The following is a 57,671-nucleotide window of genomic DNA, read 5'->3' on the forward strand; positions in this document are numbered from 1 at the left end:
TCCTAACCGGGATTGTCCCGTTTATTCTAGGGCTGTTTTTAGTGTTGGGGGTTGCTTATGGCAAAACGACGGGTGTCATAAAAACCTCGCGTGATGCAGTCAGTTTTATGGGTGAATCCATTAAAGACATGTCAGGGTTCATTGTACTGATTTTTGCGGCGTCCCAGTTTATCGCTTACTTTACGTGGACGAATATTGGAACATGGGTCGCAGTAAATGGAGCTGAACTATTGACGCAAATCAATTTTACTGGAATCTATCTGATTATCGGATATATCCTTTTCACGTCGATGCTGAATTTCCTGATTTCTTCGGGATCTGCTAAGTGGGCGTTGGAAGCGCCGGTCTTTGTTCCGTTATTTATGCAGCTCGGCTATCATCCGGCATTTACCCAGATGGCTTACCGGATCGGGGATTCTTCCACAAATATCGTGACACCTTTAAATCCATATTTTATTGTGGTCTTGTCATTTGTTAGGGAATACGACAAAAAAGCCGGAATGGGAACCTTAATTTCTTTGATGATTCCCTATACTCTATCTTTTCTTGTTGTTTGGATTATCATGTTCCTGATTTTCTTCTTTACAGGACTGCAATATGGACCTGGAATCACCCCTTATCTATAAAAAGATATCAACTTGAGGAGGACCACAAGTGACAGAAAAATTAATCGACGAGCGGCTTCAACAGGAAATGGTCAAGTGGCGCCGCGATTTGCATAAGCATGCAGAATCCGGGTTTTTGGAAATGCGCACAGCTTCACTTGTTGCCAGCCGTTTAGCAGGGCTGGGGTATCAGTTGCAGATGGCCGGAGATGTCATGAAGGCGGATCAGCGGATGGGTGTGCCAAACCAGGAAATGCTGGATGCGCATTACAAATGGGCAGAGCAGAATGGAGCTGACCTGGAATGGCTGCCGAACTTCAAGGACGGGATGACCGGAATAGTCGCTCTCCTTGAAACCGGAAAGCCGGGGCCCGTTTTGGGCTATCGTTTTGACATGGACGCACTGGATATTCAAGAGGAACTGGCGGAAGGGCATATTCCATTCGACCAGGGCTTCCAATCGGTCAATGCAGACAAGATGCATGCCTGTGCGCATGATGGCCATACGTCAATTGGGCTTGGATTTGCTGAAACCTTGATGGACAATAAAGAAAAGCTGGCAGGAACGATCAAACTGATTTTTCAGCCGGCAGAAGAGGGGACGCGAGGAGCGAAATCACTGGTAGCGGCAGGGGCCATTGACGACGTCGACGTCTTCATCGCCATGCATCTTGGGACGGGTGTGCCGACAGGTGAGTTTGTAGCAGGCAATGCTGGTTTTTTGGCTACTACCAAAATCGATGTGGAGTTTAAAGGAATGGCTTCCCATGCCGGAGGCAAGCCGGAAGAAGGGCGCAACGCATTAATGGCTGCCTCTTCTGCGGTCCTCGGACTGCACGGAATCCCTCGTCATTCTGCTGGAGCTTCCCGAATCAATGTCGGTGTGCTGAATGCCGGATCTGGACGCAATATCATCCCGGCATCAGCGCGTATGAAAATTGAGACCCGCGGGGAAACCTCAGAAATTAATGACTACATCCGGACTCAGGCATTCGCAGTTCTCGAGGGAGCTGCAGCCATGTATGGAGTCGAAGTCACTACAGAAGTGGTGGGTGAAGCCAAAAGCAGCATTCCGAGCAAAGAACTGGTTGAAGCTTTGCATGAAATTGCCCAGAGCTCACCTTACTTCACTAAAACGATCGATTGGTCCACCGATTCGGCTGGGTCTGAAGATGCCACTTATTACATGGAACACGTAAAAGCGCATGGAGGATTAGCGACGTATTGCATCGTCGGCAGTGATTTGGCAGCAGGGCATCATAATGAACGGTTTGATTTTGATGAAACTTCGATGCTTGCAGCCGTAGACGTATTGTATCGTTCGGTACTGAAGTTAAGCAATCCATAGAAAAAGACGAGAGAAACTCTCTCGTCTTTTTTCTATTATTTTAAGGCGGAAGGTTGAACGCCTTCCGGAATCGGACAGGCATAAGGCTCTTTGGCACGCTTCGCTTCGTGTTCGGCTTTGATCGCCTGAAGGTCTTCAGGATTGTTGAACAAATGGATGGCGGTATTCGCCATAGCTTCAGAGGACAGCAGCATGCCGCTATGTGCAAATGAACTGATGCCTTGCGTCACCATCTGCCAGGTGTGAAGAGGCGTCCCGATAGCTGATGTAGCCGTTGTTATTTGAGCGGTAGGAACAACCCAGCTGACATCCGAAACATCGGTGGACCCTGCCATAACCTCATCGGAAGGGATATACTCGGAAATTACATCCGCAAGATATTTGCCTTCGAACTCACTGCCGTCTCCGCTGTAGCCGAACGTTTTCATGCCGGCGAGAAAATTATTTTTTTCTCCCTCTGATAAAGTTTGCCAGATTCCTGCAGCAAATTCCTTTTCTTCTTCGGTAGGTTGGACAGCTCCGGCTTCCTGCAATTTCTTATTTAGAATCGCTTCCAATGTCCGGTTCGGATCGTAGTTGGAGCAGGCTTTATCGAAGACAATCGTCATATCGGTTTCGGTCATTAATGCAGCACCTTCCGCGATTTTACAGATGCGTTTGTAGATTTCATCGACATGCGCCACTTTCGGTGCCCGGATCAAATACAGAACCTCCGCTTCCGACTGGACAACATTTGGTGAAAAGCCGCCGCTGTTGGTAATGGCGTAATGCATCCTCGCTTCTTGGACAACGTGTTCGCGCAGGTAATTGACACCGACATTCATCAACTCTACCGCATCCAATGCACTTCGTCCCAGATGCGGCGAATTTGCTGCATGTGAAGCCACTCCTTTGAAGCGGAAATAGACTTGATAATTGGCGAGGCTCGATAAGCTCATGATGGAATTGCTATAGGAAGGGTGCCATGTCAAAGCGATGTCCAGGCCATCGAAGACACCTTCACGGACCATAAATGTTTTGCCGGAGCCGCCTTCTTCGGCGGGACAGCCGTAAAACTTCACAGTTCCACTGATTTTATTTTCAGTTAAATAAGCTTTGACAGCATATGCCGCGGCCAGTGAACCCGTACCGAGCAGGTTGTGTCCGCAACCGTGGCCGATGCCGCCTGGTTCCAGAGGTTCCTTCTGAAGCGAGCCGGCTTTTTGGCTGAGGCCGGAGAGGGCGTCGAATTCACCCAGGAATCCGATGACCGGCTTTCCTTCTCCGTAGGTTGCTACAAATGCGGTTTTGATGCCAGCGACTCCGCGTTCTACTGAAAAACCCTCTTTCTCAAGTTCATCCGCTAAGAAAGCGGCGGACTCGAATTCTTCATAACGCGTCTCAGGATGCTCCCAAACATATTTGCTGATTGATTCAAAGCGGTTCCTGTTGCTTGATAAGTAGTTACTAACAGAAGAGTCAATTGCCATGCCAATTCCTCCTTTGAAATAAATTCACAATCATTATAACAAAAATATCTTCTTATCCATCAGCAAGACAGAATTGAAACACTTCCGTGAATTATGAAAATATTTTTAGATTTCCTTAGAGCCGCGGGGCTTCAACGTTTATAAAGAATGGAAACGCTTGCAAAAAAGTCTAAATATTTTTTATATATTGACAACGATTTTGAGGCTGTATATGATGGAATCAATTCAAGAATACAGATTAACTATTTTGATGAAGATACGCTTTGCACAGGGAGATCTTAAGAGAGCTGATGGTTGGTGAGAATCAGTGGTTTCGGTGTTTGGCAGCACTTCTGAATAGATGGGCTGAACTTTCAGTAGGCCTTTCCGCTTCATGTCCGTTAAGCATGTGAACCAATGAGGCTGTCAGTTTGATGACAGTGAATTAGGGTGGTACCGCGAAATGGAAGACTCTTCGCCCCTTGCATCTTTATGTAAGGGCGGAGAGTCTTTTTTGTCGTCTTTATACACACATTGCCCGCAAAAGCGGGGAAATCGAGAGGGGAATGAACTCATTATGCTGACAGACCAACAAATTTTAAGAATCCCAGGACCAACTCCAATTCCACCGAGCGTGCAACGCGCTATGACACAGCCGATGATCGGACACCGCGGACAAAGCACCTCTGAAATGATCAGTGACATCAGACCAAAATTGCAGCGTGTGTTTGGAACCAAGCAGGAAGTCATGATATTAACAGGAAGTGGTACGGCGGGACTGGAAACAGCCGTGGTCAATACAGTTGCTCCGGGTGAAGAAGTTCTGGTTCTCGTAACTGGCGCATTCGGCGAACGTTTTGCGAAAATTTGTAAAGCATATGGCATTCAGACCCATGTTTTCGATGTCGAATGGGGCCTTGCTGTTGATCCGGAGGCAGTCAAAAACTTCCTTGTGGAACATCCTGAAATCAAGGTGGTCTTTTCGACTTTCTGCGAAACATCTACCGGCGTGTTGAATCCAATCAAAGAATTGGCAGCTGCCATTAAAGAGGTATCGGATGCACTGGTGATTGTCGACGGCGTTTCTTGTGTGGCAGGAACTGCTACGGAGATGGACAAATGGGGCATCGATGTAGTGGTCACCGGATCACAAAAAGCATTTATGCTTCCTGCGGGCCTTTCATTTATAGCAGCCAGCGAACGCGCTTGGAAGAAAATCAAAGCCAATCCTCAACCGCGCTTTTATCTGGACCTCAAAAAACACAGAGACAATATTTTAAAAGATACAACACCATTCACTCCGGCATTATCCATTCTATTCGGATTGCAGCAAGTGCTTGAGCTGCTGGAAGAAGAAGGGCTGGAGCAAGTATACGCAAGGCATCATCTGATGATGAAAATGACACGGGCCGCTTTTAAAGCATTGGACATCCCATTGCTGGCTTCTGATAAAGATGCATCGCCAACAGTCACAGCTGTAAAACCTGAGGATTTTGATTCTGAAGAATTCCGTAAAATAATGAAAAATGAGTTCGCTTTGGAAGTGGCGGGCGGCCAACAGCATTTAGCGAAAGCTATATTCCGCATTGGCCATATGGGCTATTGCTCACCAGCAGATATGCTGCAGGCAATTGCTGCAATGGAAATCGGATTGGTTAAAGCAGGAAAAAAGATTGAACTTGGCAAAGGAATTGCCGCTGCACAGCAAGTCTTTTTAACAGAAGGGAAGGAAACTAAATGACTTTTCATGTATTGATCAGTGATCCACTCAGCGAAGAAGGGATTTATCCGTTGCGCCAGGCAAATGGCGTAAACATTGTCATGGAGACCGATTTGACCCCTGAACAATTAGGAGAGCGCATTGAAGGCTTTGATGCCCTGCTGGTGAGAAGCCAAACGCAAGTGACACGGGAATTGATTGAAAAGGCATCGAACTTGAAGATTATTGGACGCGCCGGTGTCGGCGTCGATAATATCGACTTGGAAGCTGCAACCGAACACGGCATTATCGTTGTCAATGCCCCCGACGGCAACACGAATTCTGCTGCCGAGCATACGATGGCGATGCTGATGTCAATGGCGCGAAAAATTCCACAAGCATTCCATGCACTGCGCAATCAAAACTGGGACCGCAAATCATATGTAGGAGTCGAGTTGAAAAACAAGACCCTCGGAGTCGTCGGTTTTGGCCGGATTGGACAGGAAGTGGCGGCGCGTGCCAAAGGGCAGCGCATGAACGTCATTGCCTATGATCCGTTCCTGACTGCCGAAAAAGCAGATAAACTGGGCGTGGATTTCGGATCGGTGGAAGATGTCTTGAAAGTGGCGGATTTTGTCACTGTCCATACACCTTTATTGAAAGAAACCAAGCACTTGATCAATAAAGAAGCATTCGAAATCATGAAAGATGGCGTTCAGATCATCAACTGTGCACGAGGTGGAATCATTGATGAAAATGCGCTTTACGACGCAGTAAAATCAGGGAAAGTTGCAGGAGCAGCCCTTGACGTTTTTGAACAGGAGCCGATGGTTGATTTCCGTCTGTTGGATTTGCCGGAAGTTATTGCAACGCCTCACTTAGGTGCCAGCACATTTGAAGCCCAGGAAAGCGTAGCAGTGGATGTCAGCATGGACGTTGTCAGCTATTTCACGACTGGAACTGTCCGCAACTCAGTCAACTTGCCATCTGTGCCAAAAGAAATCATGAAGAAAATCGAGCCTTACTTTGATTTGTCAGAGCGTTTAGGTGCATTTTTGACAGATTTGTCAGGTGTGGCTGCAGAAGAAGTCAATATCCGCTACGCGGGGGACTTGGCCAATATGGAAGTCGGGCCATTAACACGCAATATGCTGAAGGGCCTGCTGAAGCGTCATCTTGGCAAACAAGTGAATGACGTTAATGCTATGTACATCGCCAATCAAAAAGGGATTGTGGTCAATGAGCAAAAGACTACCGAAGCGAAAGGGTTTACGAGCCTGATTACTGTGGAAGTGAAAACAGCAAAAGGAACAAGAAAAGCAGCCGGAACTTTGATGAACGGACAAGGTGCGCGCATCGTTAAAGTGGATGATTATCTGGTAGATGTTGTGCCAGAGGGACATTTGCTGTTTGTGCGACACAATGACCGCCCGGGAGTTATCGGGCGTGTTGGAACCTTGCTTGGACAGGAAAATGTCAACATTGCCACAATGCAGGTTGGACGCTCAAATGCTGGTGGAGATGCGATTATGATGCTGTCAATCGATAGACCCGCCGAAGCAGGCAGCCTGGAGCAATTAGCGAAACTGGAAGAAATCCAGGGAGTCACTCCCATCAATCTATAAATGACAGAAAAAAGGCCCTCGCTTAGAGGGCCTTTTTTTAGGGTTGTATTTGTTCCAATAACTGAAGTAGTTCTTCCAAATGCTGAATTTCGTATGTCGGGATGATGGATTCATGTGGAGCTTTCTCTTCACGGTTAATCCAAACTGAGCGAATACCGGCTTTTTCAGCACCGATGATGTCGGTCATGAGGTTATCTCCGACCATCAGCACTTCATCGGCGGAAAGGCCGAATTTTGATAAGGCATGATGGAAGATGTCGGGATCTGGTTTGCCTTTTCCGAACGCGCCCGAGATGATGATGTGGTCAAAGAAAGGAGCTATTTCCGGTGTGATTTTCAGTTTAATCTGCTGCAGGCTTGGAGATCCGTTGGTCAACAACAACAATTCATAACGGCCTTTTAAATCTTCCAATACTTTTAAACTTTCCTCGTAAAGGATAGGGTTTCTTTTGCGTGCTTCCGGGAAGTACTCAGCAAGCTGGCTGCCGATATCTGGATTGTCGATGCCGATTTTTTTCAAGCCGGCAGTCCAAGATTCCCGGCGGTAAGCCGGAACAATGGCTTTCATCTGCTGGAAATCAGATCCTTCATCATCGAAAGTGCCCCATAAGCCTTCGAAAGGGTTAATGCCGATCATTTTGGTGAAGTCGTATGTATTATATCCTGCATAGAGTTCAGTTGCCGCAGCTCTTACCGCTTCTTCCAAGCCGGAACAGTCCTGGCCGGTTAATTCTTCAGCTAATCGGCACGTTTCCTGGAATGCTGTTTCAACACTTTTCTTATCCCATAACAAAGTATCATCTAAATCAAAAAAAATCGCTTTGACCATCGGTATGTGCTCCTCCTGACAATATCTTTACTTTGCTCTAGTGTACTGGAAAAAAGGACAAAAACATAGGGAGTTCAGAGTTCTGTCACTGAAAAGAACAAGGGGCAGGTGATATGATATGGGCAAGGAGTGAATACAATGACGCTAAGCAATTCGACGATGCTTTTACTGGAAGAAGCCACTGAGTTTATAGGGATTTGTTACGATGAATTGGGAAAATGCCAAGACCAGAAAGCCGAGAGACTGCTTGAAATCAAAACGGAAATTGAACGGACAGGAACCTACACCCACAGCTTTGAGGAATTGGAGCATGGAGCACGCATAGCCTGGCGCAATAATAACCGCTGTATTGGCCGTTTGTTCTGGAATTCACTGACGGTATTTGATGAGCGGCATCAAACAACAGCTGAAGGGATTTTTAATGCTCTGATACAGCATATCGACTTTGCTGCAAACGACGGGAAAATCCGTCCGGCTATCACGGTGTTCCGCGCTGCAAAAGAAAATGAAGATTCATTGCGTTTGTGGAATCATCAATTGATCCGCTATGCCGGTTACGAAACTGCGGATGGTGTCATCGGTGATTCAAGTTCAGTGGAACTTACTAAGCGATGCCAGGATATTGGGTGGAAGGGAGCTGGAACAGCTTTCGATATTTTGCCTTTGGTCATCGAGGTTCCAGGCAAAGCGCCTTTTCTAAAAGATGTGCCAAAGCAATCGATTATCGAAGTCGAAATCGGTCATCCTGAAATTCCGGCGTTTTCAGAGCTCGGCATCAAATGGTATGGGATTCCTATTATTTCAGATATGTTACTGGAAATTGGCGGGATTGAATACAAGATGGCCCCTTTTAACGGCTGGTACATGGGAACTGAAATCGGCGCCAGAAACTTGGCGGATGAAGACCGTTATAATTTTCTGCCTGCAGTAGCGGAACTGATGGGGTTGAATACCCAAACGAATCGCTCTTTATGGAAAGACAAAGCGTTAGTCGAATTGAATATCGCTGTTCTGGAATCCTTCCAGGAAGCAGGGGTGACCATCGTCGACCATCATACAGCAGCTAAGCAGTTCAAGAATTTCGAGAAAAAAGAAGAAATGGAAGGACGGGACGTCACCGGCAACTGGGCATGGCTGATTCCGCCAATGTCTCCGGCCACCACCCATATTTTCCATAAGCCTTATAAGAACAACTTGGTCAAACCAAATTACTTCCATCAAAAAGCTTCCTATCACTCATAAGGAGAGGATTCTGATGAAAGAGTTTAAAGTAACTTATTTTTTTGATGAAGAGCATTATATTCGCCGTTTTATTCATGTGGAATCACAGGAGAAAGCAGAAAAACTGGTGCAAAGCGAACGCGATCAGTACGTTTCTTTCCATGACAGCCGCGGAATCTACCACGAATTGAATACAGGGAATGTCCGGGTCATCCAGATTTCTGAATACCATCGGACGGATAAAGTATAAAAGAAGCGGTGCTGCCTTAAAGGGCAGCACTGTTTTTTCATGGATGGAAGACTGCAAATTACTGTGGAACGTCCACAAATCGGTCTATACGCCCGCGAGCGCCCACAAATCTATATGAAGCACCCCCTCCCTAAGAGCTGAAAACAAATAAGCCCCCTTTGCTAGGCCGGCAAAGAGGGCTTTCAAAGAAATAAAAAGAGTTCCTCACTCATTCCGAAAAAATTTGCTCGTGGAACGAACAAGCCTGAAGCAAAATGGACACTTGTAGACATTTTCGGCAAGCTGAAAAACAACAGCACCGCTATTTTTATTTGAAGCTTAAGAAACCATCGTCCACTGCGACAGTAGAGCCGTTGATGGCTGCCGCTTCTTCAGAGAACAGGAACTTGACGACATTGGCCACTTTTTCGGGTTGGATAAGTTTGTTGTGCATATGGAGAGCCGATAAAGCTTTTTTCATTTCCGGGTCGTCTCCAAGGATCGGCGTGTCGATAAAGCCAGGTGCGACGCCGACTACGCGAATGCCATGCTCGGCAAGTTCCAGTGCGCCCGATTTCGACATCATGACGACTGCGGCTTTGGCTGCGTTGTAGTTGAAGCTGCCTTTAGCGGCCATCGATCCATAAATCGAGGCGGTGTTGACGATCGTTCCAGGTGTGCCAAGTTCGACCATTTTTTTCGCGCCGTAATAGATTCCGTAGTAAACGCTATGCTGATCGACATCAATCACTTTGTGGTAGGATGCGGGATCCATTTCAAGCAAGGGCTTGACCAGTCCGATGCCGGCATTATTGAAAATGCCATTCAATGTGCCGAATTTCTCAACAGCAAAATTCACCATTGCTTCCACTTGCTCGGCTTTTGATACATCCACTTTAAACGCTGCCGCTTTGCCATTTTTTGATTCAATATGGGACACTGTGTCATTTGCACCTTCTTCGTTGAAATCGGCTACTACGATGGCGTAGCCTTCTTTTGCCAGTTGGTAAGCTGCATGGCGGCCGATTCCGCTCGCGCCGCCAGTGATGATCAGAACTTTACTTTCTGCCATAATGAATTCCTCCTTCTGGATTTGAACTATTCTCACAATTAAACCGTACACGTTCCTTGTCTTTAAATCAAAGCATCTGATTAGATGAAAACTATGATTTTTGACTGCAAAATACGTTACATCTAAAAGATTTGTACTATAATAGTACATAGTGAATATCAGTTCGAAGGAAACTTTACAGAGAGAAGGAAATTTAATGGGACGCAAATGGAATAATATCAAAGAGAAGAAAGCATCTAAAGATGCCAACACAAGCCGAATCTACGCAAAATTCGGGCGTGAAATATATGTAGCTGCCAAACAAGGCGAACCGGATCCAGAATCGAACCAGGCATTGAAAGTGGTGTTGGAACGCGCGAAGACTTACAGCATTCCAAGAGCGATTATTGACCGGGCAGTCGAAAAAGCCAAGGGCGGATCTGAAGAAAGTTACGATGAATTGCGTTACGAAGGTTTCGGTCCAAATGGTTCTATGGTGATCGTGGATACCTTGACCAATAACGTCAACCGCACAGCTTCGGATGTCCGTGCAGCGTTCGGAAAAAATGGCGGCAACATGGGCGTCAGCGGATCTGTTGCCTACATGTTTGAACATACGGCGGTATTCGGCATCGAAGGCAAGACAGCTGACGAAGTGCTTGAGCTGATGATGGAGGCGGACATCGACGTACGTGACATCATGGAAGAAGAAGACGGCGTAATCGTGTACGCGGAGCCGGATCAATTCCATATGGTGCAGGAAGCATTTAAAAGTGCCGGCATTACTGAATTTACAGTAGCGGAATTGACAATGCTCGCACAGAATGAATTGCCGTTGCCGGCAGATGCGCAAGAGCAATTCGAGAAAATGATTGATGCGATTGAGGATCTGGAAGATGTACAGCAGGTCTATCACAATGTGGACTTAGGCGAATAAAACCAAGAGGCGCTTTGATGAACTCAAAGCGTCTCTTTTTTATGGAAAGTATTCTGATAATTATAAATTTGACTTGTAATTCAAAAAGAGAACGATTATACTAACTTTGAAGCGAAAGTATAATAATTCTGACTATTTATTTTTTGACTCTTTATGTAAGGGCTTTCATTTCGGGGTAAAGAAAGGAGGCGTTTTATGGAAATTCAGGAGATAAGTCTATTTGGCCGTGAAAATGTGAAGGTATTTAAAAAACGTCCGAAAACCATTGGAGAAATTATTCAGAGAAGCAGCGAGCTTCAAGGAGATAAGCTCGCCGTCGTCACCGAAGATCAATCTCTAAGTTATCGGGAATTAGAAGATCAATCAGATGCAATCGCGGCTAACCTTCAAAACCGCGGAATTGCAAAAGGGGATCGTGTTGCAGTTGTCGTCGGCAATCGTGCTGAATTTCCTCTGTTGGTCCTCGCATGCGCAAAAATTGGAGCGATCATGGTTCCGATCAATGTCAAATTAGCAGAGGAAGAGCTGCAGTATATCTTTGGTCATTCTAAGCCGAGCATAATCATCAGTGAAGTAGAGTTTTTTCATAAGGTAGAAAAAGCAAACCAAGGCGCCGCTGCGGTGTCCCTGGAAAACATCTTCGTTATCGATGGCCAGAATTCATATGAACAACTGTTGGTGAAAGGTGGACCTTATCGACAAACGGATGTGGGCGAAGAAGACGGCGTTTTCATCTTGTATACATCCGGAACTACCGGACGGCCCAAGGGTGCGGTGCTGACACATATCAATGTCGTCCACAGTTTGATGAATTATAAATCAGTTTTTGCAACCGATGATACATTTAAAACCCTTATTGCGGTGCCGATGTTCCATGTAACTGGACTGGTCGGCCAATTGCTGCATATGTTCTATGTCGGAGGGACAGTTTACAGTATGCGGCGCTATCAGAACGAAGAATACATCAACCGCATACTTGAACACAAAATCAATTTCCTTTTTAATGTACCGACCATTTTCATCATGATGTCCACCAGTGAAGAATTTCAAAAACACTCGTTTGACTTTGTGAAGAAAGTGGCTTTTGGGGGTTCGCCGATCTATCAGCAAACCTTTGCGATGCTGAAAAAAGCATTTCCGAATGCGCAGTTGCACAATGCCTATGGGGCGACAGAAACCACTTCTCCTGCAACTTTAATGCCATTGGATTATCCCGATTCCAAAGTGACGTCAGTCGGCCTTCCAGTGGAAGTGGGCGATATCAAAATCGTTGATGCGGAAGGAAAAGAATGTCCGACTGGCGAATCCGGTGAGCTTTATATCAAAGGGCCGATGATCATCAAGGAATACTGGGATAACCCGACAGCCAATCAAAGCAGTTTCACAGATGGTTACTGGCATTCCGGCGATTTAGGGATTCAGGACGAAGACGGCTTTATCTATATCCGTGACCGCAAAAAAGACATGATCAACCGCGCAGGCGAGAAAATATTCTCGATTGAAGTGGAAGATGTCTTGAAAGCTCATCCTGATGTAGTAGAAGCTGCTGTCATCGGTGAGCCGGACCCGGTTTTCGGGGAAAAAGTGAAAGCGTTTGTGGTGGGTCCTAAATTGGATGCCGAAGATTTCAGTGCTTTAAAGGAACATTGCCGAAAATCATTGGCGAAATTCAAGGTGCCAGAGGAATTTGAATTGATTGATAGCCTGCCGAGAAATGCTTCCGGCAAAATTTTAAAAAATACATTAAAAACCATAGGGGGAAAAACAAATGCTTAAAGAATTATCACCGAAAGCTGAAGAACTACGAGGGAAATTACTGAAATTCATGGATGATTATGTGTATCCGAACGAAGCGACTGTCGAAAAGTATCTGCAGGAAGCAGAAGACCGCTGGACAATTCCACCGATTATCGAAGAGCTCAAAGAAAAAGCAAAAGAACAGGGCTTATGGAATTTATTCTTAGACCATCCCGAATACGGAGCGGGGCTGTCCAATTATGATTACTCACATCTATGCGAAATTATGGGCCGTTCCCTGATTGCGCCGGAACTGTTCAATTGCAATGCACCGGATACCGGCAATATGGAGGTCTTCGTCAAATATGGAACGGAAGAACAGAAAAAACAATGGCTGGAGCCTTTGCTGCGCGGAGAAATCCGTTCTTGCTTCTCAATGACCGAACCGGCTGTCGCTTCTTCCGATGCCACCAACATCCAGAGCAGCATCGTTCGTGACGGCGATGAATATGTCATCAATGCGAAAAAATGGTGGACTACCGGCGCCATGGATCCTCGCTGTAAAATTGCCATTGTCATGGGGAAAACAGATCCGAATGCAGCCAAGCATCAGCAACAGTCGATGATTCTCGTACCTTTTGATCTACCGGGAGTGGAAATTATCCGTCCGTTGACAGTCTTCGGCTATGACGATGCACCGCAAGGCCATGCTGAAGTCCATTACACCAATGTCCGTGTACCGGCATCGAATATGCTGCTGGGTGAAGGGCGTGGATTTGAAATCGCACAAGGACGTCTTGGGCCGGGGCGCATCCATCATTGCATGCGTGCCATCGGAGCAGCTGAGCGGGCACTGGAGCTGTTATGCAAACGCGCTGACAGCAGAGAAGCATTTGGATCAACTTTAGCGGAAAAGGACGTTATCAGAGAAATCATTGCTGAAAGCCGAATCGAAATCGAACAGGCGCGTCTGTTGACCTTGCATGCGGCCCATAAGATTGATATGGAAGGCGCTAAGGCAGCGCGTAAAGAAATTGCCATGATCAAGATTGCCGCACCGCGCGTTTCGTTGAATGTCATCGATCGTGCCATGCAAGTATTTGGAGGAGCCGGCTTAACGGAAGATTTCCCGCTTGCCGCACATTATGCCAATGCACGCACACTTCGTTTAGTTGATGGTCCCGATCAAGTCCATTTGCGGGACGTCGGGCGCCTTGAACTGCGCGAACAACTCAAAGAAAGTTCAAATGTAAAATAAAGGAGGGGTTTGCAGATGAAGGCTTGGACCGTTGTCCGTATAGGAGATCCACAGGAAGCACTTGAACTTGCAGAGCTTCCGAATCCGGAACCAAAAGCCGGCGAAGTGCTCGTGAAAGTGGAAGCAGCTGCCTTGAATTTTTTTGATATTCTCCAATGCCAAGGGAAGTATCAGGAAAAGCCGGATTTGCCGTTTACACCGGGTGCTGAAATAGCAGGGGTTATTGAAAAAGGAGGAGATGGAGTAGATATCCAACTCGGACAGCGTGTTTTAGCTACTCCTCAATTGCCGAGTGGCGGCCTTGCCGAATGGGTGGTTGTGAAGCAAGAAGGCATATTTCCGATACCCGATTCGCTGTCTTACAGTGAAGCCGCTTCTTTATTCATCACATATCAGACGGCATACTTCGCATTGCACCGGACAGCACGCCTTCAAAAAGGGGAGACATTACTGGTGCATGCGGGTTCAGGCGGCGTGGGTTCTGCAGCAATCCAGCTTGGAAAAGCAGCAGGAGCTACTGTTATCGCGACAGCCGGCAGTGATGAAAAGACAGCCGTTTGCAAAGAACTTGGCGCCGATCAGGTCATCAATTACCGGACGGAAGATTTTGTTGCCATTGTTAAAGAAGCCACGGGAGGAAAAGGTGCCAATGTCATCTTTGATCCTGTAGGCGGTGACACCTTTGACCGATCCAGAAAATGCATCGCCTTTGAAGGGCGTTTACTGGTCATTGGCTTTGCAGGCGGCCGAATTGCGGATGCGCCGACCAATCACGCATTGATAAAAAATTATTCTGTCGTAGGCGTACATTTCGGCCTATTCCGCAATTTGTATCCGGAAGAAGTAATGAAAGCCCATCATGAATTAATGGCTTTGTATGAAAAAGGCGCTATTCAGCCGATGATCTATGAAGAATATCCATTTGAACAGGTTCCGGATGCTTTGGACTTATTAGGTGACCGCAAAACTTATGGGAAACTCGTCGTAAAACCATGAGGAATATCGACCACAGAGTCTGGACAAAGAACAAAAAATTGCTGCAGATATGGAAACCTCAAGAAGCCATTTCAGAAAAAGTTTTCTTCAATTTAATGGGAAATAGGATTGGTCTTTTGTAAGTGGATGCAAAAAGGTCTTCACAATCACTACATTAAACGGATGGAGGGAAAAAGATGAAATCAAACAAATTTCGCTTTTCAGCAGCGGGTCTCGGTTTAGTGCTTTTATTGTCAGGATGTGGGGGCGGTGGGGATTCGGGTGGCTCTTCATCAGAAGGTGAAACAATTACGCTGCGTGCGGCTACCGGACTCAGTGCCCAGCATGCTTGGTGGGAAGCTTCAATGGTGCCATGGATGGAACGAGTGGAAGAGCTCACTGAAGGCCAAGTCCAATTTGAATCGTTCACCGGTGGAGAACTGGTAGCAGTTCCGGATGAAGCGGAAGCGTTGGAAACAGGTACAGTGGACGTTGCGATCGTCCTGCCGATTTATCAGCCGGATCAATTCCCGATGGCGGAAGTGACAATGTTGCCGCTGAACCATTCGGATACACTGATTGCTTCAAATGCATGGAAAAAACTTCTCGAAAGTGAAGAGGAACTGGCAGATGGCCAGACCTACACCGAAATGCAATTTGGTGATTTCAAAGTATTCCCGATTTCCACTACACAAGAATACTCAATTTCCACAACTGGCCATGAGTTTAATGCAGTCAGTGATGTAGAAGGCACTTCGCTTCGCACGCCGTCCCGTATCCATGAAATGTATGCTGCAAAGACGGGCATCAACAGTGTAACGATGCCGGCTGTGGAAATTTACGATTCTTTGAGCAGAGGTACATTTGAAGGTGCATTTTACAGCATTGCCGATTGGACAGGCTATGGCTTCCAAGATTTGTTCCGGTACACGTTGACGGGCATCAATTTCGGGCATTTCAATGCATTTATTGGAATGAGCCAGGAGAAATGGGACGAAATGCCTGACAATGTCCAGGAAGCGATGACGCAGGCAAACGAAGAGATTTTTGAGCCTGGTGCGCAGGAGTGGATTACCCGTTCAGAAGAAATCATTCCTGAAAATGAAGCGAATGGCGGAAAATTCGTGGATTTTGCGGACCTGGATCCAGCAGTCCAAGACCACTTTAACCAAGGGATTGAAGAAACATGGACAGACTATGCAAAATTGCTTGAAGATAACGGCATGCCAGGAAATGACCTGGTTAAGATGTGGAGAGATCTTCTAATTGAAGAAGGCGGTGAAGTGCCAGAAGCCATTATGAATCTGGAATAGCCGTTTAGGAAAAAGGAATAGCTTATTATCCAAAAGCCATTCCTTTTTCTTTTTATAATTTGATGCAAGGAGGTCTTGAAATGGATAACTTATTGGTCATAGGAATTATTCTGGTAATGATGATAATCCTGTTGGTAACGGGATTGTATATACATTCAGTACTCCTTGCCAGTGGAATAATCGGCTTAATCTTATTGGAAGGCTTTGGAATTCTTCCGGGGCTGCTTGGAAATGAACCCTTTAACCGGGTGGCCAGTTATACGTTAACGACCATCCCCCTATTTGTATTGATGGCTCAGTTTATTCTTCAGTCCGGTTTGGTCCAGGACATTTTTTATATGGTCCATAAGGTTTCTAAAGGGAAAAACAGTTTGCTTGGTGTTTTGACTTTGATTATTGGAGGCATGCTGGGGGCAGTTTCAGGCTCAGGAACGGCAACCTCGGCTTCATTGGGGCAAGTGGCAATTCCGGAACTGCGCAAGCACGGTTACAGTGCACCGCTTGCTGGAGCCATTGCAGCATCAGGGGGCTCTTTATCTGGAATTATACCGCCGAGTATAATTCTGATCCTTTATGGAGTAGCGACTGAGACGCCTGTAGGCAGTCTTTTTGTGGGTGCTTTTATTCCAGGGATATTGACCATGGTTGTTTTTATCCTGGTGATGCTGGTTTACTTCCAAATGGACAGAAAAAAGCACACACAAATTGAGGAACCGGAAATCAAAGATGCACCGTTGCCGGAGAAACTATCTGCTATCCGTTTGATTGTTGTAAGCGTAATTGCTGTCATCATCGTCCTCGTCATATTCGGCGGCATCTATTCGGGTATCTTTACGCCGACTGAGGCGGGAGCTGTGGGTGCTTTTGTCGGTTTGCTTGCGGCATTGGTTCTGGGGAAAGTCAATTTCCAGTTTTTCAAAACCTCGGTTGTTGAAACTGTAAAACTGACAGGAATGGTCATGATCATCATGATCGGTGCGCAAATTTTTGGACGCTTTGTTTCTTTATCGCTGTTGCCGAGGCGCTTGATTGAATTGATCGAACCAATTATGGATACACCGGTATTGGTGCTGGTTGCTATTTCAGTTGTGCTGTTCATCATGTTCATGTTTATAGAAGGTGCTGCTGTCATTTTGATGTCAATTCCAGTAATCCTGCCCATCATTCAAGAATTGCAAGTCGATATTCTCTGGTTCGGTGTCTTCGTCGCTGTTATCTGCACGATTGGCTTAATTACTCCGCCTGTCGGTTTGAGTGTCTATGCAGTTGCCGGTGTCAGTGGAATCAGTTCAGGATCAATATTCCGCATTGCCATGGTCTTTGCAATCGTCGCTATGGTCATCGTCTGCGGTTTGATGATTGCGTTTCCAGGGCTTGCCACGTGGCTGCCGAATTCCATGTAAGCGATTGAAGGGAGTGGATTTGAATGAACGGTGTATGGAAAGCTTATAAAATATTTCATTACATTAAACTGGCAGGAATCTGGATCAGTGGCATCAGTGTGCTGGTGATGATGCTGTTGATTGTGTATGACGTTGCCATGAGAACCTTCTTTTCGAGCTCGATACGCGGAGGCTTTGAGATTATCCAGAATTACATGATGCCTTTGGTCGTCTTTCCGGGGCTTGCCTACGTCTATGCGTCAGGCGTGTTGCCGAAGATGGATTTGATCTTGGAAAAACTGAATGCCACAGCACAACGAATTCTGATTTTCTTCATGTTGCTGCTTGAGTTGTTTGTTCTCGTGCTGATTGTACAATTCAGCTGGGAATATGCCATGAGTGGCCTTGAACGCAAGACCGCGTTTCCCGCTGCTGGAACCTTGTATCCACTGTATCCGCTATTCTTTCTGATTCCTATCGCTTTTGCCATGATCGTGATTGAAAATGTCTTTATTTTAATTAAGAATATTTTAGTCAAAAAGCCTTCTATGGTAATGATTGAAACCGAAGCAAAGCCTGAAGAACTGCTTTGATACTGAAAGAATGAGGTGGTGTCATGAGTCTCCGGGAACGAAAAGTGGCCAAGAAAAAAGAAGATATTCTTCGTTCTGCGAGTTTGGTTATATCACGGAATGGCTATCAGAACGCAACCATGGAAGACATTGCAGCTGAATTGCTGATGACCAAAGGTGCCCTCTATTATTACTTCAAAAATAAAGAGGAAATTCTATACAGTTGCCATGACTTGATTTTGTCGGCAGCCATGGAACAGATGGAAGCGATCTATCAAGAGGAATTATCTTCTATGGACAAAATGAAAAAAGCGATTAAAACGCATCTGGACATTGCGATACGGGAAAAAGAGGTTTTTAACCTGATCGTAAAGCCAGAACAACTTTTTTCGGAGGACAATATCGAAGAAATTATTGAAAAACGTGATCAATATGCACGGATTTTCGACAAGATCATAGCTGAAGGCGTGAAACGGGGAGAATTTACGGTTTCCGATAAAAAGATGGCGCGCATGATTATACTAGGAGCTACGAACTGGGTACAGGTCTGGTATTCGCCAGAAGGAAAGTTCAAGAAAGAAAAGGTAGAAGATATTTATGCTGAATATTTTTTGAAGATGTTGGCTTAAACAAAAACATCCATCCGTGAAAAATATGATGACTTACAGTCATATCAACCCATTAACAAGATATAAATTCAAAGGAATTGATCGAGATGAGGAAAATCCATGTCATTACCCAAAAAGAAGCGGTGGCAGAAGAAAAGCTAAAAGGCTGTACTGCCGTGGTCATCGATGTTCTTCTTGCGACTTCGACGATTGCTTTTTTGCTCGAAAATAATTTCGAACCGATTTATGCAGTGAAGGACAGTACCCAGGCGATAGAGTTGTCCAAACAACATAGCGAACCCCATATTCTTCTTGGAGAAACTAAAGGGGAATCCATCCACGGGTTTCAATATCCTGATCCTTGCCTGATCAAGCTAAGCGATGCTAAGCAGGCGGCCATCATCTGTTCCACGAATGGAACCATCGCCATTGAAAAGGCGAGCAAGGCAAATGTGCTTTTTATTTCATCCCTTGTGAATGGGCACGTGATTGCAGAGCGAATCAATCTGCAGCAAGATGGTTCGTCTATTGTTCTGGTCTGTTCAGGAAATGATGACCGTTTTTCAATGGAAGACTTCATTGGAGCGGGACAAATTGTGGAACACCTGTTGCGCAAAGGAAGTTACGAATTATCCGATTCCTCGAAACTGGCAAGAGAGGCTTATCTTCATGCACAGGAAAATTCATTCAAGGAGTTATATGAATGTGAAACAGCGCATTTATTAAAACGCTTCAACTTTACAGACTCAGTGGAATTTGTGCTAAGGCATTACGAAACAGTGGACGTGGTCCCGTTGTTTACTGACGGAAAAATTGTAAACGACCATCAAAAAGTACCCACTAAAAGAATATGAGGAGGAAGGCCAGTGCAGAAAGAACAGTGGACAGTGATTGAGCTCGAGCGCCAGGAGATGGTGGCAGTGCTGACTTTGAACAATCCGCCTTTGAATGTGCTGACAGACGAATTGCTGAACCAGTTGAACGAAGCTATTATTGAAATCGATCAGGATCAAGAAATTCGGGCGATCGTGCTTCGGGCAGCTGGAGAAAAAGCCTTTGCGGCCGGCGCTGACATTCGTCAATTTCCGAGTTTGACGAAAGACAGCGGCATAGAACTGGTGGAAAAAGGAAAAAAGATATTTGATAAGCTGGCAGGCGGAAAACCGGTTGTTTGTGCAGTACATGGCTTGGTTTTAGGAGCAGGGCTGGAATTGGTGCTTGCCTGTGATATCCGGATTGCTGAAGAAAATTCAAAATTAGGTCTGCCGGAAACCGGACTTGGTATTTTACCAGGGTACGGTGGCACACAACGTTTGGCGCGCCTTGTCGGTGCCGGAAAAGCAAAAGAACTGATTTTATCAGGTGAACTTTTATCGGGCACAGAAGCTTACGAAGCAGGCTTGGTGGAAAAATTGGTGCCGCAGGGGCAAGCGTTTGAGAGCGCTGTAAAGTTGGCAAAGTCAATAGCATTGAAGGCGCCGTTGGCAGTCGCGAATGCTAAAAGAGCAATTGATGAAGGATTGGAATTAAGTTTAGCCGCAGGCCAGGATCTGGAGACGCTATTGTTTTCAGAACTTGCTGAAACACAGGATATGCAAGAGGGTGTCAAAGCGTTTACTGAAAAGCGAAAGGCTGATTTTCGTGGACACTAAATTTTGAAGGGAGATGGAGCGATGAAGAGCATTGCGATTGTGGGTGCAGGAATTATGGGGAATGGCATCGCCCAGGTAGCTGCAGAAGGGAATTATAAGGTTTTCTTGTATGACGTGAATGCCGAAGGGCTGGAAAAAGGGATAGCGAGAATCGAGAAGACCTTAAGCAGGAATGTCGAGAAGAAGAAAATCGATCAAAGCCAAAGCGATGAAATTCGCGGAAGAATTACACCGACGGGAAATATCAATGATTTGAAAGATGTCGATTTGGTCATCGAAGCGATCATCGAACAAATTGAACCCAAAAAGAGTTTGTTGACTGAACTTGATGGGATCTGTAAACCTTCTACTATTTTCGCATCCAATACATCAGGGTTGAGCATTACCGAAATGGCCAGCGCTGTAAGACGGAGCGATAAAGTGATCGGCATGCACTTCTTCAATCCGGTACCGGTGATGCAATTGGTTGAAATTATAAGAGGTGAACAAACGAGTGACGAAACGTTTGAAATTGCGCACCAAGTGGCCGAACGTTTCAATAAAACTGCGATATCGGTTAAAGAAGCACCATTATTCGCAGTCAATCGCATATTGACGCCGATGATCAACGAAGCGATTTTTGTCCTATCGGAAGGCATCGCATCTGCAGAGGATATTGATAAAGGAATGATGCTGGGTGCCAGCCATCCGATCGGACCGTTAGCTTTAACGGATTTGATCGGTTTGGACACGATGTTGTTTGTAGCAGAGACGCTCTATAACGAAACCAATGATTCGAAATACCGCCCAGCACCGCTTTTGAAGAAATACGTGCGGGCCGGCCGTTTGGGACGCAAATCAGGACAGGGATTTTTTACATATGACTGATAATCAGGGAGTGGATGGAATGAGTACGACAGAAAAAATGGTGGAACCGATTGACTGGAAGAAAGTCGAAAATTATTTGCGCAAGTCGATACCGGAATTGCCTGAAGGGAAAATGGACGTTCAGCAATTTTCGGAAGGGTATTCAAACTTGACCTATCTGGTGCGGATCGGCACTTGGGAAGGCGTCTTGAGACGTCCGCCTTTTGGGGAAGTACCACCGCGTGCCCATGATATGGAAAGGGAATATCGGATGCTGGAGAAAGTGAATCCGGTCTTCCCTTTGGCACCGAAGCCATATATTTATTGCGAAGATCCAGAAGTTATGGACAAGCATTTTTACGTTATGGAGAAAAAGCAAGGTGTCGTAATCGACGATCAACTTCCCGAATCCTACGGAAGTTCAGAGCAGGTTGGGGAGGCGATTTCAAAAAACGTAATCAGAACCCTTGTTCAGCTGCAATCCATCGATTACCGGGAAGCAGGACTGGCCAGTATGGGCAAGCCGGAAGGATTCATGGAACGGCAGGTAAAAGGGTGGATCAAGCGCTATAGCCAATCCAAAACAGAGGAAATTCCGGCTTTGGAGGAATTGGAGCAATGGCTGTCGGCGAATATCCCGGTCAATCCGGAAACGACGATTGTCCATAATGATTTTAAATTGAACAATATGGTTCTCGACCAAGAAGATCCGGGGAAAGCCGTCGGCATATTAGACTGGGAATTGTCGACTATCGGCGACCCGTTAAGTGATTTGGGGTCTACGGTAGCTTACTGGGGTGAACCGGATGATCCGGATATGGGCATCAACATCGTTACAAGCCAGCCCGGGTTTTTCGGCAGGAAAGAATTTATTGAAGAGTATGCCAAACAAAGCGGCCGTGACGTTTCAAACGTGAATTACTATGTGACATTCGGTTTTTATAAACTTGCCGTTATCTTGCAGCAAATTCATTACCGTTGGAAAATTGGAGAAATCGACGACGACCGTTTCAGCAACTTGAACCAAGCCGTTTCAAATTTAATGGATATGGCTAACCTGACAAGAAACGGCCAATTGATTTAACGACAACTCATAAAAAGCAGGTGGGTTCATGAGTGCACAAGGGATGTTTTTTGACTATGCTCCTTTTTCGATAGAAGCAGGGAAGATAAGAGAATTTGCGAAGGCGTTGCAGCTGGGAAATCCGGTCTATATGGACGCTGAAGTGGCTAAAGCAGCAGGGTATCGGGGAATACCGGCTCCTCCCACTTTTATGACTGTTATCGACTACTGGAATGAACGCAATTTCTATCAACTTTTTTCAAAATTCCTCAAGTTGGATCCAAATAATGTGCTTCACGGCGAGCAAACATATGATTATCACGAATTGATCGTGGCCGGCGATGTCATTACAGCGCAGGTGTCTGTAAAAGAGCAGTTCCATAAAAAAGGGAAGAACTTCTTCTTATTGGAGACGGTTTATAGAAACCAATGGAATGCAACAGTGGCAACAGGGCGAGCGACCCTCATTGAAGTGCTGGAGGCGAGTATATGACAGAGCTCCCGGCCATCATTAAAAAACCTCTTGCTGCGATTGATCTCGTGAAATACTCCGGTGCTTCGGGCGATTTCAATGAAATCCACACCGTTCCTGCTGTTGCCCAAGAAAAAGGGCTGGCTGATATTATTGCACATGGCATGTTCGTCATGGGCTGGGCAGCTGCGGCAATCGAGGAATGGTTTCCAGAGCGGGAGCTGCAATCTTTTAGCGTTCGCTTTCAGGCTGTCACGCATCCGGGGGCAGAACTCGTCATCACCGGTTCCATGCGGACTGAAAACGAAGGGGAAATCCACATTAAAGACTCGCAGGGCCAACCTAAACTAATGGGTACATTTGTATTAAAGAACGGCTCTGCCTAGTTGTAAAAGACGGAATTTTCTTTCAATGGAAAGGGGAAGGTAAAGATCATGGAAAACTATACGTACCCGACATTTGATCTCACCGGTAAAAAAGCGCTGGTTACCGGAGGGAGCAAGGGGATTGGGTTAGCGATTGCTGCTGGCTTGGCACATGCGGGAGCCGAAGTGCTCATAACCGGAAGAAATGAAGCAGCCCTCAGAGAAGCAGCTGAAGGAATTAAAAAACAGGGGCATCAGATTTACTGGAAATCGTCGGATGTCACTCTAAAAACAGAAGTGGAAAAGCTATTTGAATACATTGATCAGGAGTTTGGCCAAATTGATATCTTGGTTAACAATGCAGGAATGAATATCCGAAAGCCGCTGGTTGAAGTGGAAGAAGAAGATTGGGACAAGGTGATTGGAACCAACCTAAAGGGGATTTTCCTGGTGGGACAGCAGGCAGCCAAGCGAATGATTGACCAAAAAAGCGGGCGCATCATCAACATTTCATCCATTCTCGGCAAAATCGGCAGTCCCTTGCAGACCAGTTACGCAGCCAGCAAAGGCGGAATCGACCAGCTGACGAAAGTATGGGCTGCTGAACTTGCGGAACACGATATTACGGTTAATTCCTTAGCGCCAGCCTACATAATTACACCTATGACAGAACCGTTTTTGCAGGATGAAGAGCGGTTTGAGAAAATCATTAACCGGACCATGATGAAAAGAATGGGAAGAGCGGATGAAATGATTGGACCGGCTTTGTTTTTTGCCTCGGATGCTTCTACTTATGTGACTGGCCAAGTTCTTTACATCGATGGAGGATGGACGGCTAATTAATGGAGAAAGATGACAAAAACAAGGGGGAGACAAATGAAATACGCAAATGTTGCAGAGCTGCTTGCAGCAAGGTGCAAAGAAAATCCGGATAAGGAATTTCTGGTAGTCGAAAACAGAAATGGTGCTGTAGAACGAATGACTTACCAGCAGTTTTATGAACAGGTAGGCAAGCTTGCCCAGTTACTGCAAAGCAAGGGCGTCAAACAAGGCGACAAAGTGCTGCTGCATCTGCCGAATGGCAGTGCTTTCATGAAGTCCTGGTTTGCGATTTTGTCTATCGGTGCTGTAATGGTTCCGACGAATGTTTTGTCGCCTGAAGAAGAAATGAAATACCTGGTAAGCCATTCAGAAAGTAAGTTGATCATCACTGAAAAAGAGTATGAGCAGAAATTCTCAAGCTTTGATTTGCCTTTGTTATTTTCGAGATTGGAGGAATGGCAACAGGGAACGTGGTTGGAAGGAGAAATTGGTCAGGCAGATCCTCTCTTGGAAATGCCCAAGCTTAAGCCACAGGATGAAGCAGCCATTCTTTATACATCAGGGACGACTTCAAAACCGAAAGGCGTAGTGCTGACACAACGGAATTATTTGCATACTGGTCAACAGATGGCGGAAACGCTTGGTTATCGGCCGGGAGATCGCGTATTGATTGTGTTGCCGATGTTCCATGGTAATGGCCAATACTATATGGCGATGCCCGCTCTTTATGCCGGTGCCAGCATCGCCATCACCGAGAGTTTCAGTGCCACCAATTACGTCAAGCAGGCTAAACGACTGGAGGCGACAATTGGTTCGCTTTTTTCAGCTCCTATAAAAATGATCTTGAAAAAAGACTACGATCCTGAAGATCGACAGAACCCGCTCAGGCTGATCATCTATGCACAGGCATTGACAGAGCAACAATACGAAGAGTTTCTGAAGAGATATGATGTAGAACTCCGTCAGCTGTATGGAATGACCGAGACCGTCGCCATTCCTTTGATGAATCCAGTGGACGACTTGCAGGATCCCATCAGCATCGGCATGGAAGCCTGCGGGTATTCAGTTGCTTTAAGAGGTGAGAATGGCCAGGAAGTTGCTGCGGGAGAAGAAGGGGAAATTACGGTCAGAGGAGAACCGGGTGTGACGATCATGAAAGAGTATTTCAAAAATCCGTCTGCCACTGCGGAAACGATTCAGGATAACTGGCTCTATACCGGAGATATGGCAAAAATGGATCCGAAGACCGGCCTTTTCTATTTTGTCGACCGCAAGAAAGACATGATGAAACGGTCCGGAGAAAACATAGCGGCTGGAGAAGTTGAAGCCGTCATCAATGAACATGACGCTGTATTTGAAAGTGCAGTCGTTTCTGTACCGGATCCGGTATATGAAGAAGCCATTCATGCTTTCGTCATTTTAAAAGAAAACCGAAACCTGGCGCCTGAAGAGTTATTGGACTGGTGCAGGGAGCGCCTTGCTAAATTCAAAGTGCCGCAGGAAATTCATTTTACCGAAGATTTCCCGCGTACTTCAGTCGGCAAGATCCAGAAACAACAGATGAAAAAATGGGTGTAAGGGGGAGCAACGATGACCAAAGTGAAAAGTGCTGAGGAATTGGAACGGGAAAGAGTGTTGAATGCGAACAAAAACAACCCGCTTGCTAAAGTAGCAGGGGTGTTTGCACGCATTGCAGAAAGATGGTTGCCTGATGCATTTGTATTTGCCATCATCCTGACGGCCATCGCTTTTATTGCTGGCGTCATTTTCACAGATTCAAGCCCCTTCGATATGATGACGTATTGGGGTGACGGAATGTGGGGCTTGCTGACGTTTACAGCACAAATTATCACCACCTTTGTTTTGAGTTATGCTCTTGCACTAACGAAGACCGTTTCGCGGACACTTGAAAAAATTGCGGCTATCCCAAAATCTCCGAACTCTGCTATTTTGATGGTGACATTCACAGCATTGGGTGCTTCCTTGATCAGCTGGGCATTTGGATTGGTGGTAGCTGGGATTATCGCGAAGATGGTGGCCAAAAAAGTCCTTGATGTAGATTACCGTGTCCTCGTTGCTGCAGGATATTCCGGGTTTTTAATTTGGGAAGGTGGTTTGTCTTCCTCTCCGGCTTTATTTGTTGCAACAGCTGACCATATTTTTGAAGGTGATATCGGATTAATTCCGATATCAGAAACCTTATTATCTGCTCTTAATATTGCTATTGTGGTCATTTTGTTCTTTACTTTGCCGTTTGTTATGCGCTTAATCCACCCGAAAAATCCGAAAGACCGCTATATTGTAGAACAGTCACGCTTGGAAGAACCGGTAGTGGAGGAAGATGCCAAAGAAGAAACCAATTATCCAAATGACAAAATTGAAAAGACACGTTTGATTCCGCTTATTGGTGGATTTTTGGGATTAAGTTATTTGATCAATCATTTTATCGCCAACGGATTTTCACTGGATTTGAATACCGTCAACTTAATATTCCTGACAGCGGCTTTGTTGTTGTTCTCGAATGTGCGTGAACTTGCTGAAGGATTATTGAAATCCGTCAGCAGCGTCGGACAATTCGTTCTGCAATATCCATTTTATGCAGGGATCATGGGCATGCTGAGTGCTTCCGGATTAGCGGTATTGATTTCCAACTTCTTTATTGATATTTCAACAGACAACACCTTGCCGCTTTGGACGTTCTTGTCGGCTGGAATCCTGAATGTTTTTATTCCGTCGGGAGGCGGACAATGGGCAGTTCAAGCGCCGTTGGTCATTCCTGCTGCACTTGAAATGGGCGTCGACCCCGCTAAAGTTGTAATGGCTGTAGCTTGGGGCGACAGCTGGACGAATATGATCCAGCCTTTCTGGGCAATTCCTTTGCTGGCGATTGCAGGCTTGAAGATTCGCGACATTATGGGGTATACGATGATTGCACTGATCTATGGCGGTTTAGTGATCGGAGCTTGTATGCTGATTTTCTGATTTGAACAGGAGGTGCATTATGAAAGCAATTGTCGTCAGAGAAACTGGGAAGCCTGATGTGTTGGAGCTGCAAGAAGTAGAAAGACCAAAGACTGCTGCAGATCAGGTGCTGATCCGGGTCGAAGCGATCAGTGTCAACTTTGCAGATATCAAAGCACGGCAAGGACAGTATCACGGTGTGGCAGCAGATGCCGTATTTACGCCAGGACTGGATTGTGCAGGAGTGGTCGTGGAAGCTGGAGCAGATGCAAAACGCTTCAAGACGGGGCAGCGTGTGATGGCCTTTCCATCTGGTGGCTCTTATGCTGAATTTGTTGTGGCCCCTGAAAGTTTGGTTTATCCAATTCCTGATGGGCTTAGCAGCGAAGCGGCTGCAGCTTCTTTGACTGTCGGTGTCACTGCCTATAATGCCATTCGAAAGATGGCCAGGCTTGAACAAGGTGAGAGCATTTTAATCCATGCAGCGGCTGGGGGAATCGGTTCTACAGCCATTCAATTGGCGAAGCTCTTCGGCGCTTCCCGAATCATCGGCACTGTCGGCAGCGATGAAAAAATGGAGAAAGCCAAATCCTTTGGGGCGGACGAAGTCATCAATTACCGGACAGATGATTTTGTAGAGAAGATCAATAAACTGACAAACGGAAAAGGTGTGGATGTCATTCTGGATACAGTGGCCGGCGAAAACTTCGAGAAAAGCCTGAAATGCTTGGCGCCATTTGGTCGGATTGTCTCTTTCGGCCATGCCAATGATGGTTCGGTGCCGGGAATCGCAAAAACCGATGATCTTCATTCAAGTTGCCGGTCGGTCATCGGATACAGCACGGGCACCTACAGGAAGCACAGGCCTGAATTTCTTAGGGAAGGTACGGAAAGAATAACTGAATACTTGCTCCAGAAGCAATTGGAAATTGTAATTTCCAAACGTTTTGCATTAAAAGATGCTGCACAGGCACATGCCCATATCGAAAGCAGAATGAGCATCGGGAAAGTGCTGCTGATTCCTTAAGGTAAAACTGTTGAGCCGTTGCCCTCCGTGAGGCGGGCAACCGTTTGACATGCATGAATTATCCTTCAACCTGCTGTTCCTCAAACTCACTCCCCGTACTTCCAATAAAAAGAGGTGATGTCTATGTATGGCAGTATTCAATTGCAGCAAAAGCAATTGCACACAATTCATATGACGCCTGCTTTATCGCAAGCGATAAAGCTTCTGCAGTATTCAAAACAGGAATTGGCTGAATTCCTGAATGAACAAATTTCCGGTAACCCGCTTCTTCAGCATACGGATCATGTAAAAGGAGAAGAATACTTTTCTACAGCCAAAAATTCCGTGGATCCCGCTCAATTTATTGGAGCACCGGAAAATAAAATGGAAAAAGAATTGCTCGAACAGATTATGCTGCTGAATCTGGAAAAAAATCAGGAACAGATGATGCGGTTTTTGGTTCAAAGTTTGGACAACCATGGGTTTTTAAGTATTGAAGCAAAAGAAGCAGGAAAGGTATTGGGGATCTCAACTCCTGAAGCAATCAGGCTGATTGGTTTATTGCAAGGGTTGGAACCGTTTGGAGTGGGCACGGCAAATTCGCAAGAGTTTTTGATTTTCCAGATTAAAGCCGAAGAGAAGTTTCGATTCAAAGAAATTGCGCAAGCTTTGGTGGAGAACGATTTGGTCAAAATGGCTTCAGGTTCCTTTCATTTTCTTGCGGCCAAGTACAAGATCAGCAGACGGACATTGCAGGAAATTATGGACTTCATTAAAATCCTGCAGCTATATCCGGCAGAATCATACTCTTCTCCGGTGTCATACGCCATACCCGATGTTGTGATTAAAAAATTCAATCAGAGCTGGATCATTGAAGTAACTGATTCTTTACTGCCCCCTATTAAACTGGATGAACGCTACATTGAAAGTCTTTTGTCATCATCACAAAAAGATATCGGAAATTATGTGCAGCAGCGGATAAAAGACGCGGTATTCTTGAAGAATAGCTTGAACAAGCGAAAAGAAACCCTATACCGAGTGACGGAAATGATCCTTGAGCATCAGGAGGAATTTTTTTGGAAAGGTGAATCATTTATCAAACCTATGCGATTGAAAGACCTGGCACAGAAAGTGCAGCTTCACGAATCGACTGTAAGCCGCATCACCAGCAATAAATACATTCAGACGCCTTATGGTTTATTTACGTTTAAACACTTTTTCACTCACAGCCTATCAACTTCAGATGCAGGAAATTCGGAATCCGTCTTGAGTATAAAAGCCAAACTGGCCTCTTTAATCGAAAACGAAAATCCTTTTGTTCCTTATTCGGATGAGCAGCTAAAGGTTTTATTAAACCAACAGGGGATACCCATTTCAAGGAGAACCATTGCTAAGTATCGGGAAGAATTGAATGTCGCAAATTCAGTGAGCAGGAGACGTTACTAGAGCAGAAATGAGAATTTTCGATAAGAAATTCCCGGAAATAAGAAAAAAGATCCGCAAAGCACAACCCGTCCCTGGTTGAATCGGAGTTTTAAGTTGGCACGATATTTGCATATACAAATAATGAAGGCGCCATTGCCTTAAAAGACAAACAGGAAAGCAGGTGAAATGGGTTTAAAAAGGATGGCAATACAGGCAAGGGGACAGCACTGTGAAAAAGCGGTGAACCCACAATTTGAAAACGCTTTCTCCAGAGGAATCCAACTTGCAGGAAAAGGGGGCTTGAAATGAAGCCACTTAGCATCGTCCCGTTCGTATCGGGAAAAATCAAAAGCAATAGTTACGTCGTGACGGATGACGAGTCGTTTTGTGTAGTAATTGATCCGGGCCAAGAAACGGCAGAATTATTGCGATATCTCGGGAACAGGAAAGTTGATTATATTCTCTTAACGCATGGCCATTATGATCATATCGGAGGAGTAAATGCTGTTAAAGGCAGGACGGATGCAGCGGTAGCTATCCATCATGCAGAAGCAGAATACTTGGGCGATCCAATATTGAATTTATCATCGGAAAACGGCAAACCGATTGTTTGCGAATGGCCCGATATCCTGTTGAATGGCGATGAATTGGTCCAATGCGGTGAATTTTCAGTGAAAGTGATCCATGCGCCAGGGCATTCACCTGGAAGTGTCTGTTATTTGTTGAATGACCGTTATTTGTTTTCGGGGGATACGCTGCTGGCAGGTTTAATCGGACCTACAAATCTTCCGCCAGGAGATCGGGAACTATTGAAAGCTTCAATTCATGCGAAACTTTTTACACTGAGCAAAAATGTGGCAGTTTACCCCGGCCATGGCAAATCAACAACCATCGGGATCGAGATGGAAACCAATCTCTTTCCGAATATCAAAGCATTTTTTTGAACCATCACAAACAGAGGAGTGAAAAAGAATGGCTGAGACATACGTAAAGGAAGTTGAAACAAAAAGTTACAGCAAAGAAGTACTGGTGGACTTTTACAAGACGATGGCGAAGATCAGAAAGTTTGATGAAAATTTGATTAAATTAATGGCAGAAGGAAAGGTTTCGGGATTTTACCATTCCGGCATCGGCTCTGAAGGGCTATCAGCAGGATCAATCCGGCAAAACTTGCGGGACGAGGATTACATCTACTACAACCATAGAGGATGCAATCAAAAGATTGCCAAAGGGGTCCCGCTATCGAAAATTTACGGTGATTTCCTTGGGACAATCGAAGGGACGACGAGAGGCTTAGGAGCAGGTATTGTCCACAGCGCAGACCCTGCCCGTGGCGTACTGGGACAGGCCGGAACAATTGGATCCCAATTGGGATTGAGCGTCGGAACTGCCTATACCTCGAAATTGACAGGCAGCGACCAAGTAACGGTGGTGTATTTTGGGGACGGCGCAGCGTCACGTGAAATGCTTCATGGATCTTTGAACTGGGCAGGGCTCTACAAATTGCCGATCATCTATATTTGTGAAAATAACGAATACGCCATTTCCTGCCACGTATCCGAAACGCATTCCGTCAAAGAAAATATTGCGGACTGGGCAGACGGTTATGGGATTCCAAACTGTGTAGTAGATGGCAACGATGTGCTGCTGATGCATGAAGTTGTCAAAGAAGCGGTGGAACGGGCAAAACGCGGAGAAGGACCTACTTTCATCGAAGCCCAGACATTCCGCCACCGCGGCCATTTTGAAGGCGATCCATACGATTACGTAGATGTGGAAATTCTGCAGAACTGGAAAGACACAAAAGACCCGATCACCAATTTTGCAGCCAAACTGATGCTTGATAAAGTCGTGACTGAAGAAGACCTTGAAAACATCAATAAAGAAATCGATGCGGAAATAGCAGAAGCCATTCAAAAAGCGGAAGCGGCGCCACTGCCGAATCCTGAACGAATCTATGAAGGCCTATTCGCTTAAAGGGGGAGAAACGGATGAGAACAATTACAATGCGTGCAGCTTTATTGGAAGCCTTGAACGAAGAAATGGAACGGGATGAAACAACGGTTTTGTTTGGGGAAGATGTCGGCCGATTTGGCGGCATCAATGCTGTGACCAAAGGTTTGTATGAAAAGTTCGGAAGCACTCGTGTGTTCGATACGCCAATCGCAGAGCCGACAATCGTCGCGGCTGCAGTGGGAATGGCGATTACTGGGAATGCCCGTCCAATTCCTGAATTGCAATTTGGCGACTTTGTGGGAATTGCTTTTGATGAAGTTTTCAATAAAATGGGCAAATGGCGTTTTATGCATGGCGGACAAATGGAAATGCCGGTTACTTTGCGTTTGCCGATTGGGATTGCAGGTGGAGCAGGGCCTGAACATTCCCAAAGTCCTCAGGCATTATTCATGCACGGTCCAGGGCTTCAAATCGTCATTCCTTCAACGCCTTACGATGCGAAAGGGCTGCTGAAAACAGCCATTCGCGACAATAACGCCGTCTTGTTCTTCGAGCATAAAGTTCTTTATGACATGAAAGGCGAAGTGCCGGAAGAAGAATATTTGATTCCGTTCGGCAAAGCGGATATTAAACGTTCAGGAACAGACGTCACCATCGTTGCTACGGCTCTGCAGGTCCACACTGCTTTGGCTGCTGCTGAAGAACTGGCTGCTCAGGGAGTGGAAGCGGAAGTCATTGATCCGCGTACGTTGGCTCCGTTGGATATGGAGACAATCCTGGAGTCGGTCAGAAAAACGGGACGTGCTTTAATCGTTCACGAAGAGCCGAAAACCGGAGGCTCAGGCGCTGAAATTGCGGCTCAAATTCAGGAAGGTGCATTATTCGACCTGAGTGCACCGATCAGAAGAATCGGCAGTCCGGATGTACCGATTGCGCAAAGCATCTATCTTGAGCAATTTTATACCCCGAACAAAGAACAAATTATAACCGTAGTCAATGAACTGATGGAATATTAAAATCCAGAGGCTGGACAAGGAAATAGGCCAAGCCAGCCTCTATTCGATTTTCTGTGAATATTTTTGGAAGGGGAGTGCATAGGATGTATGAAGTGAAAATGCCCCGTTTAGGCGTGACGATGCAAAATGGAACTGTAACCGAGTGGCTGGTTGAAGAAGGTGCTGAAATCAAAAAAGGGGAATATTTATTCGAATTGGAGACTGAGAAATCGACATTGGAAATAGAAGCACAGGAATCCGGCGTCTTGAAGAAAATCATCGTTCCGGCAGATGTTGAAGTCCCCGTCAATACGGTTATTGCCATTATTGGATCGGCAGATGAAGAAGCGGACTTGTCGGTCTATACACATGATGCCAAAGCGGCACCTGCTGAAAAAGCAGAGGACGTCATGAAAGAAGCGGCTGCTCAAAGCCAGGCGAAGCCCGATGCCAGAAAAGGCGGCGTATCGCCACGAGCACGGAAGCTGGCAAAAGAACTTGGCGTGCCTTTGGAGACAATCAACGGCACTGGAAAAAACGGAATTGTTACAGAAGAAGACATCCGAAATGCATCAGCTCCATCTTCAAGTTCTACTATTAAAGTAAAGGAAACGATTCCACTCAATGGCATCAAAAAAACGATGGCACAAAATGTCTTGAACAGTTGGCAAAGCATTCCACAATTCACTCAAATGGTGTCTGTCAATATGGCCAATGCTTTAGCGGTGAAAAAAGAGCTTGGCGATATCTCATTAAATGACATTATTGTGAAAACAGTCAGCAACGCAGTGAAGAATTATCCACTCGTCAACAGCAAGCTGGAAGATGACAATAAAATCACAGTTTATGAAGAAGTGAATATCTCGGTAGCTGTCAACAGCTCTCATGGATTGGTCGTGCCGGTAGTGAAAAATGCAGAAAGCAAATCAGTTCAGGAGATTTCTGCAGAAATCAAACAGCTGGCTGGAAAAGCGGAAAACAAAGAGCTGACGATGGCGGATTACGAAAATGGCACCATTACGATATCAAATTTGGGAAGCCTTGGGATCGAATCAGGCACGCCGATCGTCAACAGTCCGCAGTCGACCATCATCTTTGCCGGTGCCATCCGGAAAATGCCGGTGGTCGGAGAAGATGATGAAATTTCAGTCGCGCCGATCATGGTTTTATCTGTTTGCTATGATCACCGATTTATCGATGGCGTCTCAGGAGCGCATTTTACCAATGAAGTGAAAAAAGCCTTTGAAAACTTAACAGCTGAAGAATTGAGCTGAGGAATAGGGGGATGGCTATGAGATTGGAAGGGAAGACAGCAATCATTACCGGAGCAGGAAGCGGCCAAGGAAGAGCGTCCGCTTTGCTGTTCGCAGAGCAGGGCGCCAATGTCGTCATTGCCGAATGGAATGAAGAAGCGGGCAAGAAAGTGGAGAAAGAAATAACCGATGCAGGAAACAAGGCGATGTTTTTCAAAACGGATATATCAAATGAAGAAAATGTCCAACAACTGGTCAGTGCCGTACAAGATAAATACGGCAGCATCGATATTTTATTCAATAATGCAGGCATCGGTTTTTCTTCCCGTTCCAAATACACGATGTCGTCTATTTTGGAAACGCCTTTGGATGACTGGAACAGTATTCTAGGCATCAACTTGAACGGTACTTTTCTAATGTCGAAGTACGTTATTCCTGTCATGATTGAACAGGGAAAAGGCAGTGTCATCAATAATTCGTCTTTAAACGGCATCATCGGAGTCACAGGAGCTGATGCCTATACAGCTTCTAAAGGCGGCGTTGTGGCATTGACACGTGTAATGGCCGCTGATTACGGAAAGCACAATATCCGCGTCAATTGCATTTGTCCGGGCGCCATCAACACACCTATGATCAGCGAAGTGTTGGATGTCCCCGAAATTGCTAAAAACTATGAAACCGGTCCGCTTGGAAGAGTGGGAGAACCGGAAGAAATTGCTGGAGCCGCTTTGTTTTTAGCGTCGGACGATGCCAGTTATGTAACCGGAGTTATTCTGCCGGTAGACGGAGGCTGGAGTACGGTATAGAAATTTGAAGAGAGGAGTGGGGAGTAGTTGCACCCCTCTTCTTATACATATTGAAAAACGGGAGTGGATGGATTTGGCCGACATTAATTTACACCAACTTGAAGACGCAGCTGTCAGACGCCCCGAAAAATTAAAAAACTTAAAAGTGGCTTGGACAAACTACATTAAATGGAATACACACGTGGATGACGTTCGGAAAGGCATCATAGACTCCTGGAGGCGTTCCAAATCTTATGGGGTCAATCCGGACCTTTTGGCAGCTCCAGTAATTTGTGCGCCAAAAGATTTAGAAAAAAGACTCCAGAAAAATATAGAACTGTTGAATCTCGTCCATCCATTACTGGATGAACTTTTCGCAGTGGTGCGTGGTACCGACAGCATCATTGCCTTCTCGGATAAAGACGGTGTCATTTTGGAATTGGTTGGGGATAGTGAAATTGCGGTGAATGCGGCAAGTGCGAATTTCAAAGTCGGAGCCAATATGAGTGAAAAGCATTCGGGAAGCAACGCCATCGGCACAGCGATTGAAACGGGCAGACCGATCCAAATGATTGGAGCAGAACATTATTGTGTAGCATGGCATACCTCCCATTGTTCAAGCGCCCCTATCCGGGATCCGCTTTCTGCTGAAATCATCGGCGTCATCACCGTTGTCGGATATTTGAATACAGCCCATCCCCATTCACTGGCGCTTGTGAAGGCTGCAGCAGAAGCAATCGTTAAACTGATTGCGCAAAAAGGGCTGGAACACGAACGGTATATGAGTGACCATTACTTTAATGCTGCCCTGGAGTCGGTTTCGGATGGAATTTTAATTGTTAATCTGCAAGGCGAAGTGCTGCGTATGAATAAAATCGCTGCCCACCTTCTCCACCTTCCCGGAAGCGATGGCGAAAAGCTGAAAATAGACGATATTGAAAAACTAAAGTCATTTTCAGCGGCTCTTATAGAAAAGATAAATGAACATGAAGTGATTTTAAAAAATGAATCAGGTGATGGAAATAGAGACGGAGGCCAGTTCTTCCTGACTTCCCGAAAAATCAGTATCGGAAAAGAGCATATCGGAAATCTTCTTATTTTAAAGCGGAAAATTTCGAAAGAGTTGGCGAACAGCACAGCAAGCCATCAATTTTCTTCTCTTATTGGAGAAGATGAAGCTTTTCGGAAAACGGTGGATTTTGCGAAAAAAGCAGCAAAGACAGAGAAAGGTGTCTTGCTGATCGGCGAAAGCGGTACAGGGAAAGAGCTCTTTGCTCAGGCAATCCATAACGACAGTTCAAGGCAAAACGAAAACTTCGTAGCCATCAACTGCGCTGCCATTCCACGGGAGCTGATTGCAAGTGAATTATTCGGTTATGCAGAGGGTGCTTTTACGAATGCCTTGCGCGGCGGAAAAAAAGGAAAGTTTGAAGCGGCTCATGGAGGCACATTGTTTCTAGATGAAATTGGAGACATGCCTTTAGAGCTTCAGGCAACCTTATTGCGTGTTTTAGAAGAAAAAGAAATTACACCGCTTGGTTCAAATCATTCAAAAACAGTGGATGTACGAATCATCGCAGCCACTAATCAAAACTTATGGTCTTTAGTGGAGGCGAAAAAATTCAGGCTGGATCTGTTTTACCGGTTGAATGCGTTAACTTTGGAAATTCCGCCGCTCCGCAAGAGACTATGTGATATCCCGTTGCTCGCAGGCTATTTTTCAAATGCGAGAAGACTATCCCAAGAAGTCATATCCGCCTTCATGGTTTACAGCTGGCCAGGAAATCTCAGGGAGTTAAAGAATGTTATAGAGCAGATGCAAGTGTTCAGTGAAGACAAAGTTATTGGGATAAATTATTTGCCTTCTTATATTCAAAAAGAATTTCAATCAGGAAACTGTGTTAGCCATCTTTATGAAACACACGCAAATAAAACAAAAAAAAGTATGCTAATTGCAGCGTTAAATCAGGCGGAAAGTATTTCTTCTGCCGCAAATATACTCGGAGTCTCCAGTAGTACGGTTTACCGCTGGGCAGATGAAATGGATATTGCGGTAAAGGAGCAGTTAGGGAAAAAAGATTAGAGGGCCATTTCTTGGAAGTTTAAACGAAGAGTTGAAATTTAAATGAGAAGTGAAAGCTTCGTTGCATTTTTTTGGGATGAAGCTTACTATTAATTTGAGTCGTAATTTTCAGAAAATGATAACTGGAGATTATCTTTGTAACTAATAGAGGTTGTATAATGCCTGTCATTTAAAATAACGTGATAAAAAAGACTGTCTGGCTATTATGCAAATAGGGATTTTTGAAAGCACTTACAATCGAGGAAGGGGAAGTTGAAATATGAATAATGTCTACTTAATAGATGGAGCAAGAACGGCTTTTGGAGGATTTGGCGGATCATTCGCCAATACGGATGCCACGGAACTGGGAGCGGCAACGGCAGTTGAGGCTTTAAAGCGGTCGAACGTTAAAGCGGAGGACATCAACCATGTTTTTTATGGAAATGTCATCCATTCCAGTTTGAATGCCGCGTATATCGCTCGCCATATCGGATTGAAAGCGGGTGTGCCGAAAGAAGTGCCGGCGTTGACCTTGAATCGTTTATGCGGCTCAGGCGCTCAGGCGGTCGTGACGGCAGCGCAGCATATTTTGTTAGGAGAAGCTGATTTGGTATTGGCTGGAGGGGCCGAGAATATGTCGATGTCGCCATACTCCAGTTTTGACCAGCGTTTCAGCAAGTCGAAAATGGGCAATCTGCAATTCGATGACATGCTGACTGCGACATTGACGGATCAGTATACAGGAAGCGGCATGGGGATGACCGCAGAAAAACTGGCGGAGCAATACGATATCTCTCGCGAAGAGCAGGATGCATTTGCGGTGGAATCCAATCAAAAAGCTGCCCGGGCGACTGAATCCGGTGTATTTGCAGAACAGATCGTCGGCGTGGAAGTCAAGACGCGAAAAGGTGTTGTGGTGGTCGATAAAGACGAGCACATTAAACCGGATGCCAATCAGGAAGCTTTATCGAAACTTCGCCCATCGTTCAAAAAAGAGGGGACAGTCACAGCAGGCAATGCGTCTGGAATAAATGACGGAGCGGCATCGCTTGTCGTGGCGAGCGAGGAAGCGGTAAATAAGCATGGCCTGAAGCCAATGGCACGAATTGTTTCCTGGGGAGTGGTCGGAGTGGATCCGACCATTATGGGCATCGGGCCTGTACCTGCCATCAAGCAAGCCTTGGAACGGGCGGAACTGACGCTTGACGACATTGACTTGTTTGAACTCAACGAAGCATTCGCTGCGCAATATTTAGCGGTGGAGAAAGAGCTCGGTCTGGACCGTGACAAGGTCAATGTCAATGGCGGCGCGATTGCATTAGGCCATCCGGTAGGGGCGAGCGGTGCACGGGTCTTATTGTCGCTTGCCTATGAGCTGAAGCGCCGCAGTGGGAAATATGGAGTAGCCAGCCTATGCATCGGCGGCGGCCAGGGGATTGCGGTGGTGATTGAACATGCTTAAACTGCCGGTTATCGTGGCGCCGATGTTCTTGGTGTCAACACCCAAAATGGTTATTGAAGCATCGAACGCAGGAGTGATTGGTTCTTTTCCGCTGCTCAATGCACGTCCTGTGGAGACTTGTGCTGAATGGCTGAAAGAAGTGAAAGAATCACTCGGAGAAAAGCCGTGGGCAGTCAATTTCATTTGCCACCGTGGCTCCAATAAACGATATGAAGAGGATTTTGAATTGATTCGCCAATATGAACCGCCGATTGTCATCACGTCTCTCGGATCTCCTGCCGATGTTATCGAGATCGTCCATGCTTATGGAGGACTGGTTTATTCGGATGTCGCCAATATTCGGCATGCGAAAAAAGCGGCTTCCAGTGGAGTGGATGGCCTGATTCTTGTATGCGCAGGAGCGGGAGGGCATGGAGGCACAATCAACCCATTCGCTTTTATTGCGGCAGTGAAAAAATTCTATAATGGAACGATTATTTTGTCAGGCTCTTTGTCTACAGGAGCGGATGTGGCTGCAGCTAAATTAATGGGGGCGGATTATGCCTATATGGGTACGCGTTTCTTGGCAGCCGAAGAAAGCAGTGCGCCGGAAGACTACAAACAGATGGTCATCGATTCATCAGTGGAAGATGTCCTCTATACCGATTCCTTCAGTGGAGTGCCGGTCAATGTGTTGATTCCGAGTTTAATCAAACAAGGCATCGATCCGAAAACCTTGAAACCGAAAGATGAAATCGATTTGTCGCATCTGGTCAACGCCAAAGCTTGGCGGGATATCTGGTCAGCTGGCCACGGCGTAACGACCATCACCAAACGGGAGACGACCAAGGCAATTGTGGATCAATTGCTTGCTGAATATGAGGAAGGGGTGGCTGGGCTTGTACGAAACGATTAAAACAGATCTTCAGGACGGAATCCTTACTTTAACTTTGAACCGTCCGGACAAAATGAATGCCTATACCGAGCAGATGAACGAGGAGCTGCTGCAATTCTATAAGGAAGTAAACAATGATGATAACGTGCGCGTCATCGTGGTGACGGGAAGCGGCCGGGCTTTTTGCGCCGGTATGGACCTATCCGAAGGGGGATCCACTTTCTCTTCCGAACAATCTTCCGAAGACTACAGGGACCTTGGCGGCCAGGTGAGCCTGGAGGTATACAAAGTCAACAAGCCGATTATCGCTGCCATCAATGGTCCAGCTGTCGGCATCGGGATGACCATGACGTTGCCGATGGATATCCGGATCGTCAAAAAAGACACTAAGATCGGCTTTGTGTTCGGCCGCCGCGGCATCGGTCCAGAAGCAGGATCCGGTTGGTTTCTGCCGCGTGTTGTAGGAATCGGCAAAGCACTCGAATGGACCCTCACCGGACGTTACATCCCGACTGCTGAAGCGGTTGAAGCGGGATTGATGCAATACGAATCGGAAGATCCATTGGCGAAGGCTTATGAAATTGCTCGTGATATCGTTGAAAATACAGCTGCAACTTCCAATAGCTTTACCCGCCAGCTGTTGTGGAAAATGCTGGGGCAGGAGCATCCGCTTGAGTCCCATCTGATCGAATCGAAATTCCTGCACTGGGCAGGACAAAATGCGGATGCCGATGAAGGGATTCAAGCATTCGTCGATAAGCGAAAAGCGGAATTCCCAATGAAGGCCAGTGAACTGCCAAGTTTTTTCGAAGAGCAGCAATAGAGAACTGATGATGCAAAGGTTGGATTCTGATGCCACAAAAGTGGCGATTGGATCCAACCTTTTTATAGTGAACCAAATGAAATCTCTTTGATAAGCAGAATATTTTACAATATATACCCCGGGTGGTATATTGATATCAATAAATGACTGAAAGGAATTGATGATATGCTATTGAGATATTTCTATGATGAAAATTTAGCGCATGCTTCATATGTAGTCGGCTGCCAAGCAACAGGGGAAGCGGTAGTGATAGATCCAATGCGCAATATTACTGCTTATGAAGAGCTTGCTGCGAAAGAAAACTTGAATATTGTTGGTGCTTTGGAAACGCATATCCATGCTGACTTTGTTTCAGGGTCGCGTGAATTGGCGAACCGCTTTGGAGCTGTCCTCTACTTATCTGATGAAGGTGACGCAGATTGGAAATATGAGAATCTCGAATATATCAATCATCAATTATTGAAAGATGGGGACCAGTTCAAGATAGGGAATTTGGTGTTTGAAGTGATGCACACACCTGGACATACACCAGAAAGTATTTCCTTTTTATTGACGGACCGTGGCGGCTCGGCAGATAAAGCGATGGGGATTTTCACCGGTGACTTTGTATTTGTTGGTGATGTAGGAAGGCCGGACCTGTTGGAAAAAGCGGCAGGTATGCAAGGGACTTCTGAAGCAGGCGCAAAAGAGCTGTTCAAGTCACTTGAGCGCTTTAAAAAGTTGCCCGATTATCTTCAAGTATGGCCAGCTCATGGAGCGGGAAGTGCTTGCGGAAAAGCGCTTGGTGCCGTGCCTTCAACTACAGTCGGCTATGAAAAGTTGTTTAACTGGGCCTTGCAATATGATGATGCCTTGGCATTTCAAAAAGAATTATTGGATGGCCAGCCCGAACCGCCTTCCTATTTTGCTGTTATGAAAGCAGTGAATAAAACCGGCTTAGAATTGGTGAAGGAACTTTCTGAACCTGCAGAAATAGATTCGATAGAGGAACTGGAAAGTTTGATTGCAGAAGGGCATCAGGTTTTGGATTTGCGCCCGGCTTCTTCATTCAGCAAAGGTTATATTCCCGGATCCATCAATATTCCATTCAATAAATCATTCGCCAATTGGGCCGGCTGGATCGTAGACTATAAAAAGCCGCTCTATCTTTTGTTGGATCCGGAATCAATGGGTCCGGTGCTTGAAGTTCTGCATTCAATCGGTATTGACGATATAGCAGGCTATACAGATGTTTCAAAAGCGCTGAATGAGGCTGCAAAGCTGGATTCATATGAGAATGTAACACCGGAGCAGGCGAGGAAACTGATTGAAGCAAAGGAAGGCTATGTGCTTGATGTACGCAGCCAAACTGAGTATGATGAAGGACATATTAACGGGGCTGACCATATTATGGTCGGTACGTTAAAAAACCGGCTGGACGAAGTCGATCCGAATAAAACCGTTATCGTCCAATGCCAAGCAGGTGCACGTTCAGCCATTGCAGCAAGCCTTCTTAAAGCGAGTGGCTTTGAGAACCTCGTTAATCTGACTGGTGGTTACGAGAAGTGGAAAGAAGAAATATCAGTTTAAGGTTCTTGAAGATTGAAAGGAAAGTAAAGTGGATTTGATTCCAATTGCTGAATTGGAAACAAGGATTTTTTATAGAAGAAGGAGTAATGAAATGGTCACAAGTTTAATTTTGATTGGCGTCCCGGTTTTCCTGACAGCCTATGGCGTTTATAAAAGAACTGTTCCTGTTCACGGAGTAGCGCATGAGGCTCTGGGCCAAGTTGATAGTGAAGTTTATACCTTGCTCGATGTTCGTGCCTATAATGTCTCTTATAAAGAGCCGCTTCCAGAAGCCTTTAATTTGCCGATTTCGTATTTTACACGAGGATATAAGGAAATACCGAACAAACCAATCCACTTGTTTGCAGAAAATCAGTCGGAAAAAAACCTGGCAATCCGCCTGCTCCATCAAAAAGGTTTTCAAGTGGCAAGCTATAGCTTGATGGGAGAAAATAACGAAGATAAAATGCATACCGCTTGTTGTTAACCAAAAGCCTGTATAAATGGTTCGCCATTTATACAGGCTTTTTCTTATTTTAAAATAGTTAATTTATTTTGAAGATACTGTAGATTCGGCGAATTACTTAAAAGTTGTCATGAATATACACTTTCCTATAAAATGTTTTTATGTCTAGAAACGAAAGAGGGAAATGAATGAAAAAACCTGGATTAACGGCAAAAGTACTGAGCGGACTTGTCTTAGGTGCACTTGTTGGTTTACTGATCAACTTATTCGCACCTGACTCCTTTGAAGCGTTGAATACATATTTATTTGTGCCGCTTGGCCAAATATTCTTAAGTTTGATTAAAATGTTGGTCGTTCCACTTGTGTTATTTTCTATCATTCTTGGAACCGCTGGACTTGGCGATCCTGCTAAGTTAGGAAGAATTGGTATTAAGACTGTTGGTTATTTTTTAATTACTACAACAATTGCTATCGTTATTGGCTTAGCGCTTGCAGCTGTGGTCCAGCCTGGATTGGCTGGGGATTTTGATTTATCCAGTGCTTCTTTTGAAACAGAAGAAGCCCCATCTGTTGGAGAGACGTTATTGGCCATGATTCCTGATAACCCGATTGCGGCTCTGGGAGAAGGCAATATGCTGCAAATTATTGTATTTGCTGTCTTTATCGGTTTGGCGTTGACGGCTCTTGGTGAAAAAACGAAAGGTCTTGTCCATTTATTCGAACAGGGCAATGACGTCATGATGTATTTGGTAGGCATCGTTATGAAATTTGCTCCGTATGGTACATTTGGCTTGATTGCCACGGCTGTAGGGTCTCAAGGATTCTCAGCAATGAAAGCCATGGGATCTTATATGCTGGTCATTCTAGCAGCTCTCTTTGTCCATGCAATTTTCACTTACGGAGGAACCATCAAGTTTTTGGCGAAGAAAAGCCCAATTTGGTTCTTTAAGAGCTTCGCACCTGCAATGAGTGTAGGATTCAGTACGTCAAGCAGTACGGCGACTTTGCCGATTTCAATGGAAGTGGCACAGGAAAAACTAGGTGTGCCGAAATCCGTCAGTTCTTTTGTGCAGCCTCTAGGTGCCACGATCAACATGGACGGTACAGCAATTATGCAAGGTGTTGCAACAATGTTCATCGCCCAAGCATATGGCATTGATTTATCAGCGATGGATATGGTAACGGTTGTGCTGACAGCTGTGTTGGCAAGTATCGGTACAGCGGGTGTTCCAGGAGTAGGCTTGATTATGCTGGCCATGGTATTGAGCAGTGTCGGTTTGCCTCCTGAAGGCATCGGCCTGGTTATCGGAATCGATCGTCTGTTGGACATGACACGGACGGCGGTTAATATTTCAGGTGATGCTGCATGTGCGGTTTATGTCGCAGAAACTGAGAAAAACAGAGATATGCGTATGGAAAACATGAATGCTTAATAAAACGGGTTCCCTTTATCATAAGGGAACTTTTTTTTATAGAAACGAAAGAAAAAATCGCATTTACGGCTTATTTTAGGTTCAAAAGCCTACTGTTACTGGTAAATCTTCACATTGACAGATAGAGTAGTGCATTATATATTATGTGTAACCGGTTACACATTGCAAGAGAAACGGAGTCGTTTTAAATGACCACTATTAAGGATGTAGCAAAAAAAGCAGGGGTCTCTGTGGCGACGGTTTCCAGGTTCTTAAATGACAGCGGGTACGTCAGTGCAGATGCGGCAAAAGCGGTAACGGCTGCAGTAGACGAACTTAAATATGAATTAAATCCCGTTGCACGTTCTCTCAATACGAAAAAATCGAATCTGATCGGCTTGATTTTGCCGGATATCACAAATCCATTTTTTCCGGAACTTGCACGTGCAGTTGAAGATGTTGCGTTGACATACGGCTACACCGTCGTGTTATGCAACTCAGATGAAGATCCTGAAAAAGAGAAGAACTATATTGAAACATTAAAGAAAAAATATATTGCAGGATTTATCGTGACTTCCAATCAGTTGGATGCACCGCATTATGCCAATGCCAATGTGCCGATTGTGGCACTGGACCGTGCAATCAACGATAAGATACCTGTCGTTTCCTCGAATAACAAGGAAGGTGCAGTCATTGGCACCAATGCGCTTCTCGAAAGAGGATGCCGGAATGTCCTTTTCTTAAGAGGTCCTGAAGAATTGAATCCGGCCAATGACCGGTATGATGGCTTCATGGAAGCGATTCGGCAATCAGACGCGGATTATCAGGTAGTGACTTGCCCATTCCATTTTGCGGATTCCCAAAAAGTGGTGGAACAGGCATTGCAGGATAATCCATCAATCGACGGCATTTTTGCCAGCAGTGATGTGTCAGCTGCGGGGGCTTTAAAGGCCGCAGGTACGATTGGAAGGCAAGTGCCGGATGATCTGCAGATTGTCGGTTTTGACGGCGTGGCGATGGGTGAGATGCTGTCTCCGGGATTGACCACTGTCGCACAGGATGTTTATAAGATGGGCGCAGTTGCAACCCGGGTCCTGATCAAACAAATTGAGAATAAGAAAATTGAACAGAGTTTTTATGAAGTTCCCGTGAAATTAGTGATTCGTGGAACAACAAGGAGTGTAGCGGAATGATTACAGTAGTCGGAAGCATCAATATGGATTTGGTCGTCCAAACCGATCGTTTTCCAAAGCAGGGCGAAACGGCTTTGGGAAATCTATACACAACAGTCCCTGGAGGCAAAGGAGCCAATCAAGCAGTGGCAGCGGCGAGACTGGGAAGCGATGTCCATATGATCGGAGCAGTCGGACAAGATGCATTTGGAACTGAGCTGTTGAACGGGTTGGAGACTGAAGGAATTCAAGTCCAAAGCGTCAAACGGATTGATGGGGCAAGCGGAATTGCCAACATCCTGTTATCGGAAGGAGATAACCGCATTATTGTCGTGCCAGGTGCGAACTATAGTGTGACAACTGAAGAAATTGATGGGTTCACGAAGCAATTGGCAGCCAGCGATTTGGTGATGATGCAATTGGAAATGCCGATTCCAGTCATTCAACGGACCTTGGAAATCTGCCATGAGAACGGTGTTCCGACTATTTTGAACCCGGCGCCGGCAAGCGGATTTACCGCTGACTTTTTGCCCTATTGTACGTACTTAACGCCAAATGAAACCGAAGCGGAAGAGATTTTTGGCGGCAATTGGGAGCAGGCCTTGGAGGAGTATCCAAACCGTCTTGTAGTGACGCTTGGACAAAAAGGCGCCCAATTTTTCGACGGAGAAAAGCATGTTATTGTCGAAGGATTTCCTACCGAAGCGGTAGATACAACCGGAGCAGGCGATACATTCAACGGAGCATTGGCTGCTGCAATAGCGGAAGGCCAAGATTTCGAACAAGCTGTTCGCTTTGCCAATGCCGCCGCTTCCTTATCTGTAGAAAAATTCGGTGCGCAAGGCGGTATGCCTGAACGGGATGCAGTCCTTGGACGGATGGGCGGTGCCCACTCATGAAAAAACATGGCATCATCAACCGTGACATAGCGTCAGCTTTGGCTGCTTTCGGCCATACGGACCTGTTGGTCATAGGTGACTGCGGTTTACCGATTCCGAAGGGCGTTCCGTGCGTTGATTTGTCCTATAGAATAGGCGACCCTGCGTTTTTGACCATCCTGGATGCAGTCCTGGATGACTTTGAAGCAGAAGCAGCGTTTATTGCCCAGGAAATAACCAAAGGCAACCCTGAAGTGGAAAATGAAATTCTAAAGAAAATGAAGGCAGACTATATAACACATGAAGAGCTGAAAGATCTCAGCAAACAGGCGAAATTGATTATCCGCACTGGAGAAGCGACACCTTACGCTAATATCGTCCTTCGCTCCGGAGTCATCTTTTAAAAAAGGCAGGTGAACACTATGATCAAAATGACCGATATTTCAAAGTCATTCAGCGGCAATAAAGTTTTGAAAAATGTGCATTTCACGTTGGAAAAAGGTGAAATTCACGCACTTATGGGTGAAAACGGTGCCGGGAAATCGACTTTAATGAAAATCATGTCCGGCATCTATACGCGAGATACTGGGACGGTTGAAGTAAAAGGAAAACAAGTCGATTTTACTTCTCCCAAGCAAGCGGAAGAAGCAGGTATTGCAGTTATCCACCAGGAACTGAACATTCTGCCTCATCTGTCGATCGCCGATAACTTATTTCTTGGGCGCGAGGAGACGATTGGCCGCACGGGAATTTTGAAAACCAAGCAGATGGAAAAAAAGACACGCCAAATTCTTGGGGATCTTGGCTTGGATATTAACCCTTCGGATCCTGCCAGTACCTTGTCAGTGGGCAAGCAGCAAATCGTTGAAATTGCCAAAGCCCTGTCAGTGGACGCGGAAGTGATCATTATGGACGAACCGACTGCTGCATTGACGGATCGTGAAATTGACAGCTTGTTCAAGACCATTCGTGAACTACAGAAGCGCGGTGTATCTTTCATTTATATCTCTCACCGGATGGAGGAAATTTTTTCACTGTGTGACCGGATCACCATTTTGCGTGACGGGGAATTTGTAGGGGAACGGAAAATCAGTGAAACCTCTTTTGATGAAATTGTGCAAATGATGGTAGGCCGTGAATTGGGAGAGCGTTTCCCTGAACGGAATTCGGAGATTGGTGAAGTAAAACTTTCTGTCAAAGGCTTGAAGCGAAAAGATTGCTTTGAAGATATTTCGTTTGAGCTCCGGAGAGGCGAAGTGCTGTCGATTGCCGGGCTCATGGGAGCAGGGCGGACAGAAGTGGCGCAATCGCTGTTTGGCTATAAAAAGTTGGATGGCGGCACCATTGAATTTGACGGCAAGCAAGTTAAAATCGATACACCAAGAAAAGCCAAGGAAATGGGCATCGGATATGTAACGGAAGACCGGAAATCAGAAGGGCTCGTTGTGGACTTTTCAGTAGAGGAAAATGTCAGCATGACCAATTTTGCGGCTATTTCCAAAAACGGCCTGATTTCCAAAGACAAAGAGCGCAAGCTTTACGACACGATGGTTAAACGCCTCGGAATCCGGACATCAGGTCCAGATCAGGCAGCTAAGTCTTTGAGCGGCGGCAATCAGCAAAAAGTAGTCATCGCAAAATGGCTTGGTATTGAACCGAAGTTGCTGATTTTGGATGAGCCGACGCGCGGTGTTGACGTTGGAGCGAAAAAAGAAATTTATTCGATCATCAATGAACTGGCTGAACGCGGTGTTGCCATTCTGATGATTTCTTCGGAATTGCCGGAAGTGATCGGTATGGCTGATCGGGTTCTAGTGATGCACGAAGGCAAAATTACAGCAGATTTACCGAAACAGGAAATGACACAGGAACGAATTATGCATTTTGCAACAGGAGGTGGAAAACTTGCAGTTGAAGACCAATAACCAATCTATGCTTCAGAAGATAGCTCCCTTTATCGGGTTGATCCTTATTATCGTAATTATTACGGCTTTAAACCCCGGGTTTTTATCCGTCTCCAATTTAATGAACGTGCTTCGGCAGGTTTCCATTAACGCTTTGATTGCCTTTGGTATGACTTTTGTTATTCTGACAGGAGGCATCGATTTATCGGTCGGGGCGACTCTTGCCTTAACCGGAGCGGTCACAGCAGGAATGATGGCCAGTGGAATAGATCCGATTTTCGCCATGCTGCTGGGCTTATTGCTCGGTGCAGTATTAGGTGCCATTAACGGATTCATTATTGCCAAAGGGAAAGTGGCGCCATTTATCGCAACCTTGGCGACGATGACCATTTATCGTGGCTTGACGCTGGTGTATACCGACGGACGTCCGATTTCCGGATTAGGCGACAGCCTGACGTTCCAGATGCTCGGCAAAGGATATTTCCTTGGAATTCCGGTACCGGTAGTGACGATGATCATCAGTTTTGGAGTTTTGTATTTCATTTTGAAAAAGACGACATTTGGCCGTCGTGTCTATGCAGTTGGCGGCAACGAAGAGGCATCGATCCTGTCTGGGATCAATGCGGACCGCATCAAAATTTATGTTTATTCCTTGCTTGGCCTGTTGGCAGCATTGGCTTCCTTGATCTTGACATCGCGCCTGAATTCGGCTCAGCCGACCGCCGGTGAAATGTTCGAACTGGATGCTATCGCAGCAGTTGTGCTTGGCGGCACAAGTTTGACCGGTGGCCGTGGATGGATTGTCGGCACATTGATCGGTGCGCTGATCATCGGTGTATTGAACAACGGTTTGAACTTGATTGGGGTTCCGTCCTTCTTCCAGCAAGTAGTGAAGGGTGCAGTCATATTATTAGCGGTTCTTCTGGACCGTAAAAAAACAGCATAAGGGGTGCAGGAAAATGAAAAAAATGCAATTAGGGTTCATCTTGTTGGCAATGATGATTTTGGCGGCTTGTTCGATGGAAGCTCCAGGATCAAGTTCTGAAGAGGAAAGCGGCGATGGCGGCGAAGCAAGCGGCGATTACACAATCGGTTTTTCTGTTTCGACATTGAACAATCCGTTCTTTGTTACGTTGAATGAAGGCGCTGAAGAAAAAGCTGCAGAGCTTGGCGCAACTTTGACAGTAGTGGATGCACAGGACAATGCTTCAAAGCAAGCAAGTGATATTGAAGATTTGATTCAACAGGAAGTGGATCTGATTATGATCAACCCAGTCGATTCTGAAGCGGTTGCAGCGGCAGTCGAATCAGCGAACTCGGCAAACATTCCGGTCATCACAGTTGACCGCAGTGCTGCAGGCGGAGAAGTGGTTTCCCATATCGCATCTGACAATACAGCAGGCGGCGAAATGGCAGCAGAACATCTAACTTCAATCGTAGGTGAAGGCGCTGCAGTTGCAGAGCTTGAAGGCGTACCAGGATCTTCAGCTGCACGTGAACGTGGAGAAGGATTTAACAAGATTGCTGCTGAAAGCTTGGATGTTGTGGCTAAACAAACAGCAAACTTCAACCGTTCTGAAGGCTTGTCCGTTATGGAAAATATCCTTCAGGCAAACCCAGACATTAAGGGAGTCTTTGCTCACAATGACGAAATGGCATTAGGTGCTCTTGAAGCGATTGAAGCTTCTGGAAAAGACATTGCTGTTGTCGGATTTGACGCTACAGATGATGCAGTAAAAGCGGTGGAAGATGGCCGTTTGGATGGAACAATTGCTCAGAAACCTGAAATGATTGGTGAAATGGCTGTTGAGGCAGCTGTTCAGTCACTCGAAGGCGAAGAAGTGGAAGCATCAATTCCAGTAGAATTGGAATTGATCAAGTAAAAAAGCAACAGAATAGATTGATATAGCGCAGGCTATAGATGTACTCGAATCATTCGAGTCGTCTATGGCTTTTTTCATTTGAAGAATACCTTCGCTCCAACCTGTGGCTTTTCCCAATAGCAGAGGTTGGCTCAGGTGCATAGTGGTTTTCTATTTCTGGTATACTGGTGTCAAAAGCAGGGACAGGGGGCCAGGTCATGAAGGATATTTGGGTAGTCAAGTACGGTGACCATACCATTCGAGTCGTCAATACATGGACCAACGAAAAATTATTTGTGGATGGGGTTTTACAGGATGAACAGGTGGGTCTGCATCTTACTTCCCGCTTGTTCGGGAAAGTGAAAAACGAACAAGGGGAATTTGAAGAAATCAAAGTATCGATCGGGACTTGTTTCTGTAGAATGGAATGCCGGATTTTTGTTGGGGACCAATTGGTTTATACAACGGAAACGCAATGGGGAGAATAGAGAGGGAACAAAAATGTTCGTTTTGAGCCAGTTATATAACTAACATGATTCAGCGGAAGCTTTTACATTTCTGCTGAATTTTTTTATGGAACCTTATGGGTGCATGGAGCTAGTAAAGGATGCAAATAAAGTAATGCTTGAGTTCAAGATGGATAATATCCCTATATTGACAAAAAAGCCCTATGCTAAACGATCTGTTTATTAAATTGTCTGATAACTTAAACGATTGTTATGGTACATTCTTTAACAGATTAATGGATAGGGGATGGAATCATGGGAGGCAAGAAATTTGTGGCAGGGGCAATATTTTTAATGGTGACAGGGGCACTGGCGATTTCACCCCTACAGTTTGCGGAGCAAGAAATAACAGCAGGCGCAGATGATGAGTATGCATCTTTGGCCAATGAAATCAATCAGATCCTGCAGGATGAACGGTTGGATGGCGCTTTAGCGGGAGTCAGCATCAGAGACGCGGAGACAGGTGAAAAAATCTATGATCACTTTGGAGACACGCGTTTGGTTCCAGCTTCGAATATCAAGCTCTTCACTGCCGCAGCAGCTTTTGAAACCTTAGGAGAAGACTATCGCTTTACTACGGAAATACATACAGATGGAGCAGTGAAAGGAAAAATGCTTAAAGGCAACCTCTACTTAAAAGGGAAAGGGGATCCTACACTTCTACAGGAAGACTTTGAGGAATTTGCACAGGAATTGAAAAACCAGGGGATTCAAAAAATCAAAGGCGATTTGATCGGCGATGATACGTGGTATGACGATGTCCGGTTGTCAGAAGACATCACCTGGCAGGACGAAATTTATTATTACGGTGCACAGGTTTCTGCATTGACTGCCTCGCCCAATGAAGATTATGATGCGGGCTCTCTTATTGTTGAAGTGAATCCGGGTGATTCAGCCGGTATAGAGCCAAAAGTATCGCTGGCACCGCAAACTGATTATGTAACAATCGTCAATCGGGCGAAGACAGTAGCGGCAGACCAACCTAAAACTGTCTCCATCAGCCGCAAGCATGGAACCAACCAAATTGTAGTGGAAGGGAATATCCCGGTGGAGGGATCACGGATGCGGGAATGGATTGCTGTTGATGAACCTTCAGGTTATGCCCTCGATTTGTTTGAAAATGCGTTGCTGGCTGAAGGCATCGAGTGGGCTGGAAAACATACACTGGAAATGGGGGAAACGCCGGACGACAGCACCCTATTGGTGGAGCACGAGTCGATGTCGCTGGCTGAGCTTTCGATTCCTTTCATGAAGCTCAGCAACAATGGCCACGGTGAAGTGTTGGCCAAGGAAATGGGCCGCGCGGTAAAAGGAGAAGGCAGCTGGGAAGCCGGACTGGAAGTAATGGAAGATGTAGCAGGAACACTGGGCGTCAATACCGACACTATCCTGCTTCGTGATGGTTCGGGCATGTCCCATGTGAATTTGATGCCAGTAAATGAAATATCTCAATTGCTGTTTGGAGTCCAGAGCAGACCATGGTATGGCAGTTACCTGAATTCGCTTCCGGTTGCGGCGGATGCAGAGCGGTTCGTTGGCGGCACATTGCGGAATCGGATGAAAGAAACAGCCGCTCAACAAAATGTCAAAGCAAAAACGGGAACGTTGACAGCCGTCTCCGCTTTGTCTGGATACGCCACCACCAAAGACGGCAAGCCGTTGATTTTCTCGATCATCATCAACAACGATTTAGCTTCGGTTACCCCGATTGAAGACGCTATTGCGACAGCAATCGCTGAATCAGGAAAAGAACAGTAAGAACAAAACGGAAAGCTTTCGGGCTTTCCGTTTTTCTGATGAACTCTTCCAATTAATAAAGTTGGGAGATGAACTAGTATTCCACCAGTAAATTCTGTATGTTTATTATATTCAGTTTTTAAAAATGGGAGGGTATACATAGATGAAACCGATTATTGGCCTTACGGCATCTCTGGAATTGGGACGCGATGCATACGATATTGAACTGGCGGACTCAGAAGCGATTTTAGCCGCAGGCGGCTTGCCGATCATGCTCCCACACTTGATGGAAGAGGCGGATATCGATGAAATTGCTGAACATATCGACGGGCTTTTCCTGGCGGGAGGTTATGACATTGATCCGACTTTATTCGGCGAGGAGCCGCATCCGAACCTTGGCGTAATTATTCCTTCACGCGATGTATTTGAGCTGGCTCTAACGAAAAAAGTTCTGGAATTGAAAAAGCCGATTCTTGGTGTGTGCCGGGGAGCACAAATTTTGAATATTGCGGTCGGAGGCGATATGTATCAGGACATCACCACACAAGCAAAAGCAGATTTGCTGCAGCATCAGCAAAAAGCACCGCGGTTCCACGGTTCTCATTTTGTTGAGGTAACAGAAGGATCGTTGCTGCACCGCTTAACTGGACTCAAGCGCCTGAAAGTTAATAGCCGCCATCATCAAGCTAACCGCCAGGTGCCTCAGCCGATGATCGTCAGCGGTGTATCAAGTGACGGCATTGTGGAAGCGATTGAAAGTACAAAACATCATTTTGCGTTGGGTGTGCAATGGCATCCGGAAAACATGGCAAGAGCTGCCGATTCGGCGTCGCTGGGTATCTTCCAAGGCTTTATCGAAGCCTGCCGAGAAGAAGGAGATGAGTAGATGAAGATTTTCGATACACATTGCGATGCGCTGCTGAAACTGCAGATTGCAAAACGGAATACGTTATTCGACGGGGAAATGTTGGACTACCGGAAGTCGAATGACCTCGAGACTAATTTTGAACGGCTGCAGGCAGGCGGTGTAAAAGTACAGTTTTTCGCCATCTTCATCCATCCGGAATTTCCTTCTGATGAAAAATGGCAGCACGCTCTCGAGCAAGTGGATTTATTCTACAGCGAAATCCTCGGGAAAAATCCATTGATGAAGCATATCAAAGAATGGAAGGACATTGACCAATTAAAGCCAGATGAAATTGGCGCTGTTTTGACCTTGGAGGGAGCCGATGCGTTCGGCAATGATTTAATAAAGCTGCGCCACCTCTATCGTCTGGGTGTACTGTCGATCGGACTAACTTGGAATAATGCCAATCTTTGTGCGGATGGTGTCGGAGATCCGAGAGGTGCGGGATTGACGGTCTTGGGAAAAGAAGTGGTCTGCCTCAATAACGAACATCATGTGTTTACGGATGTGTCCCATTTATCCATCAAGGGATTTTGGGATGTCATGGACCTTGCAAAATACCCGATTGCCAGCCATTCCAATGCCCGGTCTCTTTGTGATCATCCACGGAATCTGAATGATGAACAAATTCGGGCGATATTCACCAACAATGGCATGATCGATGTCGTATTTGCTCCGCAGTTTATCAATAAAGACAGTGAACAGGCAACGATATCGGATTTGGTCCGCCACATCGATTATCTCTGTTCGCTTGGAGGAATTCAGCAAGTCGGCATCGGATCGGATTTTGATGGAATTTCTTCACACATTACAGGGCTTGGAAATGCATCGGAATTCCCTAATTTGATCAACGAATTGCAAAAGCAGTATACGGAAACAGAAGTGGAAGGGTTTGCGTACCGCAACTTTCTAAACCACCGCCCAGGAATGTGAATAAGGAGGACCGGCATGAAAAAGACACCGAAACAAAAAGTAGAAGAAGTGTTCGGGAAGAACGCTGATAAATACGTCACCAGCAACAGCCACGCAAAAGGGGATGATTTGCCGTTGCTTGTTGACTGGCTGAAACCTGAAAAAACGTGGAAAGTGCTGGATATTGCAACAGGCGGGGGACATGTGACAAAAACATTGGCGCCACATGTGGCCACAGTATTTTCTACGGATCTGACGAGAGCGATGTTGGAGAATACAGCAAAACATCTGCGGCACAACTTCGACAACATCGAGTACGTGGTGGCGGATGCCGAAGCCTTGCCATTTCTCACAGAAACCTTTGATGCAGCAGTATGCCGGATTGCACCGCATCATTTTCCGCAACCAGACCGCTTTATCTCCGAAGTAGCGAAGGTTTTGAAGACAGGCGGCAAGTTTATTCTGATCGACAATGTCGCACCAGCCGATCCCGAATTGGCGGAGTTTATGAATACGACGGAACGATTAAGAGACCACAGCCATTTTCGGTGCTTATCAAAAGCGGAATGGGCAACGCTGCTGAAGGAAAATGGAATGAAAGAACTGAAGTCGGCCGATCGGCGGAAGACGTTTGACTATCCTTCATGGGTAGCACGTACTGCTGAAAGCGAGGGGCAGATGGAAGAGGTTTCCCGGCACCTGACCGGGGCAACTCAGAAAGCCATCGACTATTTTGCGATCAATGGCCAAGATGGCAAGATCCAGGACTTCACAATCGACGAATGGATGGCTCTTTTCGAAAAAGTGGATCAAAAATGAACTGATAAAAAAGCCCCTTCACCTTTTTCGGTGAAGGGGCTTTGTGGTTTAGTATTTGTTCATGGAAGACTCTGTGTCTTTCGCTTCTTTTTGATTTGCTTCGCTTTGCGCAACAGGGTCAGAAGAATCTGCTCCTTTCGCATTTTTGCGTCTGTGCAGAATAGCATTGATTTCAGCACCGATAACAAGAATCAATCCTGTCAGGAAGAACCAAAGCATCAGGACAATTAGTCCTCCAAGACTTCCGTAGGTCGCTGAATAGCTGCCGAAGTTAGCAACATAGATGGAGAATCCGAATGACACAACTTGCCACAGGACTGTTGCGATGACAGCGCCGATAATAACTTCCTTGAATGGGAAATGTTTGTCAGGAGCGAACTTGTACATAAGAGCCAATACAATACTCATGACTGCGATGGAGACAACCCAACGCAATACTTGGAAAATAATTTCGGTTTGCTCTGGCAAGCTCAAAAATGATTTGATCATATCGATAATCGTACCACCGAAAATCGGCAAAATAAGGGCAACAATGACCGCAACCAGCATGCCAAGCGTCAAGACGATAGCTGTTGCTTTCAGTTTAATGAATGAACGGCTTTCTTCGACTCCATAGGCTTGGTTGGTGGCATCGATAAAAGCAGTCAATGCGTTTGATGCGGACCAAAGCGTACCCAAAATACCGAATGTCAACAAACCGCCTGAAGGGGTGGTGACAACACTGACGATGGTATCCTGGAATGTTGTAGCCACTTCTCCTGGAAGAATGGTACCGATGAAATCCACGGCTTTCTGTGGATCAATCTGAAGATAAGGCAAAATAGCCAGCAGCAAAATCAATAAAGGAACAATAGCGAGTAGATAGTAATAAGCCTGTGCTGCAGCCAGGGTCGTTGCTTTATCTTTTTTGAATTCACTGCCAAGTTCTTTGACGAACCCCATAGCTTTACTCATAGAACAACCTCCATTTTAGAATTAGTTATTCTTTATATGCCCTATTGCATAGCTGGTTAACCCTAAAAAATGAAAACAGACGCATTTATAAAATGAAGCTAGACTGTTTGGAACACAAAAAAGGATGTTCGCATGCGGACATCCTTTTTAAGGTGATTTTTGCAACAGGTCACAGGCAACTTTCAGAATGTGGTGATTTTCCATTTCCACAATCGACCACTGGCAACCTTCTTTTATGAACTGGTCACCGGTTTCGGCTTCAATCAATTGATGCTGAATCCAACCGGCGATTGTGTCAATGTCTTCACTGTCTTCGAATGTAAAGCCGAAACGTTCTTCGAGATCTTTTAAAAGGACACGTCCATTCAGAAGATAGCGGGTTTCGCTTTCCTTAATAATTTCCTCATCTTCCTCTTCATCAAATTCATCACGGATTTCTCCGACGATTTCCTCTAATATGTCTTCCATTGTAATCAGACCTGAAGTTCCGCCATACTCATCAATGACCAAAGCGATATGCGTACGGTCTTTTTGCATTTTCACTAAGGCATTTTGAAGTGGTGTGGTTTCATGAAAATAAGGAAGGTCATGTATCAGTTCTGACATTTCAAATTGGCCGTTGACGGCATAATGCGTCAATACTTCTTTGGCGTTGATAAAACCGATAAGATCGTCTTTGTCCCCGTCTCTGGCGATAGGATAACGTGTAAAACGATGCTCACGGATTTCCACCAGAAGCTCCTCGTTCGTCAAATCATCAGAAAAAGCGATCATTTGAGTACGGGGAATCATTACGTCTTTTGCACTGCGCTCATCAAAAGCAAAGATGTTCTGCATGTAGGAAAGTTCAGTTTGATTAATTTCCCCACTTTGGAAACTTTGCGCCATGATGATTTTCAGTTCTTCTTCTGAATGGGCTTGTTCTTCTTTGGCAGGTTCTACACCGAAAACCCGTAAAAGAATACGAGCCGAACCATTCAGGATGAAAATGAACGGGTACATGATTTTGCCGAACCAATAAAGGAATGGCGACAGCGTCAAGGTCATCCGTTCAGCAAATTGAAGTGCCAATGATTTGGGGGCCATTTCTCCGATGACCACATGAAGAAATGTCACCAGTGAAAAAGCCAGCACAAAGGAAATGATGGTAGAAGCAGATGCAGGAACACCGAGCGTTTCGAATAAAGGATGCAAAAGCCGTTCAATAGTCGGTTCACCTAACCATCCAAGTCCGAGGGCGGTAACGGTAATGCCAAGCTGACATGCGGACAGGTAGTAATCAAGGTTACTGGTGATTTTCTTGACCAATACAGCTTTTTTGTTTCCTTCATCAATCAATTGGTCGATGCGCGACATCCGGACTTTAACGACGGCAAACTCCGAGCCGACGAAAACAGCCGTTAACGCGATTAATAAGACGAGCAAAACTAAATTCAATAAAAGTATGGGGTCCAATAAATTCCCTTAAATAAGGGATTCACCTCCGAAAGTATTTGTTGAAGTTAAATTTACCATATTTTGAGCTTGAAATATATACTGAAGCTTTAATGTTCAGCAATGATCTGGCGCGTAATCTCTTTTACATCGATAGCTGTGTCTTCGTTGATCACATCGCCAAGCATGACATCTCTGAAATAAGCAATGCTTGCCGGCAAAGGCAGATCCAGTATTTTAGTCAAAGCAATCCGGTACATCACCACAAATTCTTTGTCGGTATTGCCGCGTTTCAACTCCGCGAATGCTTCATAAAATTGGTCCAGTTTATCCGCCAGTTCCAGCAGCCGCCCTTCTACAGTCGCGTCTTTCCCTTCTTTCATGCGTTCGAAAAAGACATCTTGAAATTCTTCCGGAATCTCACGCAGGATGAACTTTTCCATCATGCCTTCCTCCACTTTTGCAATCATTTCTTTCAGCTCAGGTGAAGCATATTTGACCGGTGTTTTAATGTCGCCGATAAACACTTCAGCAAAATCATGGTTGATGGTTTTTTCATATAATGCCTTCCAATCAACTTCACGTCCGGCGCGTTCTTCAATCGTGGCAAAAAACATGGCGTATTGGCTTACTTTCCACGAATGGGCTGCAACATTATGTTCTTCAAATTTAAATCTGCCAGGTGCACGGATAATCCGCTCTAAATCATTCAATGATGTAAAAAAACGATGAATTCCCATAATGACGCCTCCTTTTAATTAGGTTGAAATTAAGAATGAATGCTCAAACCTGTACACGGAAAAAGATTCTTAAGCAATCGCTCCACGAGTATTTGGTTTTCAGGAGCTGATTTGCGGAATAACTACAGCAGAATAATACCCATTTAAGTGAGTAGCTTAACTTAAATAATTAATTCCCTTGTCTTCAGCATACACAACTTTTTAGTATAATAAAAATAGCACTATTAAAGGAGAGAAGAAAGCATGACAGGCAAGACACACATCCTAGGCGGCATAACAGCAAGCCTTGCCTTTGCACAAATTACGAATTACGAACCGGTGCTATTGCTCGGGGCAGGCGTCATCGGGTCGGTGATTCCGGACATCTGCCATGGCAGCAGCAAAATTGGCCGCGCGTTGCCTGTTCTTTCCAAGTTGATCAATGGTCTATTCGGACATCGGACATTCACCCACAGCCTGCTGTTTTTGGGATTATTCGCGGTTCTGCTGAATAACTTCATGCCAGTGGAAGCCATTTCAGCAGGCCTGCTTGTCGGTATGGCCAGCCATATTGTCTTGGATATGGCGACAAAAAGAGGAGTAAAACTGTTCTTTCCCTTCAAGTGGAATATCCGTTTTCCTGTGACTGCCACGACCGGCGGCACTTCCGAATACCTGGTTTTCGCTCTTTTATCACTTTTGTCTGTCTACTTTGGCTATGGAGTTTTTATCCCTCTATAAAACGTTTTACTTTATGTTAGAAGGGAAGTAGAGGGGTAACT

Annotated in this window: 55 protein-coding genes and 1 other annotated feature (1 of these 56 running past the window's edge); of the genes, 49 read left to right on the forward strand and 6 right to left on the reverse strand. The window is 45.6% G+C overall.

Annotation, left to right across the window (positions count from 1 at the left end):
- Positions 1-626: the final stretch of an AbgT family transporter gene (locus IRE19_RS00330; RefSeq protein WP_238943022.1), read on the forward strand. Its footprint begins 904 nt before the window's first position; 626 of the gene's 1,530 nt are visible here — the last part of the coding sequence; the start codon falls outside the window, past its left edge; it ends in the stop codon at positions 624-626.
- Between the two features lie 28 nt (positions 627-654).
- The gene (locus IRE19_RS00335) at positions 655-1,953 is read left to right on the forward strand and encodes an amidohydrolase (RefSeq protein WP_349291240.1); all 1,299 of its coding nucleotides are present in this window, start codon (positions 655-657) and stop codon (positions 1,951-1,953) included.
- 35 nt (positions 1,954-1,988) lie between these two features.
- Here the strand turns inward: IRE19_RS00335 and IRE19_RS00340 are convergent, their stop codons facing one another.
- Positions 1,989-3,422 carry a M20 family metallopeptidase gene (locus IRE19_RS00340; protein ID WP_203338898.1) on the reverse strand — a complete coding sequence of 478 codons (1,434 nt, stop codon included), beginning with the start codon at positions 3,420-3,422 and terminating at the stop codon, positions 1,989-1,991.
- Between the two features lie 238 nt (positions 3,423-3,660).
- Positions 3,661-3,887, forward strand: a binding site (T-box leader).
- Positions 3,888-3,978: 91 nt separating this feature from the next.
- Here IRE19_RS00340 and IRE19_RS00345 point away from each other — a divergent pair.
- Complete coding sequence (locus IRE19_RS00345) at positions 3,979-5,142, forward strand: pyridoxal-phosphate-dependent aminotransferase family protein (protein WP_203338899.1); 1,164 nt, start codon at positions 3,979-3,981, stop codon at positions 5,140-5,142.
- A complete protein-coding gene (gene serA / locus IRE19_RS00350; RefSeq protein ID WP_203338900.1) occupies positions 5,139-6,725 on the forward strand; it encodes a phosphoglycerate dehydrogenase in 1,587 nt (528 codons plus the stop codon). The genes IRE19_RS00345 and serA overlap by 4 nt, the downstream gene beginning before the upstream one ends.
- Positions 6,726-6,762: 37 nt before the next feature.
- Here the strand turns inward: serA and IRE19_RS00355 are convergent, their stop codons facing one another.
- Positions 6,763-7,554 carry an HAD family hydrolase gene (locus IRE19_RS00355; RefSeq protein ID WP_203338901.1) on the reverse strand — a complete coding sequence of 264 codons (792 nt, stop codon included), beginning with the start codon at positions 7,552-7,554 and terminating at the stop codon, positions 6,763-6,765.
- 138 nt (positions 7,555-7,692) lie between these two features.
- Here IRE19_RS00355 and IRE19_RS00360 point away from each other — a divergent pair, with 138 nt between their 5' ends.
- Both IRE19_RS00360 and IRE19_RS00365 read left to right on the forward strand, forming a co-directional pair.
- Positions 7,693-8,796 (forward strand): nitric oxide synthase oxygenase, encoded by a 1,104-nt coding sequence (locus tag IRE19_RS00360; protein WP_203338902.1) that lies wholly within the window; start codon positions 7,693-7,695, stop codon positions 8,794-8,796.
- 13 nt (positions 8,797-8,809) lie between these two features.
- The gene (locus IRE19_RS00365) at positions 8,810-9,025 is read left to right on the forward strand and encodes a hypothetical protein (protein WP_203338903.1); all 216 of its coding nucleotides are present in this window, start codon (positions 8,810-8,812) and stop codon (positions 9,023-9,025) included.
- Positions 9,026-9,332: 307 nt separating this feature from the next.
- Here the strand turns inward: IRE19_RS00365 and IRE19_RS00370 are convergent, their stop codons facing one another.
- Positions 9,333-10,076: an SDR family NAD(P)-dependent oxidoreductase gene (locus IRE19_RS00370; protein WP_203338904.1), complete on the reverse strand. Its 744-nt coding sequence runs from the start codon at positions 10,074-10,076 to the stop codon at positions 9,333-9,335.
- Positions 10,077-10,272: 196 nt separating this feature from the next.
- On the opposite strand from IRE19_RS00370, the gene IRE19_RS00375 reads away from it, so the two are divergent.
- From IRE19_RS00375 to IRE19_RS00580, 42 genes are all read left to right on the forward strand, one after another.
- Positions 10,273-10,992, forward strand: coding sequence for a YebC/PmpR family DNA-binding transcriptional regulator (locus IRE19_RS00375; protein WP_203338905.1), 720 nt, complete (start codon positions 10,273-10,275; stop codon positions 10,990-10,992).
- Between the two features lie 195 nt (positions 10,993-11,187).
- Complete coding sequence (locus IRE19_RS00380) at positions 11,188-12,768, forward strand: class I adenylate-forming enzyme family protein (RefSeq protein ID WP_203338906.1); 1,581 nt, start codon at positions 11,188-11,190, stop codon at positions 12,766-12,768.
- Positions 12,761-13,987 carry an acyl-CoA dehydrogenase family protein gene (locus tag IRE19_RS00385; RefSeq protein WP_203338907.1) on the forward strand — a complete coding sequence of 409 codons (1,227 nt, stop codon included), beginning with the start codon at positions 12,761-12,763 and terminating at the stop codon, positions 13,985-13,987. Before IRE19_RS00380 ends, IRE19_RS00385 begins: the two co-directional genes overlap by 8 nt.
- 15 nt (positions 13,988-14,002) lie before the next feature.
- On the forward strand, positions 14,003-14,983 hold the full coding sequence (locus IRE19_RS00390) for an NADPH:quinone oxidoreductase family protein (RefSeq protein WP_203338908.1): 981 nt from the start codon (positions 14,003-14,005) through the stop codon (positions 14,981-14,983).
- Positions 14,984-15,159: 176 nt separating this feature from the next.
- On the forward strand, positions 15,160-16,275 hold the full coding sequence (dctP, locus tag IRE19_RS00395) for a TRAP transporter substrate-binding protein DctP (protein ID WP_203338909.1): 1,116 nt from the start codon (positions 15,160-15,162) through the stop codon (positions 16,273-16,275).
- An 80-nt stretch (positions 16,276-16,355) separates the two neighbouring features.
- Positions 16,356-17,678 (forward strand): TRAP transporter large permease, encoded by a 1,323-nt coding sequence (locus IRE19_RS00400; RefSeq protein ID WP_203338910.1) that lies wholly within the window; start codon positions 16,356-16,358, stop codon positions 17,676-17,678.
- A 23-nt stretch (positions 17,679-17,701) separates the two neighbouring features.
- Positions 17,702-18,250 (forward strand): TRAP transporter small permease, encoded by a 549-nt coding sequence (locus IRE19_RS00405; protein WP_203338911.1) that lies wholly within the window; start codon positions 17,702-17,704, stop codon positions 18,248-18,250.
- A 23-nt stretch (positions 18,251-18,273) separates the two neighbouring features.
- On the forward strand, positions 18,274-18,858 hold the full coding sequence (locus tag IRE19_RS00410; protein ID WP_203338912.1) for a TetR/AcrR family transcriptional regulator: 585 nt from the start codon (positions 18,274-18,276) through the stop codon (positions 18,856-18,858).
- A gap of 86 nt (positions 18,859-18,944) precedes the next feature.
- A complete protein-coding gene (locus IRE19_RS00415) occupies positions 18,945-19,691 on the forward strand; it encodes a 2-phosphosulfolactate phosphatase (RefSeq protein WP_203338913.1) in 747 nt (248 codons plus the stop codon).
- A gap of 12 nt (positions 19,692-19,703) precedes the next feature.
- Complete coding sequence (locus IRE19_RS00420; RefSeq protein WP_349291241.1) at positions 19,704-20,489, forward strand: enoyl-CoA hydratase/isomerase family protein; 786 nt, start codon at positions 19,704-19,706, stop codon at positions 20,487-20,489.
- 21 nt (positions 20,490-20,510) lie between these two features.
- On the forward strand, positions 20,511-21,356 hold the full coding sequence (locus tag IRE19_RS00425) for a 3-hydroxybutyryl-CoA dehydrogenase (protein ID WP_203338914.1): 846 nt from the start codon (positions 20,511-20,513) through the stop codon (positions 21,354-21,356).
- A 19-nt stretch (positions 21,357-21,375) separates the two neighbouring features.
- Positions 21,376-22,419, forward strand: coding sequence for a phosphotransferase family protein (locus tag IRE19_RS00430; RefSeq protein WP_203338915.1), 1,044 nt, complete (start codon positions 21,376-21,378; stop codon positions 22,417-22,419).
- 28 nt (positions 22,420-22,447) lie between these two features.
- Positions 22,448-22,891, forward strand: a complete 444-nt coding sequence (locus tag IRE19_RS00435; protein WP_203338916.1) for an FAS1-like dehydratase domain-containing protein — start codon at positions 22,448-22,450, stop codon at positions 22,889-22,891.
- A complete protein-coding gene (locus IRE19_RS00440; RefSeq protein ID WP_203338917.1) occupies positions 22,888-23,256 on the forward strand; it encodes a MaoC/PaaZ C-terminal domain-containing protein in 369 nt (122 codons plus the stop codon). Before IRE19_RS00435 ends, IRE19_RS00440 begins: the two co-directional genes overlap by 4 nt.
- A 48-nt stretch (positions 23,257-23,304) precedes the next feature.
- Positions 23,305-24,078, forward strand: coding sequence for an SDR family NAD(P)-dependent oxidoreductase (locus tag IRE19_RS00445; protein ID WP_203338918.1), 774 nt, complete (start codon positions 23,305-23,307; stop codon positions 24,076-24,078).
- Positions 24,079-24,111: 33 nt separating this feature from the next.
- Positions 24,112-25,635 (forward strand): class I adenylate-forming enzyme family protein, encoded by a 1,524-nt coding sequence (locus IRE19_RS00450; RefSeq protein WP_203338919.1) that lies wholly within the window; start codon positions 24,112-24,114, stop codon positions 25,633-25,635.
- A 12-nt stretch (positions 25,636-25,647) separates the two neighbouring features.
- Positions 25,648-27,039, forward strand: coding sequence for a short-chain fatty acid transporter (locus IRE19_RS00455; protein WP_203338920.1), 1,392 nt, complete (start codon positions 25,648-25,650; stop codon positions 27,037-27,039).
- 19 nt (positions 27,040-27,058) lie between these two features.
- A complete protein-coding gene (locus tag IRE19_RS00460; RefSeq protein ID WP_203338921.1) occupies positions 27,059-28,045 on the forward strand; it encodes a quinone oxidoreductase family protein in 987 nt (328 codons plus the stop codon).
- Between the two features lie 123 nt (positions 28,046-28,168).
- Positions 28,169-29,470 carry an RNA polymerase factor sigma-54 gene (gene rpoN, locus IRE19_RS00465; RefSeq protein ID WP_203338922.1) on the forward strand — a complete coding sequence of 434 codons (1,302 nt, stop codon included), beginning with the start codon at positions 28,169-28,171 and terminating at the stop codon, positions 29,468-29,470.
- Between the two features lie 284 nt (positions 29,471-29,754).
- Entirely contained in the window at positions 29,755-30,393 is a 639-nt protein-coding gene (locus IRE19_RS00470; RefSeq protein ID WP_203338923.1) for an MBL fold metallo-hydrolase, read from the forward strand.
- 28 nt (positions 30,394-30,421) lie between these two features.
- Entirely contained in the window at positions 30,422-31,426 is a 1,005-nt protein-coding gene (locus tag IRE19_RS00475) for a thiamine pyrophosphate-dependent dehydrogenase E1 component subunit alpha (protein WP_203338924.1), read from the forward strand.
- A gap of 14 nt (positions 31,427-31,440) precedes the next feature.
- Positions 31,441-32,421, forward strand: coding sequence for an alpha-ketoacid dehydrogenase subunit beta (locus IRE19_RS00480; RefSeq protein WP_203338925.1), 981 nt, complete (start codon positions 31,441-31,443; stop codon positions 32,419-32,421).
- 83 nt (positions 32,422-32,504) lie between these two features.
- Complete coding sequence (locus IRE19_RS00485; RefSeq protein ID WP_203338926.1) at positions 32,505-33,674, forward strand: dihydrolipoamide acetyltransferase family protein; 1,170 nt, start codon at positions 32,505-32,507, stop codon at positions 33,672-33,674.
- A gap of 17 nt (positions 33,675-33,691) precedes the next feature.
- Complete coding sequence (locus IRE19_RS00490) at positions 33,692-34,459, forward strand: SDR family NAD(P)-dependent oxidoreductase (RefSeq protein ID WP_203338927.1); 768 nt, start codon at positions 33,692-33,694, stop codon at positions 34,457-34,459.
- 73 nt (positions 34,460-34,532) lie between these two features.
- Positions 34,533-36,521, forward strand: a complete 1,989-nt coding sequence (locus tag IRE19_RS00495; RefSeq protein ID WP_203338928.1) for a sigma-54-dependent Fis family transcriptional regulator — start codon at positions 34,533-34,535, stop codon at positions 36,519-36,521.
- Positions 36,522-36,780: 259 nt separating this feature from the next.
- Complete coding sequence (locus tag IRE19_RS00500; protein ID WP_203338929.1) at positions 36,781-37,962, forward strand: acetyl-CoA C-acetyltransferase; 1,182 nt, start codon at positions 36,781-36,783, stop codon at positions 37,960-37,962.
- Positions 37,955-38,857 carry an NAD(P)H-dependent flavin oxidoreductase gene (locus tag IRE19_RS00505; protein ID WP_203338930.1) on the forward strand — a complete coding sequence of 301 codons (903 nt, stop codon included), beginning with the start codon at positions 37,955-37,957 and terminating at the stop codon, positions 38,855-38,857. The genes IRE19_RS00500 and IRE19_RS00505 overlap by 8 nt, the downstream gene beginning before the upstream one ends.
- The gene (locus IRE19_RS00510; protein ID WP_203338931.1) at positions 38,841-39,659 is read left to right on the forward strand and encodes an enoyl-CoA hydratase-related protein; all 819 of its coding nucleotides are present in this window, start codon (positions 38,841-38,843) and stop codon (positions 39,657-39,659) included. Before IRE19_RS00505 ends, IRE19_RS00510 begins: the two co-directional genes overlap by 17 nt.
- Before the next feature lie 165 nt (positions 39,660-39,824).
- The gene (locus tag IRE19_RS00515; RefSeq protein ID WP_203338932.1) at positions 39,825-41,228 is read left to right on the forward strand and encodes an MBL fold metallo-hydrolase; all 1,404 of its coding nucleotides are present in this window, start codon (positions 39,825-39,827) and stop codon (positions 41,226-41,228) included.
- 91 nt (positions 41,229-41,319) lie between these two features.
- A complete protein-coding gene (locus IRE19_RS00520) occupies positions 41,320-41,694 on the forward strand; it encodes a rhodanese-like domain-containing protein (RefSeq protein ID WP_203338933.1) in 375 nt (124 codons plus the stop codon).
- Positions 41,695-41,861: 167 nt separating this feature from the next.
- The gene (locus IRE19_RS00525) at positions 41,862-43,106 is read left to right on the forward strand and encodes a dicarboxylate/amino acid:cation symporter (protein ID WP_203338934.1); all 1,245 of its coding nucleotides are present in this window, start codon (positions 41,862-41,864) and stop codon (positions 43,104-43,106) included.
- 188 nt (positions 43,107-43,294) lie between these two features.
- Complete coding sequence (locus tag IRE19_RS00530; RefSeq protein WP_203338935.1) at positions 43,295-44,278, forward strand: LacI family DNA-binding transcriptional regulator; 984 nt, start codon at positions 43,295-43,297, stop codon at positions 44,276-44,278.
- Positions 44,275-45,156 (forward strand): ribokinase, encoded by an 882-nt coding sequence (rbsK, locus tag IRE19_RS00535; protein ID WP_203338936.1) that lies wholly within the window; start codon positions 44,275-44,277, stop codon positions 45,154-45,156. Before IRE19_RS00530 ends, rbsK begins: the two co-directional genes overlap by 4 nt.
- Entirely contained in the window at positions 45,153-45,539 is a 387-nt protein-coding gene (rbsD, locus tag IRE19_RS00540; RefSeq protein ID WP_191715003.1) for a D-ribose pyranase, read from the forward strand. The genes rbsK and rbsD overlap by 4 nt, the downstream gene beginning before the upstream one ends.
- A gap of 18 nt (positions 45,540-45,557) precedes the next feature.
- Positions 45,558-47,060 (forward strand): sugar ABC transporter ATP-binding protein, encoded by a 1,503-nt coding sequence (locus IRE19_RS00545; protein WP_203338937.1) that lies wholly within the window; start codon positions 45,558-45,560, stop codon positions 47,058-47,060.
- A 7-nt stretch (positions 47,061-47,067) separates the two neighbouring features.
- Positions 47,068-47,985 carry an ABC transporter permease subunit gene (locus IRE19_RS00550; RefSeq protein WP_191715098.1) on the forward strand — a complete coding sequence of 306 codons (918 nt, stop codon included), beginning with the start codon at positions 47,068-47,070 and terminating at the stop codon, positions 47,983-47,985.
- Positions 47,986-47,998: 13 nt separating this feature from the next.
- A complete protein-coding gene (gene rbsB / locus IRE19_RS00555; RefSeq protein ID WP_191715005.1) occupies positions 47,999-48,922 on the forward strand; it encodes a ribose ABC transporter substrate-binding protein RbsB in 924 nt (307 codons plus the stop codon).
- A 197-nt stretch (positions 48,923-49,119) separates the two neighbouring features.
- Positions 49,120-49,389, forward strand: coding sequence for a hypothetical protein (locus tag IRE19_RS00560; protein WP_203338938.1), 270 nt, complete (start codon positions 49,120-49,122; stop codon positions 49,387-49,389).
- A gap of 273 nt (positions 49,390-49,662) precedes the next feature.
- Positions 49,663-51,165, forward strand: a complete 1,503-nt coding sequence (gene dacB / locus IRE19_RS00565) for a D-alanyl-D-alanine carboxypeptidase/D-alanyl-D-alanine endopeptidase (protein WP_432419924.1) — start codon at positions 49,663-49,665, stop codon at positions 51,163-51,165.
- A gap of 142 nt (positions 51,166-51,307) precedes the next feature.
- Positions 51,308-52,030, forward strand: coding sequence for a gamma-glutamyl-gamma-aminobutyrate hydrolase family protein (locus IRE19_RS00570; protein WP_191715007.1), 723 nt, complete (start codon positions 51,308-51,310; stop codon positions 52,028-52,030).
- Complete coding sequence (locus IRE19_RS00575) at positions 52,031-52,984, forward strand: dipeptidase (RefSeq protein ID WP_203338939.1); 954 nt, start codon at positions 52,031-52,033, stop codon at positions 52,982-52,984.
- Between the two features lie 15 nt (positions 52,985-52,999).
- Positions 53,000-53,782 carry a class I SAM-dependent methyltransferase gene (locus IRE19_RS00580; RefSeq protein WP_203338940.1) on the forward strand — a complete coding sequence of 261 codons (783 nt, stop codon included), beginning with the start codon at positions 53,000-53,002 and terminating at the stop codon, positions 53,780-53,782.
- Between the two features lie 48 nt (positions 53,783-53,830).
- Here IRE19_RS00580 and IRE19_RS00585 read toward each other — a convergent pair whose 3' ends face one another.
- From IRE19_RS00585 to IRE19_RS00595, 3 genes are all read right to left on the reverse strand, one after another.
- Positions 53,831-54,736 carry a YihY/virulence factor BrkB family protein gene (locus tag IRE19_RS00585; protein WP_203338941.1) on the reverse strand — a complete coding sequence of 302 codons (906 nt, stop codon included), beginning with the start codon at positions 54,734-54,736 and terminating at the stop codon, positions 53,831-53,833.
- Positions 54,737-54,883: 147 nt separating this feature from the next.
- Positions 54,884-56,191 (reverse strand): hemolysin family protein, encoded by a 1,308-nt coding sequence (locus IRE19_RS00590; protein ID WP_238943023.1) that lies wholly within the window; start codon positions 56,189-56,191, stop codon positions 54,884-54,886.
- Between the two features lie 89 nt (positions 56,192-56,280).
- A complete protein-coding gene (locus IRE19_RS00595; protein ID WP_191715011.1) occupies positions 56,281-56,910 on the reverse strand; it encodes a YfbR-like 5'-deoxynucleotidase in 630 nt (209 codons plus the stop codon).
- Between the two features lie 243 nt (positions 56,911-57,153).
- Here IRE19_RS00595 and IRE19_RS00600 point away from each other — a divergent pair, with 243 nt between their 5' ends.
- Positions 57,154-57,630 carry a metal-dependent hydrolase gene (locus IRE19_RS00600; RefSeq protein ID WP_203338942.1) on the forward strand — a complete coding sequence of 159 codons (477 nt, stop codon included), beginning with the start codon at positions 57,154-57,156 and terminating at the stop codon, positions 57,628-57,630.
- Positions 57,631-57,671: the final 41 nt, after the last annotated feature.

Source organism: Planococcus beijingensis, from assembly GCF_016820615.1.
Classification (GTDB): domain Bacteria; phylum Bacillota; class Bacilli; order Bacillales_A; family Planococcaceae; genus Planococcus; species Planococcus notacanthi.

Coding starts and splice junctions, on each gene's coding strand:
- IRE19_RS00475 (WP_203338924.1), top strand. CDS start 30,422: ATGGCTGAGACATACGTAAAGGAAGTTGAAACAAAAAGTTACAGCAAA.
- IRE19_RS00515 (WP_203338932.1), top strand. CDS start 39,825: ATGCTATTGAGATATTTCTATGATGAAAATTTAGCGCATGCTTCATAT.
- IRE19_RS00355 (WP_203338901.1), bottom strand. CDS start 7,554: ATGGTCAAAGCGATTTTTTTTGATTTAGATGATACTTTGTTATGGGAT.
- IRE19_RS00490 (WP_203338927.1), top strand. CDS start 33,692: ATGAGATTGGAAGGGAAGACAGCAATCATTACCGGAGCAGGAAGCGGC.
- IRE19_RS00600 (WP_203338942.1), top strand. CDS start 57,154: ATGACAGGCAAGACACACATCCTAGGCGGCATAACAGCAAGCCTTGCC.
- IRE19_RS00525 (WP_203338934.1), top strand. CDS start 41,862: ATGAAAAAACCTGGATTAACGGCAAAAGTACTGAGCGGACTTGTCTTA.
- IRE19_RS00385 (WP_203338907.1), top strand. CDS start 12,761: ATGCTTAAAGAATTATCACCGAAAGCTGAAGAACTACGAGGGAAATTA.
- rbsB (WP_191715005.1), top strand. CDS start 47,999: ATGAAAAAAATGCAATTAGGGTTCATCTTGTTGGCAATGATGATTTTG.
- IRE19_RS00455 (WP_203338920.1), top strand. CDS start 25,648: ATGACCAAAGTGAAAAGTGCTGAGGAATTGGAACGGGAAAGAGTGTTG.
- IRE19_RS00585 (WP_203338941.1), bottom strand. CDS start 54,736: ATGAGTAAAGCTATGGGGTTCGTCAAAGAACTTGGCAGTGAATTCAAA.
- IRE19_RS00410 (WP_203338912.1), top strand. CDS start 18,274: ATGAGTCTCCGGGAACGAAAAGTGGCCAAGAAAAAAGAAGATATTCTT.
- IRE19_RS00375 (WP_203338905.1), top strand. CDS start 10,273: ATGGGACGCAAATGGAATAATATCAAAGAGAAGAAAGCATCTAAAGAT.
- IRE19_RS00520 (WP_203338933.1), top strand. CDS start 41,320: ATGGTCACAAGTTTAATTTTGATTGGCGTCCCGGTTTTCCTGACAGCC.
- IRE19_RS00530 (WP_203338935.1), top strand. CDS start 43,295: ATGACCACTATTAAGGATGTAGCAAAAAAAGCAGGGGTCTCTGTGGCG.
- dctP (WP_203338909.1), top strand. CDS start 15,160: ATGAAATCAAACAAATTTCGCTTTTCAGCAGCGGGTCTCGGTTTAGTG.
- IRE19_RS00445 (WP_203338918.1), top strand. CDS start 23,305: ATGGAAAACTATACGTACCCGACATTTGATCTCACCGGTAAAAAAGCG.
- IRE19_RS00500 (WP_203338929.1), top strand. CDS start 36,781: ATGAATAATGTCTACTTAATAGATGGAGCAAGAACGGCTTTTGGAGGA.
- IRE19_RS00345 (WP_203338899.1), top strand. CDS start 3,979: ATGCTGACAGACCAACAAATTTTAAGAATCCCAGGACCAACTCCAATT.
- IRE19_RS00415 (WP_203338913.1), top strand. CDS start 18,945: ATGAGGAAAATCCATGTCATTACCCAAAAAGAAGCGGTGGCAGAAGAA.
- IRE19_RS00545 (WP_203338937.1), top strand. CDS start 45,558: ATGATCAAAATGACCGATATTTCAAAGTCATTCAGCGGCAATAAAGTT.
- IRE19_RS00595 (WP_191715011.1), bottom strand. CDS start 56,910: ATGGGAATTCATCGTTTTTTTACATCATTGAATGATTTAGAGCGGATT.
- rbsD (WP_191715003.1), top strand. CDS start 45,153: ATGAAAAAACATGGCATCATCAACCGTGACATAGCGTCAGCTTTGGCT.
- IRE19_RS00360 (WP_203338902.1), top strand. CDS start 7,693: ATGACGCTAAGCAATTCGACGATGCTTTTACTGGAAGAAGCCACTGAG.
- serA (WP_203338900.1), top strand. CDS start 5,139: ATGACTTTTCATGTATTGATCAGTGATCCACTCAGCGAAGAAGGGATT.
- IRE19_RS00580 (WP_203338940.1), top strand. CDS start 53,000: ATGAAAAAGACACCGAAACAAAAAGTAGAAGAAGTGTTCGGGAAGAAC.
- IRE19_RS00380 (WP_203338906.1), top strand. CDS start 11,188: ATGGAAATTCAGGAGATAAGTCTATTTGGCCGTGAAAATGTGAAGGTA.
- IRE19_RS00450 (WP_203338919.1), top strand. CDS start 24,112: ATGAAATACGCAAATGTTGCAGAGCTGCTTGCAGCAAGGTGCAAAGAA.
- IRE19_RS00405 (WP_203338911.1), top strand. CDS start 17,702: ATGAACGGTGTATGGAAAGCTTATAAAATATTTCATTACATTAAACTG.
- IRE19_RS00425 (WP_203338914.1), top strand. CDS start 20,511: ATGAAGAGCATTGCGATTGTGGGTGCAGGAATTATGGGGAATGGCATC.
- IRE19_RS00340 (WP_203338898.1), bottom strand. CDS start 3,422: ATGGCAATTGACTCTTCTGTTAGTAACTACTTATCAAGCAACAGGAAC.
- IRE19_RS00570 (WP_191715007.1), top strand. CDS start 51,308: ATGAAACCGATTATTGGCCTTACGGCATCTCTGGAATTGGGACGCGAT.
- IRE19_RS00365 (WP_203338903.1), top strand. CDS start 8,810: ATGAAAGAGTTTAAAGTAACTTATTTTTTTGATGAAGAGCATTATATT.
- IRE19_RS00560 (WP_203338938.1), top strand. CDS start 49,120: ATGAAGGATATTTGGGTAGTCAAGTACGGTGACCATACCATTCGAGTC.
- IRE19_RS00575 (WP_203338939.1), top strand. CDS start 52,031: ATGAAGATTTTCGATACACATTGCGATGCGCTGCTGAAACTGCAGATT.
- IRE19_RS00370 (WP_203338904.1), bottom strand. CDS start 10,076: ATGGCAGAAAGTAAAGTTCTGATCATCACTGGCGGCGCGAGCGGAATC.
- IRE19_RS00505 (WP_203338930.1), top strand. CDS start 37,955: ATGCTTAAACTGCCGGTTATCGTGGCGCCGATGTTCTTGGTGTCAACA.
- IRE19_RS00480 (WP_203338925.1), top strand. CDS start 31,441: ATGAGAACAATTACAATGCGTGCAGCTTTATTGGAAGCCTTGAACGAA.
- IRE19_RS00390 (WP_203338908.1), top strand. CDS start 14,003: ATGAAGGCTTGGACCGTTGTCCGTATAGGAGATCCACAGGAAGCACTT.
- IRE19_RS00400 (WP_203338910.1), top strand. CDS start 16,356: ATGGATAACTTATTGGTCATAGGAATTATTCTGGTAATGATGATAATC.
- IRE19_RS00470 (WP_203338923.1), top strand. CDS start 29,755: ATGAAGCCACTTAGCATCGTCCCGTTCGTATCGGGAAAAATCAAAAGC.
- rpoN (WP_203338922.1), top strand. CDS start 28,169: ATGTATGGCAGTATTCAATTGCAGCAAAAGCAATTGCACACAATTCAT.
- IRE19_RS00485 (WP_203338926.1), top strand. CDS start 32,505: ATGTATGAAGTGAAAATGCCCCGTTTAGGCGTGACGATGCAAAATGGA.
- rbsK (WP_203338936.1), top strand. CDS start 44,275: ATGATTACAGTAGTCGGAAGCATCAATATGGATTTGGTCGTCCAAACC.
- IRE19_RS00550 (WP_191715098.1), top strand. CDS start 47,068: ATGCTTCAGAAGATAGCTCCCTTTATCGGGTTGATCCTTATTATCGTA.
- IRE19_RS00440 (WP_203338917.1), top strand. CDS start 22,888: ATGACAGAGCTCCCGGCCATCATTAAAAAACCTCTTGCTGCGATTGAT.
- IRE19_RS00435 (WP_203338916.1), top strand. CDS start 22,448: ATGAGTGCACAAGGGATGTTTTTTGACTATGCTCCTTTTTCGATAGAA.
- IRE19_RS00460 (WP_203338921.1), top strand. CDS start 27,059: ATGAAAGCAATTGTCGTCAGAGAAACTGGGAAGCCTGATGTGTTGGAG.
- dacB (WP_432419924.1), top strand. CDS start 49,663: ATGGGAGGCAAGAAATTTGTGGCAGGGGCAATATTTTTAATGGTGACA.
- IRE19_RS00430 (WP_203338915.1), top strand. CDS start 21,376: ATGAGTACGACAGAAAAAATGGTGGAACCGATTGACTGGAAGAAAGTC.